49 protein-coding genes and 1 tRNA gene (2 of these 50 cut by a window edge) are annotated in these 57,671 nt (G+C 47.1%); 23 read left to right on the top strand and 27 right to left on the bottom strand.

Annotated features, from left to right (window positions below; all coding sequences use genetic code 11):
- Positions 1-3,304 carry the 3' portion of a PAS domain S-box protein gene (locus J0A65_RS05680; RefSeq protein ID WP_206593158.1) on the top strand. The gene continues 1,217 nt to the left of window position 1, outside the view, so only the last 3,304 of its 4,521 coding nucleotides appear in the window; the start codon falls outside the window, past its left edge; the stop codon is at positions 3,302-3,304.
- Positions 3,305-3,313: 9 nt separating this feature from the next.
- Here the strand turns inward: J0A65_RS05680 and J0A65_RS05675 are convergent, their stop codons facing one another.
- Positions 3,314-4,057, bottom strand: coding sequence for a creatininase family protein (locus tag J0A65_RS05675; RefSeq protein WP_206593157.1), 744 nt, complete (start codon positions 4,055-4,057; stop codon positions 3,314-3,316).
- 185 nt (positions 4,058-4,242) lie between these two features.
- Here J0A65_RS05675 and J0A65_RS05670 point away from each other — a divergent pair, with 185 nt between their 5' ends.
- Complete coding sequence (locus tag J0A65_RS05670; protein ID WP_206593156.1) at positions 4,243-4,806, top strand: phosphoribosyltransferase; 564 nt, start codon at positions 4,243-4,245, stop codon at positions 4,804-4,806.
- A gap of 62 nt (positions 4,807-4,868) precedes the next feature.
- Here J0A65_RS05670 and J0A65_RS05665 read toward each other — a convergent pair whose 3' ends face one another.
- Positions 4,869-6,164 (bottom strand): NCS2 family permease, encoded by a 1,296-nt coding sequence (locus tag J0A65_RS05665; protein ID WP_206593155.1) that lies wholly within the window; start codon positions 6,162-6,164, stop codon positions 4,869-4,871.
- Between the two features lie 137 nt (positions 6,165-6,301).
- On the bottom strand, positions 6,302-6,811 hold the full coding sequence (locus J0A65_RS05660; protein WP_206593154.1) for a gamma-glutamylcyclotransferase family protein: 510 nt from the start codon (positions 6,809-6,811) through the stop codon (positions 6,302-6,304).
- A gap of 228 nt (positions 6,812-7,039) precedes the next feature.
- On the opposite strand from J0A65_RS05660, the gene J0A65_RS05655 reads away from it, so the two are divergent.
- The gene (locus J0A65_RS05655; protein WP_206593153.1) at positions 7,040-8,770 is read left to right on the top strand and encodes a DUF885 domain-containing protein; all 1,731 of its coding nucleotides are present in this window, start codon (positions 7,040-7,042) and stop codon (positions 8,768-8,770) included.
- A gap of 35 nt (positions 8,771-8,805) precedes the next feature.
- Here J0A65_RS05655 and J0A65_RS05650 read toward each other — a convergent pair whose 3' ends face one another.
- Together J0A65_RS05650 and glpD are read right to left on the bottom strand one after the other, a co-directional pair.
- On the bottom strand, positions 8,806-10,323 hold the full coding sequence (locus J0A65_RS05650; RefSeq protein ID WP_206593152.1) for a hypothetical protein: 1,518 nt from the start codon (positions 10,321-10,323) through the stop codon (positions 8,806-8,808).
- A 145-nt stretch (positions 10,324-10,468) separates the two neighbouring features.
- A complete protein-coding gene (glpD, locus tag J0A65_RS05645; protein WP_332874301.1) occupies positions 10,469-11,944 on the bottom strand; it encodes a glycerol-3-phosphate dehydrogenase in 1,476 nt (491 codons plus the stop codon).
- A 133-nt stretch (positions 11,945-12,077) separates the two neighbouring features.
- Between glpD and glpK the strand changes: the two genes are divergently transcribed.
- Positions 12,078-13,565, top strand: a complete 1,488-nt coding sequence (gene glpK / locus J0A65_RS05640) for a glycerol kinase GlpK (protein ID WP_206593150.1) — start codon at positions 12,078-12,080, stop codon at positions 13,563-13,565.
- 42 nt (positions 13,566-13,607) lie between these two features.
- Here the strand turns inward: glpK and J0A65_RS05635 are convergent, their stop codons facing one another.
- The 4 genes from J0A65_RS05635 to J0A65_RS05620 all read right to left on the bottom strand — a co-directional run bounded on the left by J0A65_RS05635 (position 13,608) and on the right by J0A65_RS05620 (position 18,025).
- Positions 13,608-14,198, bottom strand: coding sequence for a porin family protein (locus J0A65_RS05635; RefSeq protein WP_206593149.1), 591 nt, complete (start codon positions 14,196-14,198; stop codon positions 13,608-13,610).
- A 277-nt stretch (positions 14,199-14,475) separates the two neighbouring features.
- Positions 14,476-16,056, bottom strand: a complete 1,581-nt coding sequence (locus tag J0A65_RS05630) for a Fic family protein (protein ID WP_206593148.1) — start codon at positions 16,054-16,056, stop codon at positions 14,476-14,478.
- A 713-nt stretch (positions 16,057-16,769) separates the two neighbouring features.
- Positions 16,770-17,618 (bottom strand): tyrosine-type recombinase/integrase, encoded by an 849-nt coding sequence (locus J0A65_RS05625; RefSeq protein ID WP_206593147.1) that lies wholly within the window; start codon positions 17,616-17,618, stop codon positions 16,770-16,772.
- Between the two features lie 179 nt (positions 17,619-17,797).
- A complete protein-coding gene (locus tag J0A65_RS05620) occupies positions 17,798-18,025 on the bottom strand; it encodes a DUF4224 domain-containing protein (RefSeq protein ID WP_206593146.1) in 228 nt (75 codons plus the stop codon).
- A 381-nt stretch (positions 18,026-18,406) separates the two neighbouring features.
- Here J0A65_RS05620 and J0A65_RS05615 point away from each other — a divergent pair, with 381 nt between their 5' ends.
- From J0A65_RS05615 to J0A65_RS05580, 8 genes are all read left to right on the top strand, one after another.
- Positions 18,407-19,114, top strand: coding sequence for a zinc-finger-containing protein (locus J0A65_RS05615; RefSeq protein ID WP_206593145.1), 708 nt, complete (start codon positions 18,407-18,409; stop codon positions 19,112-19,114).
- Between the two features lie 312 nt (positions 19,115-19,426).
- Entirely contained in the window at positions 19,427-19,954 is a 528-nt protein-coding gene (locus J0A65_RS05610; protein ID WP_206593144.1) for a hypothetical protein, read from the top strand.
- Positions 19,954-20,910 carry a TrbL/VirB6 family protein gene (locus tag J0A65_RS05605; RefSeq protein WP_206593143.1) on the top strand — a complete coding sequence of 319 codons (957 nt, stop codon included), beginning with the start codon at positions 19,954-19,956 and terminating at the stop codon, positions 20,908-20,910. The genes J0A65_RS05610 and J0A65_RS05605 overlap by 1 nt, the downstream gene beginning before the upstream one ends.
- Before the next feature lie 3 nt (positions 20,911-20,913).
- Positions 20,914-21,693, top strand: coding sequence for a type IV secretion system protein (locus J0A65_RS05600; protein WP_206593142.1), 780 nt, complete (start codon positions 20,914-20,916; stop codon positions 21,691-21,693).
- Between the two features lie 241 nt (positions 21,694-21,934).
- On the top strand, positions 21,935-23,224 hold the full coding sequence (locus J0A65_RS05595) for a hypothetical protein (RefSeq protein ID WP_206593141.1): 1,290 nt from the start codon (positions 21,935-21,937) through the stop codon (positions 23,222-23,224).
- Positions 23,217-24,383, top strand: coding sequence for a DNA methyltransferase (locus J0A65_RS05590; RefSeq protein ID WP_206593140.1), 1,167 nt, complete (start codon positions 23,217-23,219; stop codon positions 24,381-24,383). The genes J0A65_RS05595 and J0A65_RS05590 overlap by 8 nt, the downstream gene beginning before the upstream one ends.
- 6 nt (positions 24,384-24,389) lie before the next feature.
- Positions 24,390-25,493, top strand: a complete 1,104-nt coding sequence (locus J0A65_RS05585) for a hypothetical protein (protein WP_206593139.1) — start codon at positions 24,390-24,392, stop codon at positions 25,491-25,493.
- Positions 25,483-27,663 carry a carbamoyltransferase C-terminal domain-containing protein gene (locus tag J0A65_RS05580; RefSeq protein ID WP_206593138.1) on the top strand — a complete coding sequence of 727 codons (2,181 nt, stop codon included), beginning with the start codon at positions 25,483-25,485 and terminating at the stop codon, positions 27,661-27,663. The genes J0A65_RS05585 and J0A65_RS05580 overlap by 11 nt, the downstream gene beginning before the upstream one ends.
- 218 nt (positions 27,664-27,881) lie before the next feature.
- Here J0A65_RS05580 and J0A65_RS05575 read toward each other — a convergent pair whose 3' ends face one another.
- From J0A65_RS05575 to mutY, 7 genes are all read right to left on the bottom strand, one after another.
- On the bottom strand, positions 27,882-28,412 hold the full coding sequence (locus tag J0A65_RS05575; protein ID WP_206593137.1) for a plasmid mobilization protein: 531 nt from the start codon (positions 28,410-28,412) through the stop codon (positions 27,882-27,884).
- Between the two features lie 324 nt (positions 28,413-28,736).
- Positions 28,737-28,952 (bottom strand): hypothetical protein, encoded by a 216-nt coding sequence (locus tag J0A65_RS05570; RefSeq protein WP_206593136.1) that lies wholly within the window; start codon positions 28,950-28,952, stop codon positions 28,737-28,739.
- A gap of 3 nt (positions 28,953-28,955) precedes the next feature.
- Complete coding sequence (locus J0A65_RS05565) at positions 28,956-29,333, bottom strand: hypothetical protein (RefSeq protein WP_206593135.1); 378 nt, start codon at positions 29,331-29,333, stop codon at positions 28,956-28,958.
- Between the two features lie 584 nt (positions 29,334-29,917).
- Positions 29,918-30,763, bottom strand: coding sequence for a plasmid replication initiator RepA (repA, locus tag J0A65_RS05560; RefSeq protein ID WP_206593134.1), 846 nt, complete (start codon positions 30,761-30,763; stop codon positions 29,918-29,920).
- Between the two features lie 287 nt (positions 30,764-31,050).
- Positions 31,051-31,126: transfer RNA gene (locus J0A65_RS05555), tRNA-Phe, on the bottom strand.
- A 185-nt stretch (positions 31,127-31,311) separates the two neighbouring features.
- Positions 31,312-31,584 (bottom strand): oxidative damage protection protein, encoded by a 273-nt coding sequence (locus J0A65_RS05550; protein ID WP_206593133.1) that lies wholly within the window; start codon positions 31,582-31,584, stop codon positions 31,312-31,314.
- Positions 31,585-31,624: 40 nt separating this feature from the next.
- A complete protein-coding gene (gene mutY, locus J0A65_RS05545) occupies positions 31,625-32,665 on the bottom strand; it encodes an A/G-specific adenine glycosylase (protein WP_206593201.1) in 1,041 nt (346 codons plus the stop codon).
- Between the two features lie 89 nt (positions 32,666-32,754).
- On the opposite strand from mutY, the gene J0A65_RS05540 reads away from it, so the two are divergent.
- The 7 genes from J0A65_RS05540 to J0A65_RS05510 all read left to right on the top strand — a co-directional run bounded on the left by J0A65_RS05540 (position 32,755) and on the right by J0A65_RS05510 (position 38,980).
- Positions 32,755-33,453: an alpha/beta fold hydrolase gene (locus J0A65_RS05540; protein ID WP_206593132.1), complete on the top strand. Its 699-nt coding sequence runs from the start codon at positions 32,755-32,757 to the stop codon at positions 33,451-33,453.
- Positions 33,454-33,539: 86 nt separating this feature from the next.
- Complete coding sequence (gene trmB, locus J0A65_RS05535; RefSeq protein WP_206593131.1) at positions 33,540-34,256, top strand: tRNA (guanosine(46)-N7)-methyltransferase TrmB; 717 nt, start codon at positions 33,540-33,542, stop codon at positions 34,254-34,256.
- The gene (locus J0A65_RS05530) at positions 34,256-35,275 is read left to right on the top strand and encodes a methyltransferase (protein WP_206593130.1); all 1,020 of its coding nucleotides are present in this window, start codon (positions 34,256-34,258) and stop codon (positions 35,273-35,275) included. Before trmB ends, J0A65_RS05530 begins: the two co-directional genes overlap by 1 nt.
- 236 nt (positions 35,276-35,511) lie before the next feature.
- Positions 35,512-35,748, top strand: a complete 237-nt coding sequence (locus tag J0A65_RS05525) for a hypothetical protein (protein WP_206593129.1) — start codon at positions 35,512-35,514, stop codon at positions 35,746-35,748.
- 250 nt (positions 35,749-35,998) lie between these two features.
- Positions 35,999-37,225, top strand: a complete 1,227-nt coding sequence (glgC, locus tag J0A65_RS05520) for a glucose-1-phosphate adenylyltransferase (RefSeq protein WP_206593128.1) — start codon at positions 35,999-36,001, stop codon at positions 37,223-37,225.
- A complete protein-coding gene (gene glgA, locus J0A65_RS05515) occupies positions 37,222-38,661 on the top strand; it encodes a glycogen synthase GlgA (RefSeq protein ID WP_206593127.1) in 1,440 nt (479 codons plus the stop codon). Before glgC ends, glgA begins: the two co-directional genes overlap by 4 nt.
- Positions 38,662-38,704: 43 nt before the next feature.
- The gene (locus J0A65_RS05510) at positions 38,705-38,980 is read left to right on the top strand and encodes a hypothetical protein (protein WP_206593126.1); all 276 of its coding nucleotides are present in this window, start codon (positions 38,705-38,707) and stop codon (positions 38,978-38,980) included.
- Here the strand turns inward: J0A65_RS05510 and J0A65_RS05505 are convergent.
- Positions 38,967-39,398, bottom strand: a complete 432-nt coding sequence (locus tag J0A65_RS05505) for a DUF3293 domain-containing protein (protein WP_206593125.1) — start codon at positions 39,396-39,398, stop codon at positions 38,967-38,969. The genes J0A65_RS05510 and J0A65_RS05505 overlap by 14 nt on opposite strands.
- Positions 39,399-39,508: 110 nt before the next feature.
- On the opposite strand from J0A65_RS05505, the gene J0A65_RS05500 reads away from it, so the two are divergent.
- The 3 genes from J0A65_RS05500 (at position 39,509) to arcA (ending at position 42,529) form a co-directional block, all read left to right on the top strand.
- Positions 39,509-41,152, top strand: a complete 1,644-nt coding sequence (locus J0A65_RS05500) for an ATP-binding protein (protein WP_206593124.1) — start codon at positions 39,509-39,511, stop codon at positions 41,150-41,152.
- Entirely contained in the window at positions 41,152-41,688 is a 537-nt protein-coding gene (locus J0A65_RS05495; RefSeq protein ID WP_206593123.1) for a YfiR family protein, read from the top strand. Before J0A65_RS05500 ends, J0A65_RS05495 begins: the two co-directional genes overlap by 1 nt.
- 133 nt (positions 41,689-41,821) lie before the next feature.
- Positions 41,822-42,529, top strand: a complete 708-nt coding sequence (arcA, locus tag J0A65_RS05490; RefSeq protein ID WP_206593122.1) for a two-component system response regulator ArcA — start codon at positions 41,822-41,824, stop codon at positions 42,527-42,529.
- Between the two features lie 59 nt (positions 42,530-42,588).
- On the opposite strand, the gene pmbA is transcribed toward arcA, so the two are convergent.
- Complete coding sequence (pmbA, locus tag J0A65_RS05485; protein WP_206593121.1) at positions 42,589-43,920, bottom strand: metalloprotease PmbA; 1,332 nt, start codon at positions 43,918-43,920, stop codon at positions 42,589-42,591.
- A gap of 68 nt (positions 43,921-43,988) precedes the next feature.
- On the opposite strand from pmbA, the gene yjgA reads away from it, so the two are divergent.
- Positions 43,989-44,495, top strand: coding sequence for a ribosome biogenesis factor YjgA (gene yjgA, locus J0A65_RS05480; RefSeq protein ID WP_206593120.1), 507 nt, complete (start codon positions 43,989-43,991; stop codon positions 44,493-44,495).
- A 60-nt stretch (positions 44,496-44,555) separates the two neighbouring features.
- On the opposite strand, the gene tldD is transcribed toward yjgA, so the two are convergent.
- The 9 genes from tldD to J0A65_RS05435 all read right to left on the bottom strand — a co-directional run.
- On the bottom strand, positions 44,556-46,001 hold the full coding sequence (tldD, locus tag J0A65_RS05475; protein WP_206593119.1) for a metalloprotease TldD: 1,446 nt from the start codon (positions 45,999-46,001) through the stop codon (positions 44,556-44,558).
- Complete coding sequence (locus J0A65_RS05470) at positions 45,985-46,815, bottom strand: carbon-nitrogen hydrolase family protein (RefSeq protein ID WP_206593118.1); 831 nt, start codon at positions 46,813-46,815, stop codon at positions 45,985-45,987. Before J0A65_RS05470 ends, tldD begins: the two co-directional genes overlap by 17 nt.
- Positions 46,808-50,608, bottom strand: a complete 3,801-nt coding sequence (locus J0A65_RS05465; RefSeq protein WP_206593117.1) for a YhdP family protein — start codon at positions 50,606-50,608, stop codon at positions 46,808-46,810. The genes J0A65_RS05470 and J0A65_RS05465 overlap by 8 nt, the downstream gene beginning before the upstream one ends.
- Positions 50,609-50,736: 128 nt before the next feature.
- The gene (rng, locus tag J0A65_RS05460) at positions 50,737-52,203 is read right to left on the bottom strand and encodes a ribonuclease G (RefSeq protein ID WP_206593116.1); all 1,467 of its coding nucleotides are present in this window, start codon (positions 52,201-52,203) and stop codon (positions 50,737-50,739) included.
- On the bottom strand, positions 52,200-52,760 hold the full coding sequence (locus tag J0A65_RS05455) for a Maf family protein (RefSeq protein WP_206593115.1): 561 nt from the start codon (positions 52,758-52,760) through the stop codon (positions 52,200-52,202). The genes rng and J0A65_RS05455 overlap by 4 nt, the downstream gene beginning before the upstream one ends.
- Before the next feature lies 1 nt (position 52,761).
- Positions 52,762-53,244 (bottom strand): rod shape-determining protein MreD, encoded by a 483-nt coding sequence (mreD, locus tag J0A65_RS05450; RefSeq protein ID WP_206593114.1) that lies wholly within the window; start codon positions 53,242-53,244, stop codon positions 52,762-52,764.
- Complete coding sequence (gene mreC, locus J0A65_RS05445) at positions 53,228-54,100, bottom strand: rod shape-determining protein MreC (protein ID WP_206593113.1); 873 nt, start codon at positions 54,098-54,100, stop codon at positions 53,228-53,230. The genes mreD and mreC overlap by 17 nt, the downstream gene beginning before the upstream one ends.
- Before the next feature lie 51 nt (positions 54,101-54,151).
- Positions 54,152-55,195 carry a rod shape-determining protein gene (locus J0A65_RS05440; protein WP_102794482.1) on the bottom strand — a complete coding sequence of 348 codons (1,044 nt, stop codon included), beginning with the start codon at positions 55,193-55,195 and terminating at the stop codon, positions 54,152-54,154.
- Between the two features lie 220 nt (positions 55,196-55,415).
- On the bottom strand, positions 55,416-57,671 hold the 3' portion of the coding sequence (locus J0A65_RS05435) for a polymer-forming cytoskeletal protein (RefSeq protein WP_206593112.1). 840 nt of this gene lie beyond the right edge of the window; the window shows 2,256 of its 3,096 coding nt (coding positions 841-3,096); the start codon falls outside the window, past its right edge; the stop codon is at positions 55,416-55,418.

Genomic DNA, 57,671 nt, shown 5'->3' with positions numbered 1-57,671 from the left:
AGAGATGATTTGGTCAATCATTGAAGACATCTCGCAACAGAAAAAAACCGAAGCCTTACTCAAAGAACAGCGAGAGCAATTAGAGCTGGTCATGGAAAGCACGGCGGTAGGTATCTGGGACTGGCACATTCCCAGTGGCACCACCCGGATCAACGAGCGCTGGGCTGAAATGGCGGGCTACAGTTTAGAGGAATTGCAGCCAGTTTCCATCAGCACCTGGCTAAGCCTGGTGCATCCCGATGACTTGGCCAAGTCAGACACACAACTTGACCGTCACTGGCAAGGTGAAAGCAGCAGGTACATATGTGAAAGCCGTATGCGACACAAAGACGGCAACTGGATTTGGGTACTAGACACCGGCAAGGTGGTGGAGTGGGACGCTCAAGGTAAGCCGGTGCGTATGGTTGGCACTCACATTGACATCACCGTACAAAAGCTTGCCAGTATTGAGTTGGAGCGGTCTCAGAAAGAGCTGCAAAGCTTCTTTGATGTATCCCGAAACTTGCTTTGTATAGCCAACAAAAATGGCTTTTTTGATCGGGTTAATCGCGCATTTGAGACGGTTTTCGGCTATAGCGAAGCAGAGCTATTACTAACACCTTACTTGGAGTTTGTGCACCCAGAAGATGCAGATGCAACCCAGGCAGAGTTGCAAAGCTTGCTGCATGGTAAGCCAACCACCTCTTTTACCAACAGATTCCGATGCAAAGACGGCAGTTATGTCTATTTGCGCTGGTACACCACCCCCGATCTCGCGACAGGCAAGTTATATGCTTCAGCCAGCGATGTAACTCAGGAAAGAGACAGCGAATTAAAACTGGCAAGGCAAAAAGAGCTGCTGGAGTCCATGAGCAGACAAGGCCGTATCGGTGCGTGGGAGCAAGACTTTATCAAGTCCCGGGTTTACTGGTCGACAATGACCAAAACCATATTGGAGTTAGATGAAGACTTTGTTCCACAAGCTGGGACCACTGCTACCTTTATAAAGGCCGGTCAGCATCGCAAACGTTTTGAGAAGGCCATAGCTAACGCGATAAAAGATGGCTCAGCCTGGGAGTTGGAACTACTGGCTGTTACCGCCAAAGGTCATGAAATATGGGTTTCAATAACCTGTAATGCCGAGTTCAGAGAAGGACGCTGTATCAGATTATTTGGCTCAGTCCAGGATATTAATTCGCGAAAACGCGCACAAAAAGCCGATGAAAAAATAGCACGCCACAATGAGATACTTGCCCGACTGACAGTCCACCCGACAATACTGCAAGGAGAACTGGGGCTAGCTAAGCACACTCTGGTAGAGCAGCTAAGTTATGGCCTGGAGGTTGAAAGGGCGAGCCTGTGGCTGTTCAACGAAGACAGAAGTAACCTCTACTGCTGTATCACATTCCAGCGCAGTACAGAGACTTTTAGTCATGGTGATGAATTAAAACAAAAAGACTACCCGCACTTTTTTGCAGCGTTATATATGGACTCTCATATTGCCGCGGAAGATGTACAGCAGGACATTCGAACATCGGAACTAACCGCGTCCTACTTAAGCACACAAGACCCCCAAGCTATGTTGTGCACTATCATTAACGGCGGTAGCAGCATTGTGGGGGTGCTTTGTGCAGAGCATATTGGCAGCAAAAGAAGTTGGACTGAGGCCGAGACGGCTTTCATCAGTTCACTTGCCACCTTAACCGGCACTATTCATTCCACCGAGCAGCGCAAGCGTGCAGAGAAAGCCTTAGTCAGTGCTAAAGAAAGTGCAGAAAAGGCCGCCAAAGCGAAAAGTGAGTTCCTCGCGGTGATGAGTCACGAAATTCGCACCCCTATGAATGGTATTCTCGGCATGCTCGATTTAATGCAGGCCGGTGATCAGAACGATGAACAACGACATCGTACCAATATCGTCAGAAGCAGTGCGGAATCATTGCTTGGCCTACTCAACGATATACTGGATTTCTCTAAAGTAGATGCTGGAAAAATGGAGTTGGAGGCCACTCGCTTCGAACTTAAACACTTGTTGGTAGATATTGCCAACGCTTCTGCTCTTAAAGCACAGAGCAAAGGGTTGGAGCTACTGCTAGACGTGCAGGATGTTCAGCACCCATGGGTTATCGGCGACCCAGGCAGATTGAGACAGATTTTGGTTAACCTGATTGGTAATGCTATTAAGTTTACACACAAAGGACATGTACTACTGCGTTGTCGTACCCAGTCGTCTGGTCAAAGGTTACGTTTATATGCCGAGGTAATTGACACTGGTATTGGTATTCCAGCTTCTCGCCAGGCAGATTTGTTTACCCCGTTTACTCAGGTTGATGTGTCAACGACACGTCACTATGGTGGCACAGGTTTGGGACTCGCTATTTGTCGCCAATTGTGTGACCTGATGCAGGGCCAGATAAGCATGCAAAGCACTGAAGGAAAAGGCAGTTGCTTTAGTGTTGAGGTAACTTTAGCGCCTTCGGAAGGGGCAGACGCCAAGATACCAGACTTAACCAAACATAAGATTTTGGTTGCAGCTCCCTTGGAGCTTGCGCGATCAATATACACGAAACAATTAACCACTTGGGGAGCTATCGTTCAACAGGTCGGTACCACTCAAGATCTGAAGCAACAAATACAAGACAGCTTGGTTCAAAAGCGTCCATGGAACATGTTGCTGCTTGATACCGATTTGTTAATTCTGGATAAAGAGCTAATTGAGGTTATTAGGTCAGCCGAACTGCCATTGCTCGCCCTCTATCGAATTCAAAGTGCTGGTCAAATGCCGCTCAGCAAGTACAGCTTTGCCAACCTGTTTAAGCCCCTGTCCCCCATCGAATTGGCCGGACAATTACTCACCTGGCAATCGGGCCTGTGTGAGTTGCCTTTGCTCAAACCTAATGCCACTTCAAACACGTCAGAACAACAGAAACTCAAGGTACTGTTGGTGGAAGATAATTTGATTAATCAAGAGGTCGCCAGATCCATGCTAGAACGCCTGGGTTTGCAAGTTGACTTGGCAGAGAATGGTGCAGAGGCAATTAAAAAACTCGCATCACCTGAAAATTTTCAGCTTGTATTAATGGATTGCCAAATGCCGGTGATGGATGGTTATGACGCCACCCGCCGCATTCGCCGGGGAGAAGGAGGGCAGGCTAACAGCCATATTCCTATCATTGCTATGACAGCCAATGCTATGCAAGGGGATGAAGAGGCATGCCTGGCCGCAGGGATGGATGCATACCTCAGTAAACCGATAAATCTAAGCAGATTACATAACGCTATTATTGCGCAAATACCGGCCGCCCAATTGCATCAAGTGGACGAATAGTATTTCCGTCTATCTCGCGGAGAAGGAGGAAAATTCCTCAATCAGCGCTTTTGCGGCAAACTCAATAATACGTTGTCCGTCTTCTACGCAGGCCTGGCTGGGATCAGAACCAATACGGCCATCAGGGAAACTTTGCCGATAAGCATAGGCGTGACTTATTTCACCAAGGGGGGCAATTTTCGGCATCATTTCCACCTGTTTTTGCGCATCGGGACAGCCGGCATAGGTTACCGCCACTTCGGATGCTGTCGCATGCATACCATGCCCTACGGGATAAATTTCATTACACAGCTCACTGACGCCAGCAAGTTGCCACCAGTTTTGCAACTTAAGTTGCAAGCCGGGTACCGGCGGGGTGTTAGCAAAACTCAACTCGGCATAAACCTCAGAAAACGCAGCATTGATGGTGGGTATATTACCGCCATGGCCGTTTAACCAATAAATACGTTCAAATCCGTGTCGGCGCAGCGAGGTGGTCCAATCCTGGATGGCTGCAATCATGGTCGAGGGGCGCAGGGTTATAGTACCGGCAAACCCCAGATGGTGTTGCGCGCACCCCACGTTAAAAGTTGGGCCAACCAGAATATCTGCCTGTTCGGCAGCGCGGTGAGCAATGATTTCCGGACACAAGGCGTCCGTCCCTAACAGCCCATTGGGTCCATGCTGCTCCACCGAGCCAATAGGGATCACTATGGCTTTAGATGTCTGTAGATATTTTTCAACTTCAATCCAACTGGCTTTCATCAACTGCATAACGGGATCCCTTAAAATCAATGATGACTGAGTATATGACGGCACTTTATCGCTGCCTATCTCCCCAGCCTTATTAGAAAGCACATTCGCCGCAGACAATGCCGGCAAGATCGTCGTAAAAACCTGTAATTTCTCCTCGATTCCTCTATAATTCGCGCCCTTTTTAATCAACTAGAGTGAGCGGTATGTCGGACAAGAAATTCATCACCTCACAGGAACTGCTGCAGGACGCTTTTCGCCTGGCCTCCATAGTTTATGAGGACGGTTTTCGCCCTGACTATATCATCGGTATCTGGCGCGGTGGTGCACCTATCGGGATTGCCGTGCAGGAATTCTTCGATTACAAGCATGTGAAAACCGATCATATTGCTGTACGTACCTCTTCCTATTACGGTATCGGTAAGCAGTCTAAAGAAATCAAAGTGCATGGTTTGCACTATCTGATTGAAAACGCGAATGCAGATGACAAATTGTTGATCGTAGATGACGTGTTCGATTCCGGTCGCAGTATTGAAGCGCTGCTAACTCAGATTCGTAAGCTGTCGCGATTGAACACACCTCATGATATCCGTGTTGCCTGCCCCTGGTACAAACCTCAGAACAGCAAGGTTGATATCGTTCCAGACTATTATGTGAACAAGAGCGATGAGTGGCTGGTGTTCCCTCATGAGCTATCAGGTTTGACCCCAGAGGAAATTGCCCAGGGCAAAACTGAACTGGCGGATATTCTGGATATCCTGACAAAGTAACACTTATTAAACCGAAAAAGGGAGCTAGAGCTCCCTTTTTTATTTGCCAAAACTGATTAGGTTTAATGGTCGAAGAACGCGATTTTCAACACAAATAGTGCCGTGAGCACCCACACGCTGACACTGACTTCGCGCCATTTACCGCACACGGCTTTGGCAAAAGCGTAAGTAATAAATGCCAGGGTAATGCCATGCGCAATGGAAAACGTCAGCGGCGTAAAGAGTAATACTACAGTAACCGGTGCGGCCTCGGTAATATCTTCCCAATCAATCTCGCGCAAGTTGAACAGCATCAAAATGGCGACATAGAAAATCGCACCAGCGGTGGCATATACCGGGATCATACCCGCCAAAGGCGCAAAGAAAATACTCAACAAGAACAGTAGTCCCACCACCACGGCAGTGAGTCCGGTACGGCCTCCAGCCGCTACACCCGCCGCACTTTCGACATAACTTGTGGTTGTGGACGTTCCCAGTGAAGCGCCCGCAATAGTCGCCGCACTGTCACTCATCAGGGCTTTGCCAAGCCCTGGCACATGGCCATTTTTATCGGCCAAGCCGGCTTTTTGCGTAACTGCGATTAACGTGCCTGAGGTATCAAACAAATCAACAAACAGAAAGCCAAAGACTACGCTCAACATGGATATTTCCAGCGCCGCTTGAATGTCCATTTGTAGGAAGGTTGGAGCCAACGAGGGCGGTGCTGAGACTATGCCGTTGTATTGCACGTCACCGCTCAATAAGCCAACAATGGTCATCGCCAATATGGCAAACAGCACCGCCCCGGGCAGATTACGGGCCGTGAAGGCCGCAATCAGAAAGAAACCGAGAATGCTCATTAGTGGTACAAACTGGGTCAGATCCCCTAAAGTCACCAAAGTAACAGGATGCGCCACTATAATGCCGGCATTTTTGAGTGCAATCATCGCCAGAAAGGCGCCAATACCTGTGGCAATACCCAACTTCAAGGTTCTGGGAATGGCGTTGATGATCCACTCGCGCACCTTAAAGGCGCTCAAGGCAAAAAACAGAATGCCGGATAAAAACACCGCGCCCAGTGCTGTCTGCCAACTGTGGCCCATAGATTGCACCACACCATAGGTGAAAAAGGCGTTCAGCCCCATACCAGGTGCAAGCGCCAGCGGGAAATTAGCCACCAGGCCCATAATCAAACAACCAATAGCCGCAGCCAGGCAGGTCGCCACAAACACCGCGCCCTTATCCATACCCGCGTCAGCAAGAATGGAAGGGTTCACAAAGATGATATAGGCCATGGTCAGGAAGATAGTCAGCCCGGCAAATACCTCGGTTTTGACATCACTGCCTCTGGCAGACAACTTGAAGAGTTTCTCCAGCATTTTTTACTTCACCGCGTCGAAAAAAGGCGGCGATTCTAAGCCATGCAGGTGAAAATTTCAGCTTTTTCCTGCTTGAGAACCCTTACCTAGGCCTGCGCAGTCAAAATGGTTTAAGAAATAACTATTCTTAAATCAACTCAGGCTGGCGCGGAGGTGCGATACAAAGACATCTCGGCCTGATGCCTCAGCAATGAAGGGTCTTTGATGGTTCTCACTTTGCGGATACTTGCAATATGTTCGGCAGGCAACTGGTGTTCCTGGGCACCGGTCAGCACGTGGTTTTTATACCAAGTAAAGGGTCTAAGGTCGGGTTGAATGTGGGTGGCTAGATAGGTTTGCACTTCGAGCCGGATATCATCCAGGTAAACTGCCACTGTGCGCCTGATGTATCCATCACCTTCGATGCTGTCTAACAATGGCAATGCTGTGGCATCAATTTGGTACACCACGCCCCATACACTGTCTATAGGGTCGCCGGTGCGCAGCAAATTGCCTTTCGCTGAACCATCTATGCCGGGTTTATTGAAAGCCAGTACAAAACCCATCAATTCTGCTGCAATAAGTTTGGTCGCCGAGGGAATACGGGCAGAAAGCCTGGCCTGCGACATATTGGAGCCATAGGCAAAATACAGGATGTGGCATGACATGGTACTTCCCTCCCCGGTAGTTGGCGATTGCCGACACTCCATTGCATTAGGATACAGCCCGGCTTTCTCTGTCTTAGTCTACTCTATCGGCTGAATTGTTCAAAAAACGCTCCCCATTTTTTACCCTTATTAACCGTTAATAGCATGCAACGCAGGCTTCATACCCATACGCCTGTTCAAACGACGGGAAATGGGATAGCGTGACCAGCGTCAGCCTTGGAGAACCCAATGAGAAAAACAACATTATCTTTTACCCTGCTGGGGCTAATACTCAGCCAGCCAGTCATGGCAGAATCAGCAACCACATCATTTAAGCACTTACTGGAACGTCATTGGCAGGAAGCCAATAAGGAACAAATATTCTTCCGTAAAGATCCCGATACTTTTCGCATGAATGGCAAGTTACCGGATATGTCAGAGCAAGGTCGTCAAAGGCGCGCTTCATTCAATAGAGAAATGCTCCAACAGCTGGAAAAAATTGACTGGCATCAGCTGTCAACAGCCGATCAACTGACCTATCGATTGTTCAAATATGAGAGGCAGAGCGAAGCTGAAAGTTATCAACAGTTGGACCATCTCTATCCTTTTACTATTTATGCTGGTTATCACACTTACTTTGCTGCCGCGCCTGACAATATGTCGTTTCTGAGCAAAGAGGATTACGACAATTACCTGGTTAGTCTGGCAGACTTTCCCCGCTACAACCAGGATTACCTGACTAATCTGCAGGAAGCCATCAGCAAAGGTCACACGCATTACTGCCAAAGCTTTGCTGGTTACGAGCAAACTATCAGCAAACATCTGGTGAATGATGTAGAAGAATCAGTGTTCTTTGCACCATTTAAGCATATGCCCTCACGCATTTCAGTCGACCAACAGCAGGCTCTTTCCCAACAAGGGAAAAAGCTAATCGCACAGAGCGTGATACCCGAATATAAGAAACTGTATGACTTTTTTACCGGCCAATATATGCCAAACTGCCGCCAAGAGGTGGGTATCAGCGGCCTGCCCGGCGGAAAAGATTACTACCAATATCTTATCCATTTTTACACCACAACTAATATGCCTGCTGAGCAGATCCACCAGCTTGGGTTAAGCGAGGTTAAGCGTATCCGTGCTGAGATGCAGGAAATCATTGAGAAGGTCGGCTTTAAAGGCGACTTTAAGCAATTTATCGAGTACCTACGTACCGATCCGAAGTTCTACGCAACCTCAGAGCTGCAACTACTGGAAAAAGCCGCCTACATTACCCGCAAGATGGCGGGACAACTGCCTAAATGGTTTATCACCCTGCCCCGCAACACCTTTGACATTAAAGCGAGCCCAGGCGGCGGTGCTTACTATGTCGCTTCAGACGGCAGCGGTACTACGTCCGGAACCTATTTTATTGGTACCAAGGATCTCAAGGCTGAACCCCTTTACAACCTTGAAGCCCTGACCTTTCACGAAGCCGAGCCTGGGCACCATTTTCAATCCGCCATTGCCGGTGAAATGGATATGCCGGAGTTCCGTAAAACCTTGTACCACTCGGCCTATGGTGAGGGTTGGGGGCTCTATTCAGAGCGCCTGGGTAAAGAAATGGGTTTCTACCAAGATCCATACAGCGATTTTGGTAGGTTAACTTATGAGACCTGGCGTGCCAGTCGTCTGGTGGTCGACACCGGCATGCATGCACTGGGCTGGACTAGGCAGCAGGCCATTGATTATCTGGCTGACAATACGGCGCTGTCGATGCCGGATGTGGTTAATCAGATTGACCGCTATGTAAGCTGGCCAGGCCAGGCGCTTTCCTACAAAATCGGCGAGCTGAAAATTCTTGAATTGCGCCGTCGCGCAGAACAACGACTTGGCGACAAGTTTGATATCCGCGCCTTCCATGATCAGATCCTGCGTACCGGCAGCCTACCGCTGGATTTACTCGAAGAGTTGACCAATGAATGGATAGCTAAACAACGCTAAGTGGCGCGCCAGCTCCTGCCATAATCAGGAGCTGGTTAACCTTTGTTGATGCGAGCTTGCAGACGTTGACGATATTTCTGGTTGCTGACTTGTTGCAAAAGTGCAGGGGCCTCTGTAAGTTGGCCTGAGGTTAAGCTGGATAGGTAGCCTCCGATAGCCTGATCTTTCAACTCTCCCGGTGGCAAAGAAATCACCCAACCTCTGGCAGCCGATATATCGCTGGCAGCCCAAAATTCAGCAATACGCGAAATTAAACGGCCATCAGGCTCTGTACTTTGCATAACATACTCGGCAGCTGTTGCTGGGTCGCTATAGGCAAGCTGTCTGAGCAGACTCTTCTGTTTCTTGTTAAATTGCTCAACTGGCACATTAGCTCGCAGCCAGGTACTGGCTTGTTCAAATCCGCTGTCCAGTTTGATTTTAGCAATGTCCTCAATAAGGCTATCACGGATAATCTGGTTAGTGGTTTGTTCAAGTATTGATTCAGCTTGAGAGGGCGCTGTTATTACTATTCGTTTTGCAATATTTTGCTGAATTGACACAGGCAGTTGCCGATCACTTACCCACTGCAAAGCAGCATAAGGTTGCTGCTCAGCGTACTGTATAGCCAAGGTCATCAGATGTTGCTCATCAATCCAATGTCCTTCTTGTTCCACATAAGCTAGTGCGTCACTTAGGTCATGCATAGCCCAGCTACTTAACAGCTCTTGTACCGCGCTAGGCTGCAGCCTTTCTTGGTAGTTGAGATATTGCTGCATAGCTGCCCTGCCATCCCGCTCAGCCATGCCTTGCAACACCGTGGTGATCAGGCTTCCATTGCCGCGCTCCATGGCTGTAGCACGTTGCAATGCCAACATAGGTGAATGCGTCGCCCAGCGCCTCAAAATCAACGTAGCAAATTTTCTATGCTTAGCCTCAGGTAAACTGGTTAGCACTTTATCCAGCGCTGCACTTGGGTCACTTTCACTCCATTTAAGAAGTGCCGTCATTAGTCCTGATTCTCTTTCAACGGCCGAAAAATCCCCCGACAGGAACCGTTCAAATATGTGCTCAGGTTCTTCATCTGGCTGAATTTTGAGTTCCAGTGATCGGCGGTACTGCGGCGGTAGCCTGGTCAGCAGTTGCTCGGAATCAACCAAAGAGCCAGACGCTGGGTCTTCCAACAATGAAATCAGTAAACGAGTTTGCAGGTACTTGTCAGCAATAGCGTCAATACGCCTGAGTAATTCTTGCGGTGCCATCAGCATCCATTCATGGGCAACAGCGGCTAGTATCGGGTGAGCTTGTCGTTGTTCGGAATACAGCTGTAATGCCAACTCAAAGGCTCCCGCACCATTAAGGCTGACCAGACGGCTAAAGTAGATCTTTGACAGCCCATTTCGGTAATGCAGATCTTGGTGAGATGAAAGCTCGGTGAGCTTGGCTCGTAAGGCCTCTTCTGACATTGAGGCCACTTCCTGATAAGCTTGCAGATAGATGTTGAACTCGCTTCGAGGTTCACCACCATGAGCTTGATGAGCAAGCATCGGATGTTGGCTGCTAACGATTGGCATAACAGAATCAGCGGCTCGTTCGAGAGGAGCGGCAAGTTGTACGGTCTGCCGCTTAGCTCCCCAGTGCCATCCGCCTATACAAGCCAGTATCGCTATCGCTGCCCAGATTAAATGACTCCTTCGCATCCCTGTCCCTTTCTCTTGGTTATGCCTTGCATTGTAAGTACTTGGCTAATTGCTCACGCTGTGCTGAGCTAAAGTGCAACCCAAGCTTTGTGCGCCGCCACAAAATATCCTCTGCGCTTAACGCCCATTCCTGCTCACACAGATAATCCACTTCTTTTTGATACAAGCCCTGTCCAAAGTGCTTACCTAAATCCATCATACTCTGGCACCCGGCTAAAAGGGCGTTAGTTAGGGTACCGTACTGTTTGGCATAGCGCCCCAGTACCTTTGTATCCAACCAGCTCCACGTGCCAGTTAACTCTTTGATAAGGCTGTCGAGATGCTCGAAATCCCCACCCGGCAACGCTGCTGAGGCCGTCCAGGGTCTGCCCATTTCCGGGAAATAAGTCGCCAGTTTGTTAACTGCAGCTTGGGCTAATCGCCGGTAGGTGGTGATCTTGCCACCGAATATGGTCAACAGCGGCGCATCACTGTCTTCCTCACTCAGTTCAAAGCGATAGTCACGGGTTACTTTGCCAGCAGAATCCTGGTGGTCATCCAATAGTGGCCTGACTCCGGAGAAGCTATGTACTATCTGCTCTGCAGTTAGTTTTACCTTAAAGTAGCTATTCACCACACCCAACAGATAATCAATTTCTCCCTGACTAATCTGCACTTGCCCTGGGTCGCCTTGATATTCCACTTCGGTGGTGCCAATCAGGGAAAATTGCTGTTCATAGGGGATCACAAACACTATCCGCCCATCGGTATGCTGCAATATATAAGCATAAGATTGGTCATTAACCCGAGGCACAATAATATGGCTGCCCTGCACCAGGCGTATGCTGTTGTGTGTGTGTTCTTTCACCCCATCCTGTAAAAAGCGGCCCACCCAGGGCCCTGCGGCATTCACTAGGGTTTTGGCCAAGACTTCTCTTATTTGTCCCAATGGATCAGTCAGTTCCACCCGCCAAGCGCCATTTTCTCGCCTTGCCGCAGTGCAGCGGGTTCTTGGCAGAATCAGCGCGCCATGATTACGTGCCTGCTGGGCGACTAAGCTCACCAGCCTGGCATCATCAACCCAACCATCGGAATATTCGAAACAGGTGTCAATGTCCGCCAATAATGGGCTTTGCTCATCCATCCTGACTCTGGCAGAAGCCGGCAGGCTGACTCTGGTTGCCAGATGGTCATACAAGAATAAACCGGTGCGAATCATCCAGGCTGGGCGTAAATGGGGCCGGTGCGGCAGGCGAAAACGCAGCGGCCGGATAATATGCGGCGCATTCTTCAGCAGCACTTCTCGTTCGGCCAATGCGTGATGCACCAAGCGAAATTCGTATTGCTCCAGATAACGTAAGCCACCATGAATTAGCTTACTGCTGGATGACGAAGTAGCCCAGCCAAGATCCTGCTGTTCACATAACAACACCGACAGGCCTCGCCCGGCCGCATCGGCTGCGATGCCAACGCCATTGATGCCGCCACCTACCACTAACAAGTTAAATTTATCCACCGGCCATTCCTTTAACATTAAGCCCGGTACAGACCCTCAATGTATCCAGATCAATACCCAGTGACAATCCATCAGGATGCAATTACAGCCTGACTCGCATATGGTTATGTCAACCGGATTTAAAGGAAACACAATGAGCCGTTACTTGCTTGCCGTTGATCAGGGCACTACCAGTTCCAGGGCTGTATTGGTGGACGCTAAAGGACGCATTATGGATATGGTGCAACGGGATTTTACCCAGCATTATCCAAAGCCAAGCTGGGTAGAACATGACCCGAGAGACTTATGGCATACGGTTTTGGACTGTTGTCGCCAGTTGCTGCAGGAAAACCAACTCAAAGCCACAGACATCATTGGTCTGGGTATCACCAATCAACGGGAAACCACCTTGATTTGGGATAAGCACACTGGCGAGCCAATTTATCCAGCCATTGTCTGGCAGGACAGACGCACCGCTGAGTATTGTCAGCGCATGGCAGAGTCGGACCCCAAGCTGGAAGAAAGGCTGCAAAAGAAAACCGGATTGCTGCTCGACCCTTACTTCTGCGCCAGCAAAATCCGCTGGCTTCTCGACAATGTGCCAGACGCCAAACAAAAAGCCGAACAGGGCCAACTGCTGTTTGGCACCGTGGATTGCTTTCTGCTCTGGAAGCTAACCGACGGCAAAGTGCATACGACCGATGCCACCAACGCCTCCCGAACCTTGTTATTCGATATTCATCAGCAGCAATGGGATCCGGAGCTACTTAAACTTTTTGGTATTCCAGCAAGCCTGCTCCCGCAAGTAGAGGATTCGGCGCATCATTACGGCGAAACAGACCCGCAATGGTTTGGTGGTGCAATTTCTATCCTGGCTATGGCCGGCGATCAGCAAGCCGCGTTAGTAGGTCAGTGCTGTTTCGAAAGTGGCATGGCTAAAAGCACTTATGGCACCGGTTGTTTCTTAATGCTCAATACCGGTGCAGAGGCCCTGCATTCGCAAAATCGTTTGCTCACCACCTTAGCTTACCGACTGAACGGCAAACCCACCTATGCCCTGGAAGGCAGCATTTTTATGGCCGGGGCCACCATTCAGTGGCTACGGGATGGCTTACATCTGATTGAACAAGCTGGCGAGTCAGAACAACTGGCCCGCGAAGTGGATATTAATCATGGGGTCTTATTAGTGCCGGCCTTTACCGGCCTGGGCGCACCTTATTGGGATCCCGATGCCAGAGGGGCCATTCTGGGCCTGACCCGGGATACTGGCATTAAGGAAATTGTCAGCGCCGGTTTGCAATCGGTGTGTTATCAAACCAAAGATCTGCAAAAAGCCATGGAGGCAGACGGTGTGCGCCCTGTGAGCTTGAAAGTAGACGGCGGCATGGTGAAGAACGATTGGCTTATGCAGTTTCTGGCCGACATGTTAGGTGGCGAAGTGCAGCGCAGCAAAATAAACGAAACCACGGTATTAGGTGTCGCCTACCTGGCGGGGTTGCAAGCCGGCATTTATGAATCTTTAGACGATATTGCCGCCCTTTGGCAACAGGATAAAGCCTTTACACCCAGTATGGATAAAAGCAAGAGAGACTTCCTGTACAGTCAATGGCAACAAGGCGTTAAACGCATTCAGACCCGTTAATCATGGAATAAACAAAAGGCCTGTAAAACAGGCCTTTTTCAATCAAAAGCGGTAGCTAACTCCCACATCCAAACCACCAACTTTGAGATCATCCATAGGGAGATGCTTCAGCCCCACATTCATACCCCAACCGCTGTCCCAGCGATATTGCCAGCCAGCCTCAAGGTAAAGGCCTACGCCGGAGTCATCAGCTAATTTGGTCTTATCACCACTAATTTCATAGTCAAAATACTGCAACCCCAACTTACCATAGATGCTGTTGCGCTCACTTAGTGGAAACTTGGCCGTCCCCGCAATCACCAGATTGGAATATTCCAGATCATCGGCGCCAATACCAAAAATCGGCTTGCGGTCGTTGCTGCACTCGAAATTATCTCGGTCAATTTTCTTGCAATCCCAGTTACTCGACTCAGTTCCGCCGACAATGCCAGCCTCCACCCCAAATTGCTCTGTCAGGCTGTAATGATAGTAAAGGTACAAATGCCCCACCCCATTACCATCTTCTTTTGAATCTTTAAATTTGGCGCTACCGCCGCCAAGCGTTACCCCCATAGAATGAGGAGAAGATTGGGCTTCAGCCAGCACTGGCGCACTCGCCAAAAATATCAGTGAATACAAAACAGGTTTTAACATTGAGTGTCTCCTTATGTGTGTGGGAGACAGTGTGCCGCCTAGCCAATAGAAGGTCTGTGAGCGGCCTGTAGCAAAGATGTCAGAGCTCGTTGGAATTTGTAAAAATCTGCGTCTGATAGTTGAACCGCTTAGTCCAGGCAAGTCACTTGCAGGACTTTGCAATCCCAGTGCTTAGCCCAGTGAAAGTTTCTTTATAGTCAGGGATGGGACCGAAAATTTTATTTAACACTATGATTTATATCAAAAATTCATTAATCACCCACGGCAATAATAAAAACTACGGGGCCACCTCAGATCTCTCCCTGTCTTCAGAAGTATCTACTTTTGCGAGACTTGACTTAAACGCTTTAATTAGGCCAATAGCTTCGACAGCAAATGTCTCCATTTGATTCAACTCCTCATCAGTGTACTCTTGCTGAAACTTTTTTCGCTTTGTGTTACTGAACTTTCCTTCATTTTGAAGTAATACATTAATTAACTGCCCTAGCCTCTTCTCACTCAAATCAAAAGTCTCATTAAAGCTCTTCTTCACAGAGTCGAACATTATGACGTAAAAAATTTCATTAAGTAGATCTTCACTAAATGCGATATGCATCATTTTATGAATAAATATCAAATGCTCTGTCAAATCAGGAAACTGATATAGATGTCTGTTATCTGAGAGAATTTCTATTGAGTCAGTCTTATCACATGATTCATACTGAATAAGCGCCATGACTGGTTTTGACACAGTCTCCAAGACTCTATCATACTCACTCATGTTATTCAGAATCGCCGACGACACTGGAACAATAAAATTGTTTTTCGGACTACGACTTTTCAATATGTCATGAATAAGATAACGATGAGTCCTTCCGTTTCCATCAGAAAATGGGTGAATATATACAAACATAAAAGAAACTGCAGTAGCGTGAACCAAAGGGGGAATATTTGGCTCATGTAATAGAGCATTATGCATTTCCAACAGACCATTCATCATATCACTTACACATTCCTTTTTCGGTGCTATGTAATGATAGTTCTCATAAGTACCGCCCCCCATTTCTCTCATACTTTCCCCAACCCATATCTCATCCTTCCTATAATCAGTATCTCCGCGGGAAGTTGGAACAATCTGATTTTGAATTGTTATCAATCGCTGTTTCGTCAGGGGTATTGAGCCGGCTGTTTTAAGAACTTGATAAAATCTACTGGTCTTACTTTGACTACTATCCTCTCTCTCAATCTCTGTACTACTTTTTGTTTCCTTCAAATATAGATAGTTGAGGGATCTACCAATTTGATCAGTACTTATGTATCGATTGAGATCTTTCAGTTTCTCCTCTGCATCTGCCAAAGTTTTGTCCATATCCAAGGTTCCAACAATCCCTGTTTTGCGGATCATTGGGCAGCACTGCCTATTTCCTAGCATATTATTTATTATTTTTGTTCGAGGGCATTTATTCCCATTATCCCTAGTAAAATAAAATTGTGGATCCAAAAGATTTACATAACCTGTTGACTTCAGATCTTTAATGTCCAGCCTTTCTCCAGTTAACCACTCAAAGAGAAACCACATTGCACGCCTAATTTTTGATAATTGCCTTTCCTTAACAAACTTAGTTAGCTCTGCTACGTCAATCTTGTCATAGACCATTGCAATATACTGCAGCCTAATCCCTTGATGCTTGATTGCCATCTCTAATTGCGCTGGCACGTTGATTTTTGATGACTTATTAGCTGCTAAGTATTTGGTAACCGTATGACCATAATTGACTTTTTGGTCTCGGTTTCCTTTACCTTGATAGAGTTCAATGCCTAACTTGGGGAGCTCTATCTCCAGCTCTTGAAGCAGATATGTATATCCGAGTGGTTGCATAATTAGTCTTGACTACACCTAAAGTATGACAAATACTCTGTTAGTGAGCATTCACCTTCCTGCCTATTTCTTAATCTTCCCTTAATAGAATTTTTTGTGCAAATTGTTTTTTTTTTTGCAAATCTCACATTGTTTAAGCTTTTCACTACTTAGGTAGAATTTTTTGTGCGCCGCATTCAAGATTTAACATAGGGCTCCACTGACATCTTTATTAATAAGCAACAACCAACCTCAGCGTGACTCGTATTTGGTGAACCCTGCATAGCCAAATAAAAGCTGAAGAGTCAGTAAAACTGACAGGGCTAGTGGGAAAACTTTTACTGGCTATTCAGAATTGAGAGGGCGGACCAGATTGCCAGGAGCAATCTCGGACATCCGAAGGATGGCCCGTAGGGCAAAGTGCAGGGAGGCACTTTGCAATCGAACCCGGCGCTTAGCCGGGTGAGAGCTTTTGGCACAGCCATAAAGAAAAAAGCCCCGGTCATAGACCGGGGCTTTTTTCTTTACTAGGATGGTGCCAGAGGCGGAATCGAACCACCGACACGGGGATTTTCAATGTCGACGGTTCAAGAACCCTAAGCTACTGTTATTCCTAGCTTTCTTTAGAACCAAAGTTCCTATAAAAAATCGCTAGTTTTCAAAAATTATGAGTCTTTTGGTCTATTTCTGCGCTTATAAGACTCAGTTCAATTAGTTTCGATAATGCTGAAAAATTACTTCTTTTTCAAGCTCTTCGCTCTATTGACAGGATGCACATGCGTATATCCCCGCCTGTAGATGCGCTTTGTGGTTGAAAGACTGCTATGACCGCATAGCTCAAAGGCTTCCATCAGGCTATTACAATCGGTAGCGGCGCGGGCTCGTAAGTCCTTTTCCTGAAACCTCTCTTCCAATAACCCTGAACTCAGAGCTTTGTTCATCACTCTATGCCATATACTCCGAAACCCATCAGCACTATATGGTGTTCCACTCCGTGTTGAGAAAAACCACCAATTCAACGGTAAGACATTACTTTTTTTCTTCACGCTATTTATCTTTTGCAGCTTGCTCACAATGAGTTTCAACTCGGAGGAGGCAGAAAAACAAAGCTTCTTACCAGTTTTTGAAGTGTCCACCCAAAGGCCTTTTTCATCCCACATCCCGCTGTGAAGCCTAAGCATATCTGTCTGTCTAAGAGCCGTAGACAACTTCAAATCTATGTAAAGACGCATCCATTCAGGCGCGAAATGTTTAAAAGCCTTGATCTCATTGTCTGTAACCAGTCTATCTCTGGGAATTTCCTTATGGCGCTTAATATTCTGCACCGGCGTCTCTTCAACGATTCCCCAGCGGATAGCTTCGGTAAAAATTGCGCCCAATAGAGCAACCTCTCGATTGGCTCGAGTAGCTGATTTTTTCCTGGCATCAAGATGCTGATAGATATGGATTGGCTTTACTTCCTTAGGTCGAAAGTCACCGAAGGAGAGCAGAAGAAACTTAGCACCAGACATATTGGACTTGTGCGTTTCCGGGGCCTTGGTTGGGGACACTTCCTGCATATACCTTGCAATCAGGTCCTTCATTAGAGGAGCTTCAAAGTACATCCCCGGAACAGCCCAATATGCTTTTAAGGCTGAATGCAATGTCCTTCCCAGCCGAATGTCTTTCTGCCCAGGTACACGGAGGTAATAGGTACCGCCTTTCTTATTGAAATACATCCCTTTCGGAAGGTGAGAGAACTCGGCTGTGTGACGCCTACCCATTATACTTTCCCTATTGTAGACAGCTTGTCATAACTTATAGATAGCTTTGAACGATTCTTGTAGTTCCCTTCAGCACCGAGATCTTCCTCAATTACCTTTCTTAGCACTTTAGGACGTCCTAGAGCATCAATTGAAAAAGGAATATGCATCAAGAGCAACTGTTCTACTTGTTTCTTTTTTTGCTTTCGCCCTGTCAGTTCAGACATTTCCTCAAATGTTAAAAACATAACTAATTTACCAAACTTAAAAACTCCCAATCAATTTACATGCATTGAAATTATTTTTTGATTACATTTGGAAATAAAAATCGACGCTTTTTATAAGGCGTGGAATACATATATTATTGCACGCGAAAAAGAGGTTATTTTCTGTGTGAAACATATGCTGATGCACAAAAATAACTAAAAAACTCAAAAACACCCTAAAAAAACATTAAATGACGTGAAATTCTCCATTTTAAATTCTAAAAAATAGAACGAACTGCGGTTATTCATTCCCTCAGCACTAAATAACTGTGGTTGAAGGGTTTCTAACTTTGTGGATACTTCATATGCACGAGTTTGACACGTGTCAAACATTGTCATCTATAACTAGCTCTGGACTTACCAATGACTACCCCCTCAAAGCAGACCACACAAGACTTTTACTGGCATAGTACAACACCAGGTATGAAGCAGAAGCTTAGCCAGATTGAGGCACAACTGAAGTATTCTGGATGTGACAAAGACTATGACAGAGACATGTACAATCAAGCTTACCTATCCGTGCTTTTGACTTTGAAGCGGGAATTTAAAGGTAAACCTCAGTGCAGGATCAATAATTGGGAAAGATCTAACCTACTCAATTATTTCGATAATAAGAACGATAGGACACTTATTGAGCACTATAGAATGCTCTCAATAAATTTATTCTTTGATTCTGAATCCACACCAAGAAAAAGAACTACACTTGGCCCCATTATTTTTCGTTGCCACTATTGTGATGGCACTGCAAGCCTAAAAAAGTTTGACGTATTAAAGAGAAGATTCGGTCAATATGGCTACATTTGTGACTCAGGCTGTGACGCCAGCGTAAGCTTTCACAAAGGCGACTCAATGCCGATGGGCAGTTTAGCAAATAAGGAACTTCGAATACTAAGAAGTCAATGCATGAAGTTATTGAAAGAGATCTCTCGGAAAAATCAGGTCAATGAAAGTATAATCTATCGGAAGTTGTCTGAGATACTGCACTTAAACTACTTAGATATAAAAATAGCCCGGTTAGCAGAAGAACAGTGCCGCACTTTTATACGCGAAATCACTAAGCTAGTGCTTTAAGTCAAATAGAAACCATACGTAACAAATCACAGTGTTCTTTGAATGTAATTTTAAATAGGCTGTGACAGTGTCACATATTAGAGAATTGGGGGGCTATTTCTAGCCCCCCATCCGCAGGTCGCACTCTAACGGATATTTTCAAAGTCAAAATACCATACCAGATACAGCATTATAAATGTAACCCACTGTATTTAAAGGAATTAAAACCTTTAAAAACATACTCAATCCCATTGAGCAGATCTTTCTTAATTAATAAAATAAATCTAATTTCTAATCAACTTAATTCTATCAATAGAAAATGTGAGGCTGTAAATGGAAAAGTTAGATACTGCAATTATTAGCTTGTTAAAAGGGATGACATATTCGGCCAGATTCATTCCCTGGGTAATGGGTATCGCGCTGATATATCAACTTACTGCCGCCTTCGGAGCATTCGCCCAAGAATGGAGTAATGAGCACCCGTTACAATCTTATCTGAAGCCCGAGAATGTCCTAATACTGAAGAAGTTCCCGTTTCCTGATGTGTGCATGGATCGCTGGAAATCTTTCCAGGACTCAAAGGAGCGCTGCAACAAGGCCTGGGCACGTCAAGCTGATGAATTAAAGCGTTATGGCATTGATGTTGATCCAGCACAGCTAAGCTCGCCTATCTTCTGGGAAATGCGCACAGGCGTCGTTTCCAGCGCTGATGCGGCCACACTTAAAGCTTCTACCACAATGCAGCCCTGGTGGGATGACAAACGTAAAAAAGCCGCTGCTGACGGCGAAATGTTACGCCAGGAGCAATTAACCAGGTTAAAAGCTTTTGAAGCACGAAAAGACCAGGTTGAGGGTAAATAATGGATATAGCCCCCACTTCACTTTTTACCGAACTGGAAGCAATGCTGATAGCCATGACAGACGCCCGTCTTGAGCAAGTCCTGCTGGACTTTTATGGCTACGGTTACGATGTATTTAGACCTCTGTTTGCCTGCTACTTTATAGGTATGGGGGTCGCCTTATATAGAGGGGCTATCGAACTCACAATGAAAGAGTTTATGAGCCATATGTTTACTATCTTCATCGTATTTAGCTTTGGTCTGAATGCGTGGGGATATACCACCTTTATCAAAGGTGGTATTGAGGATGTGTTGTCATCCAGCATTAGCATGATTTCACCTTCCTATACGTCATTCGCCGGGGAGCTGGACAAACAGATTTATCAGTTTCTCGGTTTCATCGACAAGCTTAAAGCTGGGGAAGGCTGGTTCTGGCCATATGCACTTTCAGTAATAACTGCATTCTTTGCAGCTGTCTATGCGATCTATTTATTTGGTATGTATATGATGGCCAAGATTGCTGTGGGTATGCTACTAACGATAGGCCCTCTAATATTTCTAAGTCTACTGTCAAAGGCCACGAAACGGTTCTTTGAACAATGGTATGCACAGATTGCTAACTATCTCATCTTGATGATTCTCATGGTGGCGTTCATGGGTTTACTTGCCTCTTTGATTGAAGAAGCTCTTTCCCGCATCGACACTACCAAATCCGTATACGAACTGGGCGACGTCTGGCCAACTTTCATTGTTATGGGATTAATGCTTTTTGCAGTAAAGGAACTTAGGAACATGGCGGCAGCGATATCACAAGGTTTTTCCTTAACGGACTCTGGAGGGTTCCAGCGACTTACCAACTCTATTCAAAAAGGTGTATCGATAACAGCCAATGTTACTGGCAAGGCTTATCGAGGAGGAAGAGACTTCATGAGCAAATTCCAACGTCCTTCCGCCACCAATCAGATTGTTAGGAGATGACCGATGAGGCTACAAACAATCTTTGCGACGTTTGTCATTTTCACCTCTAACTCTGTATTGGCTACTGGTATCCCCACCGTTGACGTAGCAAACTTGGTACCTACAATATCAAACACTGTCTCGAATTTGCAGCAACAGCTTCAACAATACGAGCAATACGTTACTCAGGTCAAAGACCTGAAAGCACAGTATGACCAGATAGTCGAACTGAAAAACCAGTTGGAAACGGCTAAAGAAACCTTCGGCTCTATCACCGGCGTCAGGGATATGGCCAAAGTTCTCAATAACCCACTCATCCAAGAGCAAAGAAACAACCTCCCTGAAGAGTGGGTGGCCACAATCGACCTATTCGAAGATGCTAACCAGGCAACACTCACTGGCGCCTATGACCTAGAGCGAGTCAGCGCAGTGAATCGTATGAGAAAGTATCTGGACAAAGATGATTTATCTGGTGCCATGATGGTTGCTGAAGAGATAGAAAAGCGCACAAAGCTAAGGATCAACCAGATAGCCAATACTGATGCAATTGCCACCACTACCTACCACACCGTAGGCAAGCAAATGGCCCAGGTGGATGAGTGGATTGGGCAAGTTGATAAAACTGAAGACCTGAAAGGCAGTATTGACCTAAACAACCGTATGATGGCAGAACTTTTAGTCAACCAGAATCGGTTGCTTCAAATCGAGTCTGCTGGAACAAAACTGGATGCCGCTAAAGATGAAAGTGCGCTGTCTGCAAGGGCAGCAGACATGGCACAAGCGAACACAATCTTAGCATGGTAAAGTTTAAGCATTTCAATATGTTACTATAACTACTTACATTACTAGGTAGCTGGCCAAAAGCTTGCTGCATTTTAATTCAAATCTGGTATCGTTAAGGGTCGAAATGGCCCTGTCTTGTTGAAAACCTCAACCTGAAGCCTAAGACTATTTATCATATAACTATTAGTAGTGGCGTCTTTCACTGCTTCTAGTTAACCGAATTGGTCTTCAAGAAGATTGCTCTCGATTAAGAGGAATGAATATGAAAAGAACACAGTACTACGATCCTCTTTATGGAAAAGTTGAGCTTCCAACAATATTTTCTGATTTGATTAAGCAGCCAGTAATACTTAGGTTGCAATCCATAGGTTTAATGAATTTTCGGTCTTTAAGTAAACTAAGCCTAACAAGCATTACTCGTCTAGAGCATTCAATTGGAACAGCAATTCTTGTAGACATAATGTCAAAAAATGAACCCAGAGTTAGATTGAAGTACAACGAATATATATGTTCGGCCATATATCACGATATAAGCTGTGCTTCTTTTGGTCATGCTGTTGAATGGGCAATTGCCAGATACAAGGACTTTGATCATGTTGAAATTGCTGATTGGATTATACCTGGAAACTCCTCGATTAATGTTAACAAACCAGTTAGGAGTGGAATTTCACCTGTTGGCTTTCTAACAAAAAATTTAGAAAGCTCTTATAAAATCGACCCAAAGATTGTTAAATCAATTATAGACGGTGAAGAAAGCTGTGTCATAAATTCAGAAACAATGGACTTAGATAATATAGACAATGTTTCAAGAATGGCTCTATACATTGGATTGGATTTTGATAAAAACTTACCTATAAGTTTAGCTACCAACTTGCGACTAAGTGAAGATGCCAAGTATTTTAAGATAGATAAAACAAACCTTTATCTAGTAGAAAACTGGATGGATGTTAGAGCAAAGGTATATCATGATTTTATTTATTCATCAGACTATATTTCTTATGAATATATGATATTTGAACTTGTCGGAAAGCTGTACAAATCCGGCGGAGAACTAGCACTAAGACAACTTACAAACTTAACTGATAACGAGTTGCTAAAGTTTTCTTTGGAATTGGAAGAATCCAGAGATGTTTCCACGAAATTAATGAATTATGACCTACCTGATTGTATTTCTATAATTTCAACTAAAAACTTTGATTCTATCTTTTTAAGAGAAAATGAGGCCGAGTTACATGAATTGATAACATTTATTGTCAATGAACTTTCTTTGCTCAAATTAGAAGTTAATGAGAAAGATATAGGAATTCACATTACAACAGACAATAGGAAGACATCCAGAAGAGTTATCATAATGTGTGATAATGAACTCATTGAATTAGGAGATGATGTAAGAAAAGTTCTTTTTGGAATAATCATTAAAAACAAAAACCTATTGAAACTGAGTGAAAAAATCACAAACATTCTCCACAAAAAAATAGAAGAAGTCTTTGGAAATTCCAAGATAGAAAAGAAATTTATTGCCAATGAAAATTTAAGTTTATTTGATGAATAAGACTGTTGTTAACAACCTTGGGCTTCTGGATTGGGATTTCAAAGAAATCAGTACTAAGGAAATATTCCCACACAACATATGCTGGTACCCCTCAAGATATATACCACAGATTCCAGCGATGCTAATCAATGAACTATCAAATACCGGAGACAGAGTTTTAGACCCATTCTGCGGTAGCGGCACAACGTTAATCGAATCCGCAAGATTAAATAGACCATGCGTAGGCATTGATATCAATCCACTAGCGACATTTATGACTAATGTAAAAATCGAGCTTTTAGGTGAATTAGATTTCCACATTAATGACCTGCTACAAGTAATTGATAATGCAGAATTGCGGTTATGTAACAAAGAACAATATTTAGTATTTTCTAATGATAGTATTCCTTATTCCAATATTGAAGAGTTGAGGGGATGGTTTCACGAAACAACACTTTCCCAATTGTTTTCTATCTGGAGCTGTATTGAAGATGAAGATGGGCATCTTAAAGACGTCTTGAAACTTTTATTTATCTCGATTTTGATGCCTTGCTCTGGCCTTGAGACAAAAAAGCCTTATACGTATTATGCAGACAAGGTAAAGCCAAAAGATAACGTATTATTTAAAGATGCAATGTCACTGTTTAAATCTCGAATGGAGCGAGTAGTAATTGGGCTTAGTAAAAGACACTCAACACTAAATGTTACTGATACATACTGTGAAAATAAAAACATAGATGAGTTTGATTTTTCAACTTATGGTATGTTCGACCTAATAGTGACATCTCCTCCTTATTTAAGTGTGACAGATTACTCCACTGGCTTTAGATTAGCTCATCTGTGGTATAACTTCTCAGATAGCATTGACAATGCAAAAAGCAAGGAAATTGGTGCAAGGTGGAAAAGAAAAAGAAGTAATTCCTATCAAGAGTATATGACCTCTATGCGCAACTTTGTTAATAAAGTTTCTGAAGTCATGAATGATGATGCATTTCTTTGTTTAGTTATTGGAGAGTCAGCAAAGTATCAAGGCAAAGTGATAGAACCTTTGTCTGAATGGATGGAAAAAGAACTAGGACTAAAAAGACAGATTTCTAAAGAGAGAAGTGTTAATCAAAACTACTTCATTCATCCTACTGGCGGCGTAAAAAAAGAAGAAATTCTTGTTTTAAGAAGGTAATGGAATATGAATAATAAAATAACCTTTGTGATCAACTCGTGCGATCCATATCAGCTAGAAGTTGTAAACATCCTTTCTTTACCTGAGGGATCAAGATTTCGACTTCGTTATGTGGATCGTTGGATAGATTCTAATTCGGTTAGTGACAGCTCCCTCCAGATAGGTATGGATGGATATATTATTTTCCATCATTCTAACAAATTTCCTCCTCATGAAGGTGAATCTGAATCAATCTATTCAAACTTTTATCCTATCCGAAAAATAAAGCTCTCCTCTTATGAGATTATAGGGAATATTTACTATTTTGAATGTGAGCTATGTGATTATTTTGATTACCCCAAAAGCGACTATATTTCTAGTAGCGAACTGATTAGAATAAACACAACATTACAAACTGAAAAACTGGTACTAATAGATACTGAAGATAGATCTTTGATTAACAGAGAAGCTCACAATACTAAGATTGACTCTGGCAATAAAAAATGGTTGAGAACCGTAAATGCATTAGCAGAGATCCCTCCTTTTAAAGATATGGATTTCTATCGCATTTCAAGAATAAGCGAGGCCAAAGATTTTAACACTGAAAATATAGTTCCGAAGAACGGCGTATTCGATCTCAAAGAAACTGAGAGTTATGAAATACTAATTACACAGTTTAGAAAAAACGCAGAGTTTGATATTAACAAGTACCCTAAAAAGAGAGGTGTCTATCTTTCTGGAAGCAAAGAAATTTCGCCAAGCAAAGAGTTCGCTATGGCCATGGGGAAATATGATGTACTCCGGCTCGGTTTTTCTGTTGGTCACGTTAACTATTCTACTAAAACATCCATAAACATTAACTACTCCGTGTCCCAAGATATAGATGGAAAATGTGATAATCTTTTTAGCTTACCAGTTATTTTAAGGAGAAAGAAAAAGCCAATTTTAAAGAAAATTATATTGAGCATTCTTTTTGCCACACTATATTTCCTACCTGGATTCATTTCTCTCATTTCTTCTACGGTTGTTTCTCAAAACTTATCCGATTTTATTAAGGATTTCTCAATTATTTGCTTTACAGTTAGTTTGGTTGATTCTATTGCTGTTTATAGGAAGAACAATGAAAGATAAACTAATAGTTGGGGGTAATATTGGCGAAACTTTAACTGGAAAGAGTCTAGCTGACGGTTCCGTATGTATATACTTTAATGAAGAAATAGCTTTTATGCTAGCTCAAGAACGAGTTACTAAGTTGAAGCACGATGGCGGATTTGTTGAAGCCTCAAAAGTCGCACTTAATAGCATTTCAAGGGATCTGCATGACGTAGATATGTTGATAGTATCAACTTGTTGTGAGCAAGAGCGAATACCTGGTCTTCAGAACATATATCCCAATGCAAAGATTGTTTCTTGCAATCACCATCTTTCCCATGCCATCGGTGTACACTGTCTATCGGGATTTGATAAATCCTTGGTTTGTGTATTTGACGGGGGGGGCAATGTATTTGGTAATAGTAGTTCTCCGGATTGGTGGAAAGGGCAACGTGAACAACACTCATATTTTCTGATAGATGGCGACGGATTTCTTAAGATTGATGATGATTTCTCGGAGCCTTTCGACATGGGGTTTGGTGAAATATATAGGGCGTTCACAAAGTATTTGGGCCTTGGTAGTTCCGAAAATGCTGGGAAACTAATGGCCCTCTCTGGGTTTGGTTCTATTCATGAATTCGCAGATTTGGACATCTTCAGTATTAATGACCAAGGCCAGCTAACTTCATCAATTAGGTATACTAATGAGTTTGGACCTAAAGATGTGGAAAGAATTATTTCTAGCTTTCTCGCCTCTCTCAATGTCCCTGAAGTATCTTTAAGTGGTAAAGGCGTCTCTTCGATGCGGACAGCCCACCTCGCAGCTTGGGTTCAGCACCAGTTACAGTATGCTATGGAAAGGAAAATAAGGTTCCTGCACAACAAATATAAAGTTAATAATATTTGCATAACTGGGGGAGTTGGCTTCAATTGTAAGGCTAACGGCCACTTGTTACGCAAACTTCCCGAAATTAATTTTTTTGTTTCTCCATTTTCTGGAGATATTGGCCAGTCTTTAGGAAATGTTTGCTTTGGTATATATAAAGAGACAGGTAAAATATTTTCTCAAAAAGTCAACAACACATATTTAGGAACCTCTACATCTATCGAAGTTGATGAAATTAAAAGATTCGTCAGTTCGAATTGCAATGGCAAGGTTGTAACCATCAATGAGCTAGACAACATTTTCCACGATGTGTCAAAACTACTTGCTGAGTATAAAGTGGGAGCAATTCATCAGGGACGTTCCGAAGTTGGTCCTAGAGCCTTGGGAAACAGAAGTATTTTAGCTAGAACAGATTGTAAAGCGATAAAAGATAGAATTAATTATATAAAAAACAGAGAGTTGTACATGCCTCTCGCCCCAGTCACCTTTGAAGATATTGCGCACAAACATTTCCACTTACATAAAAATTTTGATTATAGTTTTATGACCGCCGCTGTAATCGCGAAAGAAACAAACGACAATTTAGGGGCTGTAAAGCATGTGGATAATAGCGCAAGAATTCAAGTCATTCCTAGAAATGAAGACGTTCCTATAGCTAAGATCTTAAGTCAGTATGAGAAATTGGGATATGAGCCAATCCTAACCAACACGTCATTTAACCCTCATGGGCTTCCAATTAGTGAAAGCCCTCAAGATGCATTGAAATACTTCTTAGACATGGATTTGGATTTTCTCGCCTTAGATAATGTACTGCTCACTAAAACAAATGATACCGAAAGAAAAAATATAGTTTCTGAAGGAATAGTTTGCAGCGAAAGATTTTACAATATTTCAATCAGTGAGTTAGCAAGTATTGCCAGCGCAATGTCTGGATACGGTGTAGTTGATAGGAGCTACTTCAATCTGTATGAGATATATGCGAAGTGGTTCATAGAAGGGAGAAAAATTACAACGATTAGGTTTAAGAAGAGCAAAATAGAAAGGATAGAAAGTTCAATTCTTTCACTATTTACAAACAAGAGTTTTGATGACGATGTGAACGTATCGTATTTGATGGAAGTTCATGTTTCAAAGGTTGTATATAAAAAATATACTGAACTTGATGAGATCGATGCATTAAATGACGGTTTCAATTCTTTGGCTGAACTGAAGGACGCGCTCCTTAAAATCTATGGCCCGGAGCTTAGAAATGGGTTCGTTTCAATATATTTTATAAGCCCCGCTAATAGCGCCAAGATATCCCCTCGATATTCAGCGAGCTAAAATGAAACCTTGAATTTTAGCCCGATGGTTCTTCTTTTTCGTAAGAAATTCTGTAAATGGGGCGGATTTCCTCCCCTCTTGAGACCTTTTCAAAAATCTCAACAAACTCTTCCAATCCCTTCGAATCATCAGATTCTACAACTTTTACAATGTCTTTCTGTTTAACACTCTTATGTACCATAGTTCACCTCACTTTTGGGACAAGCGGCTTCATAAAGTCAGCGCGTATGTCTCTGGTCATGAAACCTTACCAAGTTAAGAATCGCAAACTGTTGCTGTTCAATATAGTCCAAAAGCCTTTCTAGGTACTTAGGTGTGACACCGTCACATGAACCTACCTCTATGTTCATACGCTTGGCGATCTGGTTGAGATTACGACCTATACCAAGCAAGTGCATGTTCGCTGCCCTCAACTCGTTGAGCTCTGCATCTGATAAATGAGGAACCTGGTTAAGGTACTGTCTAATCATTCGCAGCAGTAGGCTGCTTTTCTTATCTAACCCTTCCAGTTTCATCCTGGCCTGAAACGATGTGTATTCGTCATGATTTACTCGAACTCGCAGAACTTTGTCTTTTGGTGTGTTGGGGCTTATTCCGTTTTCATCAGCAATTTCTTCCACTGACAAAGCTTGGTGGATTAACTTCCTGACGAAAGCACTGCCAGACTCCGCGTCGCCTGTCGCTCTCACATGGGCCATTAAACGATCATATACATTATCGTCGATATAGACCTTCAACCTTTTGGTCATCTTACATCTCCAGATGTTTGACACGTGTCAAACTCACTTACCAAATTGAACGGGGGGCAGGGGGGACAGGTAAGGCTAGCAAAGTTTCTGCAACGGCAATGGGGCCGTTGTAGCACACTTTGCGTATCCTGCAATCAATCATCCCCCCGTCTAGTCCCCCCAACTACATGTCTGCTGGCACCGTCCTGTTGTTTTGATCTCCTATTGCTGGTGCAGTAGCAAAAGAGGGAAAAACACGGAATTTGGATAGTACGATCCAAATGAGTTTGACACGTGTCAAACAAGCCAGGGCTCATTTGAGCCCATGAAAAATACGGGAAGGCTTCAGCCAAACCAGGAATTTATTGCTGTCGTGGCCACTTCAACGACCTTGGTCTTGAATTCATAAAACAATGTTAGCCAATCGACCTTTAGTAGCTCTTCTTTGAACATGTCGACTATTTCCCTCACCGCTGCCCCACCTGGTCCAACTTCAATATAGGCCAGCACAATTCCTGTAATTAGCAGATATCTGAGTGCCTGAAAGAACAGATAGAACATAAATCACTCTCTGATGTTCGATGTATTAGAATCTTGCGCACTTAGCGTCGCGAACAGCGATGCATTTGCCGCGTATCGTGCAAAAGCAGATTTTGAACAGTCAGCGGCGGGATTAAGGTCGTGATACTCACAAAACTCTCTGTATGGCACTAAGGCAGGACTTATTGTGTTTACCCCAGCAGGCACTTTATAACGCCAATATTTACGCGCCTGCCCCTTCTCAGTTACCGCATGGAAATCAGTTGGCCCTGCTTCTTCAAAAATATGATGTCCTGTAGCAGCTTTAACCGCTTCTTCGTGGCTCGTCGCTTCTACGCTCTCGTATACATCACCTCGACCACCAGAAATCGTCTTTTCGACTAATACAAAAAACACATTCATAACCGTCCCCTTTTATCATCTTTGAGTGGCGTGAAGCGCACAGCGCGCCGCCGCTCGAAGTGATAACTTCTCTCTGCAGGGGCGCTCAGGGGTCAAGTTGCTAAATCGCCCGAAGGGTGAGCGGAGCGAAGGGGCCCCCGTAGGGGTTCCGATTTAGTGGCTTGATGCCTGAGTGAACCTGTGGATTGGGGACTTGCTTAACGAAGTTTATTTGATCTGCCCCCGCCGGCGAGGCGGCCCCGCGGGAGCGCTTATTGTTCCGTGGCAGCCAGCTTGCTGGCTTGCAAGCGGACGCGTCTTTATCCCCATAATCCACAGGATTTTGGAGTAGTAAAACAAGTATTTAGTTACAGTTACTACCGTAGGTAGGTAATTTTGCAGCTAACTTCACCTTTATTGCTGCTAGTAAGCCAGTAGTTTGCAGATAACTGTGTATAAGTCGTTACTTAGGAGACAACTTCCCGGCATCAAGGTTTTTTTGGGACTAGCTTACGGATTCTGTTTATCAAACTTAGATGGGTTTGGGCTGCAGGCGCAGTGAAGCCTTCAGGCTTGCTGAATTCTTAGCATGGCTTATGTTCTGGTTAGCTGAGTTTGTCTCGAACTATTGCTTTTAAGAAGGCTTTACGTCGATTGACGAGCTCCTTCAGCTTTGCGGGTGTCAGTCTGGCAAGTTCGTCTTGTGGTAGTGATCGTAAAATACCCAGGGCAATCTCATTATCAACTTCATGATAGCCGTGAGTGCTTTCAGCCCCTTTTAACCTGCTTGCCAAACGTTTCTGACTTTTTTCTTCCAGCTTTTGTTTGCGCCGTTTAAATGCCTGATTAATGTGATGGAGCTTAGCTCTATGCTTCAATTCACTGATACTAAGAAGACCTGCTTCGCTGTCAGATACCAGCAACTTTTGAGCGTAGGCTTGTCTTCTGGCTTGCTCTTTTTCGACATAGTGCATGGATATGCCTAGCATTTCGAAGAACAGAGGCTGAACTTCAATGTACTTGGGTATCCAGCAACCAAGATTCTTATCCCAAACCTTTTCAGTGGTCACAAGTCCAGCAGGTTCCAGGAGGTCATTGATCAATCGGGACACTCGTGTAATTGATTTGTTTCCAGCTTTCGACACCGTTGACAGAGCACATGTGTCAGCCAAGGTCTCGACGCAGGCCTCTACTTGATGCGTGACAAGATTTAAGTGGTGAAGCATTGCCTGCACTGTGGCGGCAAGAGCTACCTGCCGTTCAGGACGAATATTGCGAGATCTGCTTCCACTAACTTTGAGCAGTTGAAAGCCTGTCCATAGATGAACTGGCTTGCTTTCTGTCCAACTCTGCCATCTTCTGATAACACCAGGTCTGGCTTTATGGTGCTTAGGCGCAGAGAAGTACGGCCTTGGATTTTTTGCTTTTCTACTGAATTGATTGACGATCAATGGTTATCGACAACCGGCCATACAAACAACATTCGGAGTCCCAAACCACTTGGTGTGGACAAAGAGAATCCATTAGGCTAAATTTGAGCCTAAATCTTTGGCTAAAGATTTTCTCATTGAAGAAGGTGCTGGTAACACTCTCTTCGCAAAGACCGCGTTTATACGCGGTTTTTTTGTTTGTGCGTCCGGGTAAAAGTCGCCTCCGAAGTTCGGAGCGAAATTTTGTAGGAAAATAATAGGATTCTAGGAAAGAAAAAGCCCCAGACATTGTCTGAGGCTAGGAATGGTGGTGCCCAGAGGCGGAATCGAACCACCGACACGGGGATTTTCAATCCCCTGCTCTACCGACTGAGCTATCTGGGCAAATTCGGTTGACTGACTGGCCTTTCTGGCCGTGCCGTCGTGGGTGCGTATTAAACGGATTCCGGCATATTAAGTCAACTCCTTTTTTGCACTTTTATTGCGTTTCTTGCTCAAGTGGATAGAAATCAATCAAAGCGCTGAGTTTATGCTCGTTATCGCGTTTTATGCCCCGTCTCCATAGTTATTTAGGCGCTGGGTGGCACATACCCCTCAATTTCCACATCCTTGCCTTCAAACAGAAACTGCACCATCTGTTCTTCCAGAAAGCGGCGATCGTCGGCGTTCATCATATTGAGCTTCTTCTCATTTATCAGCATGGTCTGCTTTTTCTGCCACAGCGCCCAGGCTTCTTTGCAAATATTGTCAAAGATGCGCTTGCCGAGCTCTCCGGGATAGAGCTGAAAATCCAGACCATCGGCATCTTTTTTCAGGTACTGACAATAAACCGTGCGACTCATACTATCCTCTCTCGCAGCGCGGCACCGGGCCGCATGGGTACTAACTTTTTTGCAGTGTACTAAAAAGCGCTTTGGTTGGCGCGGCCAATCCTACATTGGCAGGATTATCCAGGTTATACCAAAGCAATGGCTGCTCTTGTACCCCTTGCGCCTGTGGTTCGCTTGTCAGTTCCAGCAGCATGGGACGAATATCCAGATGAAAATGACTGAAGGTATGACGAAAGCCCGGCATTTCCGTCAAGCGGAAATCGGTAAGGCCTAGCTCCCTGGCTTTTTCAGCAATCTGGCTGTCGTGCTCCACTTCGAAAAAGCCCCATAAACCACCCCATAAACCGGCAGGCGGGCGCTTATATATCAGCACCTGCTCCTGCCATTTGGGCAGCAACATAATAGTTTTACGCTCAGGGATGGCCTTTTTGGCTTTCTTACCGGGGAAATCCGTGGGGGTGCCCAGGGCTTTAGCGGCACAATCAGCCGCTACCGGACATTCGCCACATTTGGGCTTACTGCGGGTACATAAGGTGGCGCCCATATCCATCATGGCCTGGGTGTAATCGCCGGTTCTGCTGTTCGGTGTAAGTTGCTCGGCCAACTGCCACAACTGATTTTCGACTTTTTTCTCACCTGGCCAGCCGCTGATGGCAGCGTAACGCCCCAGTACCCGCTTAACGTTACCGTCCAAAATCGCATGGCTCTGCCCACAGGCCAGCGACAAAATAGCCGCCGCCGTGGAGCGACCAATACCCGGCAGCGCCATCATGGCCTCTAAAGAAGCAGGAAACTGGCCCTGATGCTGGTCCCGCACCTGCTGGGCGGCCTTTTGCAGATTGCGTGCCCTGGCGTAATAGCCAAGGCCAGTCCAGTGGTGCAGCACTTCATCCTGAGGAGCATCCGCCAGGCTTTGTACATCGGGGAAGCGCGCCATAAAACGCAGGTAAAAAGGAATCACGGTAGTAACCTGGGTTTGCTGCAACATAATTTCTGACACCCATACCGAATACGGTGTCTTATTCTGCTGCCAGGGCAGATCTTTACGGCCATGGATATCAAACCAGGCCAGAATTTTTTCGGCAAATTGCATAGGGGTAGAAGACAAGCAAAGATCCTGAGTGCTGCTCAATTCGTTCAAGCTGCTATGATAGCAAGCAAATCACACTTGACCTCAAGCCCATGATGCATTCTTTTCCCGTTGTTTTCTTTCCCGGTACCCAATGCGATGAAAGGTTATGGCTGCCTTTATGGCGTGAAATGAATATCCATGAGCGCCGCTACGTGCCCCTGCAGTGGGCCGAGACCCTGGAACAAATGGATGGCTTGAGCCAACATGCGGTGGGCGAGGATAAGGTGCATTTGGTGGCATTTTCCATGGGTGGTTATCTGGCCAGCCGCTTTGCCCTGACGCATCCACAACAGGTCGCTTCATTGACCTTGATTGGCTTTTGTTCGACGGGACTGGACAGCAGCGAACTTAAACAGCGCCAACTGATTATCAACGCCTTACACAAGGGCCAGTTTCGCCCTATGTCAAACGAACGGCTAAGCATGATGGTACATCCGCACAGCCCTAACCGTCAGATGGCCGAGCAAACTATAAGGGAGATGGAGCAGGACTTAGGCGGTGCGGTGCTGAAGTATCATTTGATGGCGGCATCAGAACGGCCGGATCTCACCCCGGCACTGGCCAAGGCGTCTTTTCCCATTTATATCATTGCCGCCGAGCAGGACCAGGTTGCACAGCTAAGTAAAATGCAGACCATGCATCAGGGCATCCCCCGGGCCAGCCTAAAGATATTCGCTGATGCCGGTCATATGCTGCCTTTGGAACAGCCTCAACTGCTGGCCGCCGAACTTGCTGAGTATCTAGGCTAATACGTGGATATTGGTTAACCAAAAGGGCATAATACGCGCCCTTTTTTCAGCCTGGCGGCACGCCATTCACAGCAGAGATAAACAGTATGAGTGACCAGCAAAACCCACAACCCGAAAAAGAAGGGGTTTATCTTCGCAAAATTCGCAGCTTCGTTAAACGCGAAGGTCGCCTGACTAAAGGCCAGGCCCGCGCTATCGAGGCGAACTGGTCTAGCATGGGCCTAAGTGTCGATAATGGCATGCTGGACTTTAGCCAAGTATTTGGCCGCCAAGCACCGGTGGTACTGGAAATTGGTTTTGGTATGGGTAAGTCCCTGGTTGAAATGGCCGCGGCCGAGCCGGATAAAGATTTTATCGGTATCGAAGTACACCGCCCTGGTATTGGCGCTTGTCTGGCAGATGCCGAAGCCGCCGGCATCAAGAATCTGCGCGTGTTTGAACATGATGCGGTAGAAGTACTGGCACAGTGTATTCCGGATGCCAGTCTGGCCCGTATGCAATTGTATTTCCCTGACCCTTGGCATAAATCTCGTCACCATAAGCGCCGTATCGTACAGCCAGAATTTGCCCAGAAGGTTCGCCAGAAACTGGCCATCGGCGGGGTATGGCATATGGCTACCGATTGGGAAAACTACGCCGAGCATATGCTGGAGGTTATGAGCCAGGCCGAAGGCTATAAGAACCAGTCTGCCAGCCAGGATTACGTGCCAAGACCGGATTTTCGCCCTCTGACCAAATTTGAACAACGGGGTCACCGCCTGGGGCATGGAGTATGGGATTTGATGTTTGAGAGGATCGCCTGATGCTTAGCGCCCCCAGTCAGTTATTGATAAGAAATGCCGAGCGCTTTGCCCAAGGCCGCTGGCTGCTGGTTAATCCTGAAGACGCGCAAGTGTTCCGCGAGCTGGGCCAAGGAACCTTGTTCGGCTTCCATCAGTATTTCGATATTTACCAGCAAGCTTGTCAAAGTACGGATAAACAACAGCACCATTTTGGCCCGGATTATCCTTGTGAAGCCAAGTTTAATGGCATTGTGATTTATATGCCAAAAGCCAAAGAGCAGGCGCAGATGCTGATTGCCAACTTGGCCCATTGCCTGTTGCCTGGAGGCCAGATGCTACTGGTAGGCGACAACAAAGGCGGGGTAAAAAGCGCGCCTAAGCTATTAGCGGGTTACGCTGAGCATTGCAATAAGCTCGACTCTGCCCGCCACTGCGCTTTGTTTGGCGCAATTTTGGATAAACCCGCCAAGGCATTCAGCCTTAAGCAGTGGCTGAAAAAGACCGAGCTGAAGGTCGCAAACCACAGCCTGACCATCAGCTTTCTGCCTGGCGTTTTCAGTCAGGGCAGTCTGGATCCGGCCACTCGATTATTGCTGGAACAGGTCACTAAGGTGCCAGGCGGTCAGGTGCTCGACTTTGGCTGCGGCGCCGGTGTTATTGGCTGTTACCTGGGTAAACTGAATTCAGACACTAAAGTGGTAATGTCTGATGTCAGTGCTCTGGCGCTTTACTGTGCCAAGCTAAGTGCCGAGGACAACGGTATTCAGGCTGAGGTTGTCGCCAGCCATGGCTTAAACGAATTGAAAGGGCCGTTTTCGGCTGTCTACACCAACCCGCCTTTTCACACCGGCCTGCAAACCGATTACCAGGTCAGCGAAGACTTTATCCGGCAGGTTCCGGCCAAAATGAGCCCCAATGCCCGTCTGTATATGGTGGCGAACAGCTTCCTGAAATATCCGCCGCTGCTGGAAAAAAGCTTCGGCAAGGTACAGTGGCTGGCTGACACCCCTAAATTCCGGGTATACGGCTGCCAGCGCTAATTTTTTGTTGCCGCACCGAATTGGTGCGGCATTGCCCTACCACCGCACAATTCCTTTCTTTCACCAGATTTTCATCCCGCATTAATCAAATTGTCATAGCCCTTGGCTAGGCTCCAGGCCTTTGATTGTATGGCAGTTTGCCAAATTGTATAGATGCTGAGCGGAGCTTGGCATTGAACTTGATTGCAGTGAAAGCGGCAAGACACTGGTCCTGTCGTTTCTTGGAGGAAATCCATATGTCAGATGCACTTCTTGTCCCTTTCAGGTTTGGTCGAAGCGCCACCGTCAAGGCCATTGAGCACAGCATATGCGAACTGGAGTTGAGGGTAAGCCTTTGCACAGAGCTGATTCGCGAAGAGCCGGAGTTTCGCTATTTTCATGAGCTGGAAAGGGACGCCCTGTTGCAACAGATCAATGAGCAGCGTTTTCGGTTATCTAAGCTAAAGTGGCCAACACTTAGCATATCCGCCTGATGTAACGCAGTTTCCAGGGAAGCTTAGCTCAGGGACAGAGCCGCTTGCGTTATCCGCTGCAAAACCTCTTTATTTCGGGTATTTCTTGCTTGGAATTATGGCTCCAGACCTTGCCGTTTGGCGACTTTGTCTATACTCCTATCTGAGTCTGTTCAGCTACCATGACTGGTATTGTAAGCACAGGACGTTTCTGCCAGTTCGGGCTGACATGGGCAAAGTGCGTTTTATCCAACCGGACGATGGAGATACCATGGCACGAACCCTCGCAATGATCCTCGCTGGCGGTGCTGGCACACGCTTATTTCCTTTAACTCAGAGCCGTACTAAGCCTGCCGTGCCTTTTGCCGGGGGACTGAGGTTAGTGGATCTGGTATTAAACAATTTTGTGAATTCCGATTTGCTGAAGATTTACCTGCTGACCCAGTTCAAATCCCAATCCCTGAATATTCATTTACGCCAGGCTTGGTATTTGTCCGGTTTGACCGGCAACTTTATTGACGCCATTCCTGCACAAATGCGTATGGGCAAGCGTTGGTACGAAGGCACAGCTGACGCCATTTATCAGAATATCCGCCTGATTGAACAGCATGATCCAGACAATGTATGCATCTTCGGCAGTGATCATATTTACAAAATGAATGTGCGGCAGATGGTACGTTATCACGAGAAAAGCGGTGCAGCCCTTACAGTGTGTGCAACCCGTGTGCCGATTAGCGAAGCACATAGATTCGGGGTAATAGAAGTTGATGAAAACTTCCGCATGACCGGCTTTGAAGAGAAACCAGCCCACCCCAAGCCTCTGCCTGGTAACCCGAATATGGCGCTGGTCTCTATGGGCAACTACGTATTTGACGCACAGGTACTCTACAAGAGCCTGTATGCCGATGCTGAAGATAAACTATCCAGCCATGACTTTGGCCATGACATTATCCCCAAGCTTTATAAGGATAAGCAGGTTCAGGTTTATGATTTCACCCAGAACACCATTCCAGGGGAAATCCATAACCATTACTGGCGTGATGTCGGCACCCTGTATTCATTCTGGGAAGCGCATATGGATTTACTGGCCTGTGAACCACAATTTGAACTGAATAATGAAAAATGGCCCCTGCGTAGTTTTCACCCTCCGGTACCATCCGCGCGCATTCTGGCTGATGAAGGTGGCCACCATTCCACCATACTCAATTCATTGATTTCATCGGGCTGCAAAATTGTCGGTTCCAGAGTTGAGCGTTCGGTACTGGGTTTTAATGTGCATCTTGGGGCTGGTTCAAGGCTGCATGAATGCGTTATCCTCGGCAAAGCGCATATAGGCGCCGGCAGCTACCTGAATCGTGTCATTGCCGACAAAGGAGTGTGTATCGCGCCCGGCACCGAAGTTGGCGTCAATCCCTTGCAAGATAAGGCCCGAGGCCTCACTGTTACCGAGGAGGGATTGACCGTCATAGCCAAAGGCATGAAGGTTGGATTTGAATGAAAATACTCTTTGTCGTCTCTGAAGTAGAAGATTTGGCGAAAACCGGTGGTTTAGCAGACGTAGCGAAGTCGTTACCTATAGCGTTGAAGGCGCTTGGGCATGACGTGCGTATCGTCAAACCTTACTACAAGCAACTGGCCGACAAATTTAAGCTGCCCAATCTCACCGACGAGCAGCATCTTCAGGCCGGCGACAAAGAATACCGCTTTAATATCAAAGGGTTGGAACTGGAAACCGTACCGGTTTACTGCATTGATTATCCAGAGTATTTTCATCGTGCAGGGTTATATTCCGATGGTTATGAAGCATTTGGCGATAACGCCGAGCGTTTTGCCTTCTTCTCCAAAGCAGCTTTGCAAGCGGCGGTGGCCATAGATTTCCAGCCCGATGTGGTTCACTGCAATGACTGGCATACGGCACTCTGCCCTTATTTTATCAAGCGTGACCAGAGCGGCTTTTTTGCCCGTACCCACACCCTACTCACCATTCATAACGGTGCCTATCAGGGTGTACATCGTTTTGCGGATATCAGTTTTTTACGTCCGCATGGCGAGCTGGCCGCGCAAATCGACACTCATGGCAATCTGAACTTTCTGAAAACCGGTATTCAGTTTGCCGACAAGATCAATGCGGTCAGCCCCAACTACGCCAGGGAGCTGCTAACGCCGCTGGGTTCGCACAGCCTCTACCATGAGTTTCAGCACCGGGCCAATGATGTCAGCGGTATACTCAACGGCTGTGATTACCAGCAGTGGGATCCGGCAACCGACCCGCATTTACCGGCCAATTACACTGGCGAATCACTACCGGGTAAGGGCCTCTGCAAACAAGCGCTGCAAAAAGAAGTCGGGTTGCCGGAAAAACCTGATGTGCCACTTATCGGCATGCTGTGTCGGCTGACGGAGCAAAAGGGCTTTGGTTATTTGCTGCCGGTACTGAACCAGTTACTGCAACACAATGTACAACTTTTAGTCATCGGCACTGGCGACCCGGTGATCAGTGATGTACTGCAATTTAATGCAGCCCAGTTCCCAGACAAGTTAGTTTTTCGCAATGACTTCAGCACCCGCATGGCGCACCTATTGGAAGCAGGCAGCGACTTCTTCCTGATGCCGTCGTTATTTGAACCTTGCGGGCTAAACCAGATGTACAGCCTCGCCTATGGCACTATTCCGATAGTGCGCGCCGTCGGCGGCCTGCGCGATACCGTATTGGATCTGCAAACCCTGCCCGAACAGGCAACCGGTTTTATGTTTGAAGCGCCTGACAGTTCCGCCCTGCTTAACTGCGTCAGACGAGCCATGCTGTTCTATTATGAATACCCGGAACACTTCAAGCAGATGCAAAAACGCGCCATGCGTCAGAAATTCACCTGGTATGACGCTGCGTTGAATTATCAGGCGCTATATCAACATTGCCAGCCAATGGATAATTGATCCTATGCGTTATGTGCAAGCGCTTTTATGCGCAGCAGGGTTTATGTGTTTTACGGTGCAGGCGCTGCCCGAACAGTGCCTGCAAGACCCTACCCGCACGCTACCCTGTCCGCATTTAATCTACAAACAAGTAAACACGGTCGATGCGCAAGCTAAGGCAGCCAAACAGCTTATTTGTGTCTGCCTGAGTGATTTTGCCGACTTGCAACTACCTGCTGCCACAGACGCCCAGCAAATCAGTCAGAAAATGCGATTAAAAAGCCTCGCGGCACAATTAAACATCAGTGAGCAGGCGCTGCTGCAGGCTATTCGTTATTAATGCGACAGCGTTTTGTAAAGCTACCTAAATACACGGATTGCACGCCACCAAGTAACACCGGCAGCAACCATAAGTCGTCCCCGCCCAGCCAATCAGGCGCGTTCTGCGCAAACTGCCCGGCAAGTTCTATCCCTTTATGCCAATCACAAGCTATCAGGAAACTGGCTTCCTGATAGCTAAGATCGGGACTGGCCCCGGATAAAGACGAAAAGCCAATATTTTGCTGCATCAGACAATCAGCCAAATGCTGCTGGCGCAGCTTATTCTGCCAAGCCGTTTTAACCTGCCCGAGCGGATTACACGCGTTCAAGATACAAGCTTGCGATGCCAAAGCTGGCTGTGCGTCAAGTAGAAACACCGTTTGCTGATAAGCCGTCCATAGCTCGTTTATACCAAAAGGCTTTGAATTAATGCACATTGTTTCGAATTGACCCTTTAAAAATTTTCCTTTTTTAAAAGATTGTATCAATATGGTGATAAGCTTGATCGAGAAACAATAACTACAAGTCAGGACTGAACCGGAAGCGCATGGCTGAACAAAAGCGGGTCCTATCCATAAAAAGTCTGTTTATCTGGGTAGTAATGTCAATTACCACGGCAGCACTTATCCTGGCTTCCAGCATATCCCTCTATGTACAGATTAATAATTACAAAGAGGAAATGATCAACGAAGTAGAAACCTTCGCTGAATTAATCAGTACTAACGCCGCCAGTGGTATTGTTTTTAATGACAACGTCACCGAAGAGCAAAATTTACAGGCGTTGTCTGCGGCCGCGTTCATTAACAACGTACACATTTACAAACTGAATCCTGCCAACGAACTGGAGTTTTTTGCCAGCTATAACAAAACTGGCCAAGCACCAGTAAGGGCCATGTTCGAACGTACCGAAGAGCTTACCACACCAACTTTTGGCGCTGATGCGCTCGAATATATGATACCGGTGAACCTGGAAGGTGACCGGGTTGGCTATACCTACATCAGAGCTTCCATTGATGCCCTCAATAAGCTGACCTTAAACACCATACTGATTACCCTGACCGTTTTACTGTTAACCTTGGTACTCAGCTTCTTGCTGACACTGCGTTTGCAGCGTTCCGTGACCCATCCCATCGAAGAATTGGTCTATCTGGTGCAGCAGATTGCGCATCAAAAGGAATACTCCAGTCGTGCCAAGGCATCCAGCCTCAAAGAATTGGATATTTTAGGTAGCGCATTCAATGACATGCTTGCCACTATTCAGCAGCACATCCAACGACAGGAACTTGCCGAAGAAGAATATCGCCGATTGAACTTGAGTCTGGAAGAGAAAGTAGGGCAACGCACCACGGCCTTAAAAGAAGCCAACAAAGAGCTGATCCAAACCCTTGAGAAACTGCACCAGTTTCAACGTCAGATCGTACAGAATGAGAAGATGGCCTCACTTGGCGACATGGTTGCCGGTGTGGCTCACGAAGTTAACACCCCCATAGGCCTGGGGGTTACCGCCTCAACCATGATGCTGGACAGGCTCACTCAACTGCAAAAAGACTTCGAAGACAAAAATCTGAAGGCCAGCGCCTTGGCCAAGTTTCTTAAAGAAGGCGAAGAGAACCTTAATATTATCTACCGCAACCTGAATCGGGCCGCTGAGCTTATTTCCAGTTTTAAACAGGTTGCAGTCGATCAAACCAGCGAGACAGCAAGAGTGTTCGCCTTCAGACAACTGATGGACGAGATTCTACTGTCCATGCGGCCAAAGCTTAAAAAACTCCCCCACGAAATTCAGTTGCACTGTGACCCTAACCTGACCATAGAAAGCAAAGCTGGCCCCATTAACCAAATAATGATTAACCTGATCATGAACTCTGTGATCCATGGTTTTGAGTTTATGGAAAAAGGTCAAATCGACATCTGGGTGGAAATGCAGGGCAATAACAAGCTCTGCATCAGGTATGTAGATAACGGCAAAGGTATTCCGGAACATCTGTGTAAACGCATTTTTGACCCCTTTGTGACAACTAAACGTGGCCAAGGTGGCAGTGGGTTGGGTATGCACCTGGTATATAACCTGGTCACTCAAGCACTTAACGGCTCTATCAGTGTGACCAGCGAAGAGGGACATGGTGTGGAGTTTCAGATTTTGTTCCCAGTGCGGAAACTGGAACACTCGGATATAGCTAAGAGTTCATGATGCGAAAAGGACTATCGCTCATCATTGCTGTTATATTGGTCATGTCGTTACTGTCGACAAGACAGGTCTGGTCACAGGGCTTTAGCTCAGAGCAACTGCGCGCACCATTTTTATTGCACATTGCTAACTTCACTCAATTTATTGATGAGGGCAGCCAGCAGCCGGTGAACTTCTGTTTCCTGGAGGGCAATAGCTTTGCGCATGCCAAGGTATTTAAAGGCTCCCCTAACCAACAAGTGAAACAAAGAACAATTAAACTTATCGAGTTACAAGACGCGGAGCAACTCAATCATCAAAGTTGCCAGATCTTGTTTGTCAGTCAGGATAAAGAAGACGATAAGCTCTTCTCCTTATTGGCCGAAATTAATCGCCACACCGTATCAATAGGCGAATCACTAAACTTCATTCGCAACGGCGGTATGATGGCAATAGTGCCATTGCAGTCCAAAATGAAGATATTTTTTAACCAGGAGGTTTATCAGCAAACCGACCTAAAGTTCAGCTCTGCACTGCTTAAGCGAGTGAACTTCCGCTAATCATTTCGGTCGGATGGGCTAAGTGGCTGACAGAATCAGTCAAGCGCGCGATTCTATTGGTTCAGGACACTTATGAGAATGACCATTATCTGGTAAACTTACAAAAATCTAACAAAGCGTGGAACTTTAAAAGATGCAAACCCCAAATATTCTCATTGTTGAAGATGAGGTTGTTACCAGAACAACGCTAAAAAGCCTGTTTGAAGCAGAAGGCTATGAGGTTTATGAAGCCGAAAACGGTGAAGAGATGCACAACATCTTTGCCGAGCATACCATTAATCTGGTCATTATGGATATCAACCTACCTGGCAAGAATGGCCTGATTTTGGCGCGTGAAGTGCGCGACCGCAAAAACGTTGGATTGATTTTCCTGACTGGCCGTGACAACGATGTTGACCGTATTCTGGGTCTGGAAATCGGTGCAGATGACTATCTGACCAAACCATTCAACCCTCGCGAGCTGACCATTCGTGCCAGAAACCTGTTGGCCAGAACCCTGAACAGCAACGAAGACGACGACCTGCCTAGCAAGGTCTCGTTCAACGGTTGGACCTTGGATGGTGACAGTCGCAGCCTGATTTCACCCAGCGCCCAGGAATTCCGTCTGCCTCGCAGTGAATTCCGTGCCTTACACCTGTTCCTGCGTCACCCAGGTAAGATCCTGACCCGCGAACAGTTGATTATGGAAATGACAGGTCGTGAATTGCGTCCGAATGACAGAACAGTAGACGTGACTATCCGTCGTATCCGTAAGCACTTTGAATCAGAGCCCAGCGCAGAAGAGTTGATTGTGACTGTGCACGGTGAAGGCTATCGCTTCTGTGGCGCAGTAGACGCCTAAGCTGCAATAAAAGCGAGGGGATGGCCAAACTGGCAACTCCTCGCTTTTTTATTATCCTGTTAATCGCCCGCGACCTGCATAGGGCTGAGTAGTACAGAGCCGGTTTGCACCGCTCCGCGTTTCTCCGTATCCGCCCCAATAGCCTGAATGCCCATCAGCATCTCTTTCAGATTTCCGGCAATGGTTACTTCATGCACCGGATATTGGATTTGTCCGTTTTCAACCCAAAAGCCCGCCGCGCCGCGTGAATAGTCACCATTGACGATATTAACACCCTGCCCCATTAATTCGGTGACCAGCAACCCGGTCCCCATCTGTGCCAGTAGCTGCTCAAAATCCTGCCCAGATGACTTCACCAACCAATTGTGAATGCCTCCGGCGTGACCGTTGGACGGCATGGCCAGTTTTCGGCCCGAATAGCTGGTTAACAGGTAGTGCTGCAATACCCCCTGGTCGATAATATCCATGTCCTTGGTGCGCACGCCTTCATGATCAAAACTTGAGCTGGCCAGGCCTTTCAGAATATGAGGGCGCTCTTCGATTCGCACCCAGTCCGGCATCACTTGCTTACCTAGATGGTCGAGTAAGAATGAAGACTTACGATACAAACTGCCCCCGCTGATAGCAGAGACCAGATGGCCGAACAAGCTGGAGGCAATTTCTCTATGAAAAAGTACCGGCACTTTACTGGTTTTCAGTTTGTGCGCGCCCAAGCGTGCAACTGTGGCTTGCGCAGCTTCAATACCTATTTGTTCGGGTGTATGTAACAAGCCGGCTTCGCGATTAACGGTATAAGCGTAATCACGCTGCATATCACCGTCTTTTTCTGCTATCACTACACAGCTCAGGCTGTAACGACTGCTTGGGTAGCCGGCATTAATGCCATGGGTGTTACCATACACTTTGACGCCCATATTGGCGTTGTAGGAGGCTCCATCTGAGTTTTTGATCCGCTCGTCATGGGCAAAAGCGGCTTGCTCAGCCCGTATTGCCATCGCAATACCAGCTTCGGCATCCAGTTCAACCGGATGGTACAAGTCCAAGTCCGGGAACTCGGTAGCAATAAGATCAGCATCGGCCAAACCAGCGCAAGGATCTTCACTGGTGTAACGCGCTATCTCTATGGCCTTTTCAACCGTCAGCTTGAGCGCTGCAGGGCTCAAGTCGGCCGTGGAAGCGCTGCCTTTGCGTTGTCCGACATAGACGCTAATCCCCAGTCCGCCGTCATTAGTAAACTCCAGGGTTTCAACTTGCTGCATGCGAGACGATACGGCAATACCCTGTACTTTACTCATACTGGCTTCGGCCTGGCTGGCCCCCAGCTTTTTGGCCAGGGTCAGGACATCATCAACAACGGTCTGAATTTCAGCAAGGCTTTGTTGTGCATTCATGGGAATTAGGTTTTCCAGCGGGCAAAAGGTTACAATTGGATAGCTAGTTTACCACTAAAGACATCAAGATGACCGAATACGACGATCAGGAATTTGAAGGCAAAAGCAAAACCCAGCTTAAGAATGAGATGCAGGACCTGCAGCAACTGGGTTTAAAACTGGTTGGCCTGGGCCCGGCTGCGTTAGCCAAAGTCCCGTTAGACCAGGAACTGAGCGATGCCATCAATCTGGCTAAACGCATCGACAAGAAAAAAGAGGGCTATCGCCGTCAATTGCAATTTATCGGCAAGTTAATGCGTACCCGTGACGTAGAGCCCATTCAGCAAGCTCTTGATTTGCTGGAAAACAAACATCAACAAGCTACTGCACAGTTTCATAAACTGGAAAGGCTGCGCGACGATATCGTTGCCAATGGCGACAGCGCCATCAACCAGGCGATGGAGTTGTATCCAACTCTGGAAAGGCAAAAGCTGCGTCAATTAAGCCGTCAGGCGCAAAAAGAAGCGCAACAAAATAAACCACCGAAATCTTCCCGTGAGATATTTCAATATTTACGGCAAATATCAGAGCAATAGGTCAGCGCAAGCATCGCTGAGTCTAAGTAATACCAAGAGGGCGGCCATTGCCGCCCTTTTTTATGCCGTACCGCCGACGGTAAGCTCATCAACTTTCAGGGTTGGCTGACCAACCCCCACCGGCACGCTCTGGCCGTCTTTGCCGCACACGCCAACACCGCGATCGAGGCTCATATCATTGCCTATCATCGAGACCTTCTGCATCACCTGTGGGCCGTTACCAATAAGGGTAGCGCCTTTTACCGGGGTGGTAATTTTGCCGTTCTCAATCAGGTAAGCCTCAGAGGTTGAGAAAACAAACTTACCTGAGGTGATATCTACCTGACCGCCACCAAAGTTAGGGGCATAAATGCCTTTTTTAATGGTGCTGATAATTTCTTCCGGCTCGTATTCACCACCCAGCATATAGGTGTTGGTCATTCTTGGCATAGGTAAATGCGCATAAGACTCGCGACGGCCATTACCTGTTACCGGCACGCCCATCAGACGCGCATTCAGCTTATCCTGCATGTAGCCCTTAAGGATGCCATCTTCGATTAACACGTTATACTGACTCGGATTGCCTTCATCGTCGATGCTGAGGGAACCGCGGCGTTCAGCCATGGTGCCATCGTCCACTACAGTAACTCCTTTGGCAGCGACTTGCTGACCAATACGGCCACTAAAGGTAGAAGAGCCCTTACGGTTAAAATCGCCTTCCAGACCATGACCAACGGCTTCATGCAGAAGTACCCCAGGCCAGCCGCTGCCAAGTACAACCGGCATTAGACCGGCTGGGGCATCAACAGCCTGCATATTCACCCTGGCCATATGCAAAGCTTCGTCAGCAAGTTGCTGGTAACGGGGAATGCCCTGCTCCAGTTCCAGGAATCTGGCATAAGCATAACGCCCGCCCATACCGGCACTACCGCGTTCCCGGCGGCCATTCTTTTCGATTAATACTGAACAGTTGAGTCTAACTAAGGGGCGAATATCGGTATTTAGCGTGCCATCGGTAGCCGCCACCAGTACTTCTTCATATACACCACTGATGCTCACTACCACCTGACTAATGTCAGGCTCCTGCTGGCGTACATAGGCATCCATGCTTTTCAGCAAGTTGATTTTATCCTGATCCGACAGGTCTAAAATGGGGTTGCGACCTTCATACAACGCCTTCTGCGACTTGGCGGCAGAGAATGCTTTTACCTGATGATTGCCACCTTGCCTGGTAATGCTGCGTGCTGCCTGACAAGCCTGATGCAAAGCTTGTCTGGAAATTTCATCTGAATAGGCAAAACCGGTTTTCTCGCCGCTCACGGCCCGAACACCGACACCACGCTCAATGTTGTAGCTGCCTTCTTTAATAATGCCGTCTTCCAGCACCCAACTTTCATGCTGGCTGGATTGAAAATACAGGTCAGCAAAATCATTATCGTGCTGGTAAATCAGGCCCAAGGCCTCTTGCAGATCAGCTTGTGTCAGCTCAGATGCTGACAGTAGATTCCGCTCAACTATTGAATTCAATCAGTTTGCTCCTGAATTGGTTGTGCTGCCCAACTGGCATATTTCTACGTATCTCGTGCATTTGGTCAAAATCAACCCGTGCCTGCACCAACCCCGGGCCCTTGGCCAGGCTGGTCAACACGTCACCCCAGGGAGAGATAACCGTGGAGTGACCATAAGTCTCGCGTCCATTGGCATGCTCACCGCCTTGCCCGGCGGCCACCACAAAGCATTGTTTTTCAATGGCTCGGGCCCTGAGTAACGGCCACCAATGGGCTTCACCCGTTACCTGTGTGAATGCAGCGGGTAACACTAAAATGTCCAGTTCACCCATGGCCTGAAACAGCCCTGCAAAACGCAGATCATAGCACACCGCCATACCAATCCGCCCCAGTGGCGTATCTGCAACCACCAATTCATCACCAGGTTGAGTGTACCTGGACTCCAGATAAGTGCGTGTGCCATCTGCGACCTGCACATCAAAAAGATGAATTTTGCGATAGTGGGCAAACACCTCGCCACTGGGTGCAAACAGCAAACTTGAGGCACTGAATTTCTCTTTGCCGGGTACTTTGATTGGCAAGGTACCTGCTACCAACCAAACGCCGTGCTGGATAGCCAGCTCAGCTAATGCACTTTGCACCGGTCCCTCACCCAAGGTTTCAGCCATGTCCATCTGTGCTTTGTCGCTACCGCCAAAACAAGCAAAACACTCTGGCAGCACTATCAAACAAGGTGAAGACTTATCCAGTCCCTGCAACTGTCTGGCCACTTCGGTCAGATTCTCTAGCGGGTCAGGAGACGAAACCAGCTGAATCGCAGCCAGATTAACCATTGGATGTTTCCTCAACAGGCAATTGCGGAGGTTGTGGCGCAGGCTCGTTAGGCTTGGCTTTAGCTGGCAATTGCACTTCACGACTGTCGCGCCCCAGCTCCTGCAACACAGGTTCGTCCAGGGTACCGCTAAGCGAGTATTCGATATTGGAAATAACCTTGGCGGAGGTGAGCACCTCATCCAGGGCAAACGCCGCTAAAGCCGTGGCTGGATTGACCATCCAGGCGAGAATAACCGGCAAGCTGGAAGTCACTTTTGGTGTAAAACCAATGCGATAATCAAGCTGCTTATTATTCAGGTCGGTGTAGCCAGCCAGCACCATTTTGCCTGCTGCACCGTCAATACTGGTGTCTTCGGTGTGCACTTTTCCGTCTCTGACCTGAAAAGTACCGTTCATCTTGTCGTAGAAGAATCCCTTGGCAAACACATCACGAAAATCCAGGGTCAACTTACGGACCAGTGATTCCAAACTGAGAATCGAGAACAAACGGGCACCTTTGTCACTCACTTCGCTCAAATAGCCATCGGTAAGCCCCCACTTCACATCGCCATTCAGCGTAGCGTAGTTGAACTGGTAGGGTGCTTGTTGCCAACTCAGATCAAAGTCCATCCTGGCACCAGAGTCCCTTATACCTGCATCAAATTTAAAATGTTTCAGCAGCGCGCCGAAGTCCTTACTCTCCAGATTACCGGTGAGTTTAGTACTGCTGCCGGTTTCACCGATATACCAGTTACCCATGGCACTAATGCGGCTGTCCGGTAACTTCATATCCAGTCGGTCAATCTTCATACCCTGCTCGGCGCGACTGAGCTTGATGCTCACCTGCCCTAGCTCATAATCCATATAACTGCAGCGCTGACACTCAATCAACAGAGGGGGAAACTGACTGAAATCAGGCTCTCTCGACTGCTCAGACGTTTGCCAGGCAGGCAGGGTCAGATAGTCGGCCTGAATACTGATGCCGCGCTCCAGCCAGTCATGACCTATCTCAATCTCCGCACGACCTTGTTTTGCATTGAGGGTGGCCAACCAGGCTAAGTCAGAATGCTTAAAATTCACCTCAGTCTGATTCAGTACCAACCCCAGCACATCTAAGCTCTGAGCATTAACAAATATCCGTTCGGGTACCGGAAACAGCCCTTCTTTTTCGGACGGTAGCGACAACAGAGCCGCAATTGCACTGTGCCACTGCTCAACACTAATAAAAGGAAGATTGGCCGAAATACTGAATCCGTTGCCCATACCGGCGAAACTACTCTCACCCAATGCCAAATGGGCTCTTGAGAAACGCATTTCCTGATGCGGTAGCAGGCCATTAAAACGCACCGCATTGCCTAGTTGCATTCGTACATTGGAGACCTGTTGGTCGCCGCTCACATCCAGATGCAGCGGCATGTCCATGCCAGCGCCTTTGGCAAAGGGCGCTGGTAATTCGGACACCACATTGAGCATGTCCGACTGCAAGTTAAATTCATATTGATAACCCTGCTCCGGCAGCGTCAGAGTTAAATCTGCATGCCAGGGAGAAACGCCAGCCACGAAGGGTTCTAAACCCGGATGCTGCGCCAACAAAAACTGATGCCAGTTCCACTCACCGTTAAGCTGTATTTGGGTTTGATAGCCATCAGTGCGCTGCTGGCCCTGCAACGAAATAGTGGTAGGCTGACCGAGCAACTCAGTTTGTAAATCTCTAGCAGTAATCTTGTCATTAACGAAGGTTAGCTCGCCGCGGGTTTTCAGCATATCCAGTTTTAGGCTCTGCACACTGACTTTGTTGTTGTTAAAGCCAACCTTGCCCCGCGCGACCACATCCTTGCCGCTGAGGGGGATAGTCAGCTCCAGTTCGGCCTTCAACTCCCCTTCAATTTGCACTTCTTTGAGCGCAGCGCCCACGGAACTGGCCAATTCGCTGTTGAGCATTAAATCGGTAACATCACTGCCTAAGGCGTTGTCTTGTAGACTGATAGTCAGCACCGAGTCATCCCTGAGTTCAGGAATTACAGCACTCACATGCCCAACCTTAAGATTACGCAACTTACCTTTGCTGCTGTCCATCCACAGGCCTTTGTTTTCAAACAACAACTGCATGGATAATTCGGTCAGTGCTGGCCAGTCATCATCAAATAGAAACTCGCTGTCATGCAATTCGACCTGGGCCTGGAAAATGCCACTGTTATCAGCAAAAGGATAATTGGCAGGAACACCATGCCAAAGCAGGCTTGCCTGTTTTACCCTGCCCGACACCAGCGCATGGTCAAGATAGCTTTTGGTGTTCTGCCCCATCAATTCGCCGGGAAACAACTTTTTGGCGTCTGCTACGGTCAGGCCTTCCACCTGCGTGACCAGTGTCAGCTCACCATCCTGGCTGTTATATCGAACTGCCTGATTAAAAGTGACGACATCAGAGCTGAAGGCCAATTTCGGCAGTGTGAGAATGGTGCCGTTGTCATCCTGTTGGATGTAGAGATCGGCATCCAGGCCATCGAATGCCAGCCGACTATCCAGCAGCCCATCCGTCAGCAGGTAACCATCATGACCGGTTAACGACAACCGACCTTGCCCATTAACCCAGTCAAATCTTCCCTGCAGGCCACTCACTCCAGGCATATGTTGCGCTGCCGCCAACTCCAGATCGCTAAAGGACAAGGTTGCCGCCACCACTTCATCACTGGCCAGTAGTGCCATGTGCGTCAGTTTGCCTTGCGGAGACATACCCTCCAGCCAATCAGCCTGCTGTTCACTGATAAAGCCTGACAGCACGGGGGACAACTCGGCTAATTGTAAATCCGAGCTACGTAGCAGATATTCCCCGTTGTCACTGGCATAGCCTTGTAGGTCCAGGGTTAAACGCTGTTCTTCATTGCTAAGTAGTTCGGCCTGCTGCAAGGCAAAGCGCCAGCCGTTGACATCAGGTTCGGCGCGCAATGTGCCTTTTGCAATTCGCAGACTGGCTGGCTGTTTACCCTTAAAACGCAATTGGCTATCGCTGAAATTTGCCTGCATCGACACAGGCTGGGAATCACGGATTTCCGCCCACAATGAGAAATTTAAACGGCCACTGGCTAGTTCCCGCTGACTAGGATTAAATTGCGCCAGCCAAGGGGAGATATCCAACTCTTTGGCATCAGCGTGAAAAGTACCGCTTAGATTGTCTCTTCCCCCACGCAAATCCAGAATAAAACGGGCTGAATTGCGTGTAAGCTCAGCCACGCGCATCAGACCTGTGCCTTGGTGACGCTGAGCCTGATTTAACCAACTGAGCTGCTGGATCTGGATATGTTGACGTTCCTGCTCGGTGGCCAGAAACAAGTCACTGTCATTGATGGAGAAGCGCTGCAGTTGTTCTAGAAACAATTCCTGCAGTGCATCCACCACAGGGTATTCACTTTCGCCCGACTCTAAACGCGGAATATCCAGTGACAGGGTTAAACCATCCAAATTGAAGCGCTGAGACTGGATTTTGCCGTTCTGAATAGAACCCCAAAAATCCAGTTCTATCTGGGTTTCACGAATATTAAGTTGAATGGGTGAGTTACTTTGATGATTCAGGGCAACGTTACGTAGCACAATAGCCGGGCCGGTGCCTTTCCAGACAGCACTAATGCTGCCGATTTTTAGATCGGTGCCGTACTCCTGGCTGATATAGTCTTCCAGCCAGTGTTTCTTGCTATCCATATACGGCAGGCTATACCGCAACACGCTGAGCAATACCGCCAGGGTAACCAGCAGCACGGCGCTCAGCGTCCACAACTTGCGCAATATGTAGGACAGATAATAAACCGGCTTTTTCACTGCAATTCAATCGTTCAATATACAGACAACAACGCGCTACGAATTACCCTCCTGGTTAACCGCTTGAGTCATTGTCCGTCGGCATAAGCCTTATCATTCATTAGGTTTCTATTGCCATACTGAGTCGGCTACATCATCACCACGTCGTATTTGTCCTGATTGTACAAGGGTTCCGTTTGTACCTTTATCTGTCTGGAGACAAACACTTCCAACTCGGCCAGCATATGCGACTCTTCCCCCAGCAGCGCATCGGCGACCGCTGGCGAGGCATAAACCACAAATTTGTCTGCATCATAGGCGCGGTTTACCCGCACTATTTCACGCATAATTTCAAAGCAAATAGTTTCCACAGTTTTAATGGAACCGCGCCCCTTACATACTGGACACTCGCCACAGAGGATATGTTCCAAACTTTCGCGAGTTCTTTTGCGGGTCATCTCAACCAGACCCAGGGCGGTAAAGCCATGAATGTTGATCTTAGCCCGGTCTTTGCCGGTCGCCACTTCCAGACTGTGTAACACCCGACGCTGGTGATCCAGGTCGGTCATATCAATAAAGTCGATGATAATAATGCCACCCAGATTACGTAGCCTAAGCTGTCTGGCAATGGCGGCGGTGGCTTCAATGTTGGTATTGAAAATCGTCTCTTCCAGATTACGATGTCCAACAAAAGCCCCGGTATTGATATCAATAGTGGTCATGGCTTCGGTCTGGTCGATGATCAAATACCCACCCGACTTCAACTCAACTCGCCGCTCCAGCGCACGCTGTGCTTCGTTTTCCACATCATACAAGTCAAAGATAGGTCGCTCGCCCTGGTAATATTCCAGCAGCTCGTGCAACTCAGGGGCATATTCCTTGGTGAAGCTTTGCAGCTCACTGAATGCCAGTTTTGAATCTATACGAATACGGTCAAGCTGGGTGCCGACAAAGTCCCGCAATACGCGACGTGCTAGTGGCAAATCCTCATAAAGTACGTTGGATTTGCGTTTTTTCATGCGTTGCTGCACTTTTGCCCACAGGCGTTTGAGAAACTCAGCATCCTGCTGTAACTCACTCTCTCCAACTCCTTCAGCCGCAGTGCGCAGGATAAATCCACCGTCTTCGCTGCAAAGCTCCTGCACTAGTAGCTTGAGACGCTCTCGCTCGGCCTCGTCTTCAATGCGCTGCGATACGCCAACGTGGGCAACACTGGGCATAAACACCAGATAACGTGAGGGTAAGGTAATGTCCGTGGTTAAACGGGCACCTTTAGTGCCGATAGGATCTTTCACCACCTGCACTACGATGTCCTGACCGTCTCGCACCAGTTCACGAATATCTTGCTTGGACAAATGACTCTCTGATACTTCCCCCACCAACTCGTTATGAATAACGATGTCTGATGCATGTAGGAAAGCCGCTTTGTCCAAACCGATATCCACAAAGGCTGCTTGCATCCCAGGTAACACCCGGCTGACCTTGCCGCGATATATATTCCCTACAAGTCCTTTTTTGGTATGTCGCTCTACGTGGATTTCCTGCAAGATGCCATTTTCGATCAGGGCAACCCTGGACTCCGATGGGGTAACGTTGATCAACAGCTCGGCACTCATAACAGATGTTGCTCCTTTAGCAATTCGGCAGTTTCATACAGAGGTAACCCGACCACCGCACTGTAACTGCCCTGAATACGTGTGACAAACCGACCAGCCAGCCCCTGAATGCCGTAACCTCCGGCTTTATCCTGTGGTTCACCGGATTGCCAGTACCATTCCATTTCTTCAGGGGTTACCACTTTAAAACTGACATCCGTCAGCACCAACCTGTGCTGCAATCCGCGATCGCTGCGCAGCGCCACCGCCGTCATTACCTGGTGATGGGCACCGGACAGTAAGGCAAACATGCGCTTAAAGTCGGCCTGGTCTTGCGGCTTGCCGAGGATTTTATTTTGACATACCACTGCCGTATCAGAGCCAAGTACCGGATCTACATGCCCTGCTTGTCGCCAACCAGCTTCGGCTTTGGCCCGGGCTAACCTAACAACATAGTCCCGAGGCTCTTCACCACTTCTAACCGACTCATCAAGGTCGATACTGATCTGTTTGAACGGTACCTGCAGTTGGGTTAACAACTCGGCACGACGGGGAGAGGCGGAAGCTAAAATCAGCATATCAGCTTACCTTAAGTTGTCTGCGCGCCTTGCGCAGAATCATAAAACACCATGGCCAAAACAGCATGGTGGTAAAGACTGGCCATAAATAATCGAACAGGAAATAAATATCGGTCAGCATGTGCTGCAGCCAGAATATCACCAGGTGATAAAGCGCCGCCAACAGGCCAATCATAAAGGCCTGCTGCCACACTGAATAGTTGCGCAGGCGCTGGTAGTTGGCAGCCAGGATAAAGACCACCAGACTGAGCGCTAGACTATGAATGCCAAGCGCTGTGCCGAGTAAAATATCCAATACCAGACCGTTGATAAAGGCCACGCCGACATTCACTCGCTGCGGTAAAGCCAAGGTCCAATAGCCTAATACCAGCAACACCCAGTCGGGTCGGTAGGGGTCGACCATAATAGGCATCGGCATAATTTGCAGCATCTGCGCCACCAACAAACTGATGGCAATGGCCCAATGTTTAAGACTGAGGCGCATCAACGACCTCTCCTTGTTCAACCGGCCCCTGCGGTGCATCATGTGGCCACAGCAATAACAGGTACTTCAATCTGTCCAACTGTGCAGCAGGCACGGCACGAATCACAGCGAATGGACGGGTTTCGTCACGTATGACATCAACGATGCGCCCAACCGGATAACCTTCTGGAAAAACTTGCCCTAAGCCGGAAGAAACCAGTACATCGCCAGGTTCAATATCGGTACTGTGCGGCACATGGTTGATAACCAGTCGGTTCAACTGCCCCGAACCAGAAGCCACCAGCCTTACGTTGTTACGCAACACTCTAACCGGCACAGCATGGGTAACGTCGGCAATCAGCAATACCCGACTAGTGGTAGTGCCTACCTGCATCACCTGGCCAACGATACCTTTATCATCCAGCACCGGTTGCCCTTCATACACACCTTGCAAGGTGCCTTTGTTAATTACGATCTGGTGGCTGTAGGGGTTGTTATCAACCGCCATCAGCTCGGCCACAATTTTGCGCACATCGGGGCGCACTGGCGAACCGAGCAAAGTGCGCAATCGTTCGTTTTCTTGCTCCAACACTGAAAAACGCTGCAATTGCTCACTCATCAGAATATTTTGACGAGTGAGCTGGGCATTATCTTCCAGTAGCTGACGCTGAGTGGTTAACGCCCGGGCGCTCTGGCTTAGCACTTCGCCGGGTAGATTAGCCATATATTGCAGAGGGCTGACCAGGGAGTTTAAGTACACCCTGACATTGCTGAAGGTATCCAATTTGCCGTCCAGGATGATAAGCAACACAGACAGCACACTGGCAAGCACCAGTCTGCTGGTCAGTGACGGACCGCGGGAAAAAATAGTATCCAAGACAGACGCCTAAAAACGAGTGGGCGGCTTACGCCGCCTCTAATTAACCTATTATTCGTAGCTGAACAGGTCGCCGCCGTGCATATCGATCATCTCTAAAGCCTTACCACCACCTCTGGCGACACAGGTAAGCGGGTCATCGGCGATTACCACCGGAATACCGGTTTCTTCCATCAGCAGACGATCCAAATCTTTCAGCAAAGCGCCACCACCGGTCAACACCATACCGCGTTCAGAAATATCTGAGGCCAGTTCAGGTGGAGACTGCTCCAATGCCACCATAACGGCCGACACTATGCCGGTCAGCGGCTCTTGCAGCGCTTCCAATATCTCATTGGAATTCAGGGTAAAGCTTCTCGGTACCCCTTCTGCCAGATTACGACCACGCACTTCGATTTCACGGACTTCCTCGCCCGGATAGGCCGCGCCAATCTCATGCTTGATACGCTCTGCGGTAGCTTCACCAATCAAGGAGCCGAAGTTACGACGAATGTAGTTGATAATAGCTTCATCAAACTTATCACCACCGATACGCACTGAAGAGGAATACACCACCCCGTTCAATGAGATAATCGCGACTTCCGTAGTACCACCACCGATATCGACTACCATTGAACCTGTTGCTTCTGATACCGGCAAACCTGAACCAATAGCCGCTGCCATAGGTTCGTCAATCAGAAACACCTCACGAGCACCCGCGCCCAGTGCAGATTCACGAATAGCACGACGTTCCACCTGAGTTGAACCACAAGGTACACACACCAGCACACGCGGGCTGGGGCGAAGGAAATTATTGTCATGCACTTGTTTAATAAAGTGCTGCAACATCTTTTCGGTAACATAGAAGTCGGCGATCACACCGTCCTTCATCGGCCGGATGGCCTTGATGTTGCCCGGGGTACGACCCAGCATGCGTTTGGCCTCACTGCCCACCGCTGCTACACTCTTTGGACCTCCGGCACGCTCCTGACGAATGGCCACCACAGAGGGTTCATTCAGCACTATGCCTTGGTTTTTTACATAAATAAGGGTGTTGGCTGTACCCAGGTCGATAGATAAGTCATTGGAAAACATTCCGCGAAGCTTTTTGAACATGTACTGACCCGGTCCTTAACTGCCGCCATTTAACGAAAATGGGGCTAAATTTAGCATTTACGACAAACTGGTTAACTTTACCAATGCCCCCGCCCCTGCACAAGTTGTGTGGACAAGGCATTAGGTATAAAAAAGCAAGAAAAATTCCCTTTTGGGGTCAGACAGGGCCGCAAAGCGGCAAATTTACGATTTTTATGCCAACTAAAACCAGTGGCAGAGCTTAGGGAAATACCTCGCGTTGAAAAATTAAACGGTCATTACCACGGAACTGGCCAAAGCTTGCCTTGGCTTTAGGGCCTTCCTGGATGCCAGAATTTTGCCAGTCAAATAAAAGCCAGCTAAAGGGTGTTTGCCATTGCAATGAAATCTCGCCCTGCATATTGGTTGGGCTGAGTATAAAACCCGCGCTAGGTAATAGCGGTTGTCCGCTTAACACTGTGCCACTGCCCGCAGGCGTTGTAAGGATGCCTGATGGTGTTTTGCTCAGAATCGACAATTCACCGGCATTGAATACAGAGCAGTTATCCAATTCGTTGGTCAGCCACTGATTACTAGCTCGATCAAAGTACTGCACAACCAAAGGCAGAGGTAAGTTTTCTGTTTCAGGCCCGAAAGTATTGAGTAATGTGGCCCTACCGTAGCGTATTTTCATTGGAGAACCACTGGCAATATTTTGCGCCGGAGACAAGTCAGTATGCACATTTTGCATGGCTACCATGTCACTGTCATTGATGCTGATCCCCAACAATAATGCATCATAAGGCCCATCAGCACTGGTTCCCCGTGAAAACACAATATTTGCATCAATCCCTGCTATTCCTTTATCCCATAGGGTGTCCAACTCATTTGGCAACAATCTGTCGCTTAGCACTTCACCTTCATAAGCCATAAGGGCCAGATTGGCTGATTTGGCAAACGGCCCCATGTAGTTCTGTGTGGTGGTACCAGCAGTATTCTTGGCGACGATATTAGCCGTTAGCCCAAAACCCTGCCCCATATAGGTAAATGGCGCGGGTGTCTCCCCTACCAATCCGCACGCCGGGGTAATGCTATCATCGGTCAGGGCAAAGTAAGCCGGAACAAAACGACCGATAGGTTCACTTTGACTTAAGGGTAATATTTTCCCTGCGCCCAGATAGTCCTGGTCAACATCAACACTCACGCGAATCACGCCCACTTCAGAAAAGCTGACATTGAGGTTTTCAAACACCCCAGAAGTAGTATTCACTTTGGTAAAAGCGGCCTGATTAGTCAGATTGCCGCTTTCCCCCGGCGTTGGTGCCAGTAGTTCATGGCCGACAATCACCAGTTTTCTCGGCGCGGCTTCATTGCCGAAGTTATTTGTGGTGCCACCCAGCGCATTCAAGGCACTCAATTTTACGCTGAATGCTTCCCCAGCTTTGGCAAACACGCCCCCCTCGTGATACGCGCCGCTGAATGAACTGCTGTTGCCGCTGGCATTTTTCACCTCAATGGCCACGGCGGCTGGCTTTACGGCAAAGGCAGATGAGGTACCACTCAGTTGTTTGCTGCTGTTGTTACTGGTGGTCGCGGCGGCCAAGGTGATCTTTCCGGCATCATCAAAACGTACATTTAAAGTAGCTTGCCCTGTATTACCAAAATCGGCCTGGATTGTACCCGGTGCATCACCCAGTGAAACATTATTTACGGTCAGCCAATTGCCGCTGCTGCACGTACCAGGATCCTGACAGCCAAGATCAATGGAAAGTGCCTGATTGTTGGTCAGTGCAGCGTTACAAAACCCGGATTCCGCATCGGTGGTAATAGCTTGCACATCTAATTCAAACGCCACACCAGCCACCTGATGGCTAAGCGCGGTATCACTGGTGTTCTTCCGCACAAAGCGCAACAGACTGTCTTTGACAGTAAACTGACAAGCTTGGCCGGTTTGGCCTTTTACGCAGGCTAGCGTATTTGACGGAATAGTGCCGCTAATAGCACCGGAGCTGAGCTCAAAAGTTGCCGGATAAAGGGCCTGTGGGTCAATAACCATCACTACATTGGCCTGGCTGCTGTTATTAAAACTTGCAACGACCGAGGCAAGCTTACCGTCTTTTTCAGCGACTTCCACCGTGGCGGTAATCTCGGCCTGTGTCGTACAGGCAGCATCTCCGCAGGCAATTACATTCACAGGGTATTGGCTCTCACACGTGGCCATTAAACCATTGTGACTAAGCAGGAAATGGTGCACCTGAGCCGCAGGTGAACTGCAACTGGTGGGGGTGTAACCATCCGAGGAATCACAGTAGACTCCTCCGTCGATGGTGCCATTGTTGGTGATATGACTGGCGGTAACATCACCGGTGACCCGCCCCCCCCAATCCACCACCACCAGGGAGTCAGCTACAATATTGCCGTCCACGAATGCGTTAGAAGACTTCAAAATCGCCTGACCGGTTTCAATATTGCCGTAAACGCTGCCACTGCTGCCAATGGTTAATGACGTGCTCGCCAG

The organism is Bowmanella yangjiangensis, from assembly GCF_017255015.1.
In the GTDB taxonomy this organism is placed as follows: domain Bacteria; phylum Pseudomonadota; class Gammaproteobacteria; order Enterobacterales; family Alteromonadaceae; genus Bowmanella; species Bowmanella yangjiangensis.
The sequence above is the reverse complement of the archived record's forward strand: the minus strand, read 5'-3'. Positions and strand labels throughout refer to the sequence as shown.

What these genes read in the sequence shown, in the direction of transcription:
- J0A65_RS05615 (WP_206593145.1), top strand. Translation starts at nt 18,407, where the DNA reads ATGACTACCCCCTCAAAGCAGACCACACAAGACTTTTACTGGCATAGT.
- glgC (WP_206593128.1), top strand. Translation starts at nt 35,999, where the DNA reads ATGGCACGAACCCTCGCAATGATCCTCGCTGGCGGTGCTGGCACACGC.
- J0A65_RS05530 (WP_206593130.1), top strand. Translation starts at nt 34,256, where the DNA reads ATGCTTAGCGCCCCCAGTCAGTTATTGATAAGAAATGCCGAGCGCTTT.
- yjgA (WP_206593120.1), top strand. Translation starts at nt 43,989, where the DNA reads ATGACCGAATACGACGATCAGGAATTTGAAGGCAAAAGCAAAACCCAG.
- J0A65_RS05440 (WP_102794482.1), bottom strand. Translation starts at nt 55,195, where the DNA reads ATGTTCAAAAAGCTTCGCGGAATGTTTTCCAATGACTTATCTATCGAC.
- J0A65_RS05510 (WP_206593126.1), top strand. Translation starts at nt 38,705, where the DNA reads ATGTGTTTTACGGTGCAGGCGCTGCCCGAACAGTGCCTGCAAGACCCT.
- J0A65_RS05585 (WP_206593139.1), top strand. Translation starts at nt 24,390, where the DNA reads ATGAATAATAAAATAACCTTTGTGATCAACTCGTGCGATCCATATCAG.
- J0A65_RS05540 (WP_206593132.1), top strand. Translation starts at nt 32,755, where the DNA reads ATGATGCATTCTTTTCCCGTTGTTTTCTTTCCCGGTACCCAATGCGAT.
- J0A65_RS05660 (WP_206593154.1), bottom strand. Translation starts at nt 6,811, where the DNA reads ATGTCATGCCACATCCTGTATTTTGCCTATGGCTCCAATATGTCGCAG.
- J0A65_RS05635 (WP_206593149.1), bottom strand. Translation starts at nt 14,198, where the DNA reads ATGTTAAAACCTGTTTTGTATTCACTGATATTTTTGGCGAGTGCGCCA.
- J0A65_RS05610 (WP_206593144.1), top strand. Translation starts at nt 19,427, where the DNA reads ATGGAAAAGTTAGATACTGCAATTATTAGCTTGTTAAAAGGGATGACA.
- J0A65_RS05655 (WP_206593153.1), top strand. Translation starts at nt 7,040, where the DNA reads ATGAGAAAAACAACATTATCTTTTACCCTGCTGGGGCTAATACTCAGC.
- glgA (WP_206593127.1), top strand. Translation starts at nt 37,222, where the DNA reads ATGAAAATACTCTTTGTCGTCTCTGAAGTAGAAGATTTGGCGAAAACC.
- J0A65_RS05500 (WP_206593124.1), top strand. Translation starts at nt 39,509, where the DNA reads ATGGCTGAACAAAAGCGGGTCCTATCCATAAAAAGTCTGTTTATCTGG.
- J0A65_RS05495 (WP_206593123.1), top strand. Translation starts at nt 41,152, where the DNA reads ATGCGAAAAGGACTATCGCTCATCATTGCTGTTATATTGGTCATGTCG.
- mutY (WP_206593201.1), bottom strand. Translation starts at nt 32,665, where the DNA reads ATGCAATTTGCCGAAAAAATTCTGGCCTGGTTTGATATCCATGGCCGT.
- mreD (WP_206593114.1), bottom strand. Translation starts at nt 53,244, where the DNA reads ATGCGCCTCAGTCTTAAACATTGGGCCATTGCCATCAGTTTGTTGGTG.
- J0A65_RS05590 (WP_206593140.1), top strand. Translation starts at nt 23,217, where the DNA reads ATGAATAAGACTGTTGTTAACAACCTTGGGCTTCTGGATTGGGATTTC.
- trmB (WP_206593131.1), top strand. Translation starts at nt 33,540, where the DNA reads ATGAGTGACCAGCAAAACCCACAACCCGAAAAAGAAGGGGTTTATCTT.
- J0A65_RS05505 (WP_206593125.1), bottom strand. Translation starts at nt 39,398, where the DNA reads ATGTGCATTAATTCAAAGCCTTTTGGTATAAACGAGCTATGGACGGCT.
- J0A65_RS05595 (WP_206593141.1), top strand. Translation starts at nt 21,935, where the DNA reads ATGAAAAGAACACAGTACTACGATCCTCTTTATGGAAAAGTTGAGCTT.
- J0A65_RS05675 (WP_206593157.1), bottom strand. Translation starts at nt 4,057, where the DNA reads ATGCAGTTGATGAAAGCCAGTTGGATTGAAGTTGAAAAATATCTACAG.
- J0A65_RS05670 (WP_206593156.1), top strand. Translation starts at nt 4,243, where the DNA reads ATGTCGGACAAGAAATTCATCACCTCACAGGAACTGCTGCAGGACGCT.
- J0A65_RS05525 (WP_206593129.1), top strand. Translation starts at nt 35,512, where the DNA reads ATGTCAGATGCACTTCTTGTCCCTTTCAGGTTTGGTCGAAGCGCCACC.
- J0A65_RS05600 (WP_206593142.1), top strand. Translation starts at nt 20,914, where the DNA reads ATGAGGCTACAAACAATCTTTGCGACGTTTGTCATTTTCACCTCTAAC.
- J0A65_RS05470 (WP_206593118.1), bottom strand. Translation starts at nt 46,815, where the DNA reads ATGGTTAATCTGGCTGCGATTCAGCTGGTTTCGTCTCCTGACCCGCTA.
- J0A65_RS05570 (WP_206593136.1), bottom strand. Translation starts at nt 28,952, where the DNA reads ATGTTCTATCTGTTCTTTCAGGCACTCAGATATCTGCTAATTACAGGA.
- J0A65_RS05630 (WP_206593148.1), bottom strand. Translation starts at nt 16,056, where the DNA reads ATGCAACCACTCGGATATACATATCTGCTTCAAGAGCTGGAGATAGAG.
- J0A65_RS05625 (WP_206593147.1), bottom strand. Translation starts at nt 17,618, where the DNA reads ATGAAGGACCTGATTGCAAGGTATATGCAGGAAGTGTCCCCAACCAAG.
- J0A65_RS05650 (WP_206593152.1), bottom strand. Translation starts at nt 10,323, where the DNA reads ATGCCAATCGTTAGCAGCCAACATCCGATGCTTGCTCATCAAGCTCAT.
- J0A65_RS05620 (WP_206593146.1), bottom strand. Translation starts at nt 18,025, where the DNA reads ATGTTTTTAACATTTGAGGAAATGTCTGAACTGACAGGGCGAAAGCAA.
- J0A65_RS05575 (WP_206593137.1), bottom strand. Translation starts at nt 28,412, where the DNA reads ATGACCAAAAGGTTGAAGGTCTATATCGACGATAATGTATATGATCGT.
- J0A65_RS05605 (WP_206593143.1), top strand. Translation starts at nt 19,954, where the DNA reads ATGGATATAGCCCCCACTTCACTTTTTACCGAACTGGAAGCAATGCTG.
- J0A65_RS05665 (WP_206593155.1), bottom strand. Translation starts at nt 6,164, where the DNA reads ATGCTGGAGAAACTCTTCAAGTTGTCTGCCAGAGGCAGTGATGTCAAA.
- pmbA (WP_206593121.1), bottom strand. Translation starts at nt 43,920, where the DNA reads ATGAATGCACAACAAAGCCTTGCTGAAATTCAGACCGTTGTTGATGAT.
- J0A65_RS05580 (WP_206593138.1), top strand. Translation starts at nt 25,483, where the DNA reads ATGAAAGATAAACTAATAGTTGGGGGTAATATTGGCGAAACTTTAACT.
- arcA (WP_206593122.1), top strand. Translation starts at nt 41,822, where the DNA reads ATGCAAACCCCAAATATTCTCATTGTTGAAGATGAGGTTGTTACCAGA.
- J0A65_RS05455 (WP_206593115.1), bottom strand. Translation starts at nt 52,760, where the DNA reads ATGCTGATTTTAGCTTCCGCCTCTCCCCGTCGTGCCGAGTTGTTAACC.
- J0A65_RS05550 (WP_206593133.1), bottom strand. Translation starts at nt 31,584, where the DNA reads ATGAGTCGCACGGTTTATTGTCAGTACCTGAAAAAAGATGCCGATGGT.
- glpK (WP_206593150.1), top strand. Translation starts at nt 12,078, where the DNA reads ATGAGCCGTTACTTGCTTGCCGTTGATCAGGGCACTACCAGTTCCAGG.
- rng (WP_206593116.1), bottom strand. Translation starts at nt 52,203, where the DNA reads ATGAGTGCCGAGCTGTTGATCAACGTTACCCCATCGGAGTCCAGGGTT.
- J0A65_RS05565 (WP_206593135.1), bottom strand. Translation starts at nt 29,333, where the DNA reads ATGAATGTGTTTTTTGTATTAGTCGAAAAGACGATTTCTGGTGGTCGA.